A 57671-nucleotide genomic window follows, 5' to 3' on the forward strand; every position below is an offset into this window, starting at 1 on the left:
TCGTGCACCTGACCTCGTCCTGCAGCCTCAAGCGCCTGCAGTACTGGTACTGGGACAGCCACGCCGAAGCCTCGCAGGCCATGGTGCGCCAGGCCCTGACGGACGCGGGCAAGGACAGCGGCGTCAGCGACGGCGGCATGACGAACGTCGTCCTGACGATCCTGAAGAAGGTCGTGGGCTGGCCGGAGAGCAAGGCTCACATCGCCGCGATTCCCGGCAACTGGCTCAGCGTCATCGAGACGCTCGCCAAGCAGATCAACGCCGAGCTGGACGAGGCCGACGAGGTCGCCCGCACTCTATTCGAGGCCTTGGGCTCGGCGTCCGTCGGCGAGGGCGGCGCTGACGCCACGGCCCTCACCGGCACCTACGGCGGTTTCAACTCCTCGGAGCAGAAATCCAACGCGGCGACCATCTACAGCGTCGGCAAGCAGGTGGGAGCCTCCACTCGCGACTGCATCATCGCGATCATGACGGCGATGCAGGAGTCCGGCCTGCGCAACCTGGATCACGGCGACAGGGACAGCGTCGGCCTGTTTCAGCAGCGGCCCTCACAGGGCTGGGGCTCCAAGGCGCAGATCATGAACCCGGAGTACTCCTCAAAGAAGTTCTACGAGGCCCTGTTCAAGGTGAAGAACCGGGACAAGGCCGAGATGTGGCAGGTCTGCCAGGCCGTTCAGCGCTCTGGCAAGCCGCTGGAGTACGCCAAGCACGAGAAGAACGCCACGGCGATGGTGAAGGACCTGGAGAAGGGGGGCGGCAAGGCATCGAGTCTCAACTCGAAGCCTCAGGGGACCTCCTCCGGACTCAATCTGGCCCAGATGGCCGTGAACTACTGCAAGAAGTACCCGAACATCCCGTACACGCAGAAGTACGGCGGCACGCAGATGGCCGTCCTGAAAGCCGACCCGCCGCCCGGCCTCGACTGCAGCTCCTTCATCCAGGCCATGTTCCTGCGCACCATGGGATCCCTGTACAACCTGCCACGCGTGGCGGCAGCCCAGTACGCCTTCTGCAAGAAGGTAAGCGTCAAGAAGGCCCTTGCCACTCCCGGGGCGCTCGTGTTCAAGGGCGGCTCACCCGGCAGCATCTACCACGTCGAGATGTCCCTGGGGGACGGCAAGAACACGATCGGGGCCCACAGGCGCGGGGCCAAGCCCCACGATGTCGGAGTCAATCCGCCCGTCTCCGCCAGCTACTGGGACTACGGCGGCTTCCTGCCTCGGATCTCCTACACCACCGGGGCAGGAACGGTGATCTTTGAGGGCGGCGACGACGGCGGTTACGGCGAGGTCGACCCGAGCGACCCCGGGGTCGAGCTGACCACCGGCGCCGACGTGCCCGGCTACAACCCGAAGGACCCATTCGACAAGCTGTTCGGGGACAACGCGTGGCTCCCGCTGTCCACGGCCGAGAGCGACCCGAACTACCTGATGGCGCAGGCTCTGGCCGGGCCGCGCGCGCTGCTGAACGACCAACCGCTGCTGCCTTATCTGAAGAATCTCTTCAACTCGACCATGCGGAGCTTCTGTTCGGCACCGAACGGGGACCTGATCGCCTGGTACCCCGACTACTACGGCATGTGGGGCACGGCCGCCAAGATGGTCATCCAGCCCATCGAGGTCCAGGACTTCGAGGTGACCTGGTCGGACGACTACATGGTCACGCACCAATTCGTGGTGACGAGCCCGCAGACGACGAACCTGTTCGACCCGGCGACCGGCACGGTGCAGAACTCGGTTGGTGAGAGCGTCCTGAACCAGATGGCCGCGTTCACGACCGGCGTGGTGACGATCGACTTCCCCGGCGTCTGGAAAGCCCTTTTCGGCATGGACATGACCGAGAAGGAGGCCAAGGAGTATGCGGACTGGATCAAGCAGAGGTTCGGCGCTCGGCCGGACTACCAGCAGCTACCTGGCCTCGTCGGCCCCAAGGCGCAGTTGTTCGCCGCGATCTTCCTGTTCATGAGGCAGTTCGCCTACCAGTACTCCGCGAGCGTGCCGCTTACCTTCATGCCGGAGCTGTACCCGGGCATGCTGATCCAGATCCCGGAGTTCAACTTCCAGGCGTACGTCACGACCGTGACGCACAACTTCAAGTTCGGCAAAGACGGCGGGTTCTCCACGGCCGTATCCATCGCCGCCCCGGCACGGCTCACCGGCAAGGGGAACAAGCTCCTCGGCCTCCCGATGGCAGGTGGCGCATGACTGTGAGCAACGCCGGTACGTACGGCATCGGCTGGACCATCAAGCAGGTCACCATCCGCGAGATAGACGGGGCACGGAATCTCGCGCGCTGCATCGACACCGAAGGGCAGTACCTCGACGCGACCACATCCGTGCACCGGACCGGCATCCGACCTCAGGTGGGCCAGATCTGGCTTGCTGACAGAGATCTCGGCGCCTGGACACTGAAAGCGCTGATCGAAACCGATGTCGCCTCCGTCTACGCCAAGTCCAGCCCTAACCGCTCACCTCAGTGGCTGAACGCACTCGACTTCGGCGCCGTGGGCAAGAACGACGACACCGACAACTACGGCCCCCTTCAGCGGGCTATCGACGCGACCCCCGAGGGCGGCACCCTCTACATCCCGCCGGGCAAGTACCGCATCAAGAAGACGCTGGAGATCCGCAGGCGCAACATCACGATACGCGGCGACCACACAGGCCGCTGGACCTACAACACCCTGGATCCCACCTGCATCAAACCCTCCTACGGAGGATTCACCGGCAGCGAGCTGATTCGGATCAAGGACCCGCAGGAGGGCGGGCACGCCACGAACATCGACGGTGTCCGGATCATCGGGCTGACCTTCAACGGCGTCTACTCGGACTCGCTCACCGCCCCGAACATCAGCGGCCTGTACGCCACCGGCGCAGTGCGGGACCTCCGAATCGAGAACTGCTCCTTCTGGCAGCTCACCGGATACGGCATCCGCACCGGCCCGTACACGCGCACGGACGGCACGTTCGTCTTCCCCAAGGGCTGGCGCCTCGTCGAGGTCACCGCAGACGCAAACAACCTCACCGGGTTCTACCTGCAGAACCTGACGGATGCCTCCCTCACCGACTGCCTCGCGGTCGGCAACAAGGGCGATGGCTTCTACCACCGCTCGCCGGGCGACGTCATCTACACAACCTGCCGGGCCGCATGGAACACCGGGCATGGATACCGCCTGGACTTCGGCAGCGCTGACCTCCTCTATAGCGGCTGCACCACCGACAGGAACGGAGGAAACGGCTGGTACATCACCTGCCTGAACTCCGCGAGGAATCGGCCGACTGTCCTCTCCGGCTGCATCGCTCGCCGCGACGGGAAGAACGGGGGCGGGGCCGGGGTCCGCGTTGAGGGGACCACGAGCAACATCCACCCACCTCTGATAGCCAGCGGACTCACCGTCGTCACTGGAAGAGACGACGACGGGACGGGGGTGGTGACACCGGCCTACGGGCTGATCGCCAACAAGATTCGCGCGGTCTCACTGAGTGGCGGCTACCTGGAAGGCACGACGGCCCCGCTACTGACCGACGACACGTCCACCATCAAGGCCGATCCGGCCGTGTTGCAGTACACGGCCACATAAAAAAGTGTGGCCCAGTGGGCCACACTTTTCGTGGTCAGAACTGTGGCCCAGTGGGCCACAGTTTCTATCCGTCCAGCAGGGCAGCGGCTGCCTCGTACTGCTCCCGCAGTTCCTTCACGTAGCGCTGCGCGATCTCAGGGCTTTCCTGCTTTGCCTCCTTCAAGAGGTCCAGGTCGACGAAGCGCCTCGCTTTCAGCGCCTTCTCGATCTTGTCTCCTGCGGGCGACCGCTGCGCTGCAGTCTCACTGTCCTCGATGCTGGCGGCCGGTCCCAGCTCCAGGAGCTTCCGTGCCCACACTGCACCGGCAGAGGTGACCTTGCCAGCAGTCTTCATCTCCTTGAACTGCTGGCGGATGTTCTCCACCCGCTGGGGGGTGGGAGCGTACTTCTTGCCGTCGGTCAGGGACGCGTAGAGAGCGCGAACCGTTCGCTCGTTGAGCGGCTCCTCGACCAGGTCTCCGATGGCGCGGTAGACAGGCACCGCGCGGCGAACGCGATACACGTCGTCCCGCGTCATATCGACACTGCCAGCGAACTCGTCGACCGACTTGTATCCCGCCGTCTTGAGCGCCTTGTTGTCGGTGGTCGCCGCCCAGAAGTGCTCTCCGGCCGAGAGGACCCAGTCTCGCGTGAGGTGACCGAGCCCCTTCGTCAGCCCTCGGTTTCCTGCCATGATCCGACGCCGGTGGTGCGCAATCTGCTCACGGACATCAGCCCCCTCGGGGGGATCCATGTACGTGAGTCCGGCATTCAGCTCGCGCCCCAGAGTGACGGAGGCCGTCTCCGGGCTTACCGGAGCGGCAGCGGCAGGCTCGCCCGACCCTGCCTGATGCGGAAAATCGCCTGCGTCTCGGGCGGGTTCGCCCGCCGTCACCGACGCAGACGTCGCCATCTCGGCCAGCTCGCGGTCGACTGCCGATTCCCTGATGCTGTCGTCCTCTCCCCGCCGGGCGGTGCTGTCGGTAGCCTGACTGGCCGCCAACGAGAGGCGGGTGCGCTTCTCCGCAGGGGTCTCCTTGGTCGCCTTCATAGGAACCTGCCCACGCGCCATCAGACCGTCGCCTCTTCCGTCTCTCCGGTGGCCTCTTCCTCTTCTGCGGCTTCCTCCGTGACAAGGTCCTTCATCAAGAAGCGGAACAGCTGGCCGAACTCCTGCAACTGCGGGCGCTTCGGTGTGGTCTCCCAGGACCTGGGGTAGTCCGGCGAGCCGCTGATCTGGAAGGGTTCCGGCGCCAGCGTGGGACTGACGAACTTGGTTTCGCAGGTGTCGACGATGTTCTGCAGCACCGGGCGCTGCTCCTGGGCCAGGGTGTTGTTGCCGGAGCACTTGACCATGAAGACGGTCACCTGAAGGTCGCCCTCGATCTTCGACTTGGCGCTCTTGTCGGCCAGGCGGAGCGACGACCTGACCCGGGCGATCTCGTAGCCTGAGGGCGCAACGGGGAGCAGGAGCATGTGCGCGACCTTGCACATCTCCCAGTACGTCTCCTTACCGGCGCCACCGGAATCGACGAGGATGACCTGGTGGTTGGCTGCGAGGCCCTCGATCATGTCATCGAGGTCCTGCGCGTTCTCGTCCTTGGGGTCGTAGGAGTACAGCGTGAACTTCACGTCTTCGCCGCGCGCGTCACGGATGTTGTGCCAGTTGTCGACGCTCTGCGAGTTGTCGTCCGTGTCGATGACGGCCACGTTAAGCCCTAGCACGATGGCCAGATAGAGCGCGAAGAAGATGGTGCTGGTGGTCTTTCCGGTCCCTCCCTTGAGGACGCCGATCCCAATGACCAGGCACCCGTTTTCATCGATCCATGCCTGGATCGCTTCGAGTCCGGCCAGCATCGCAACGAGGTCTTTGTGTTGCTGCCGAGGCAGCGTGCTGATGTCCACGATTCTCCTATGGCGGGCTTGTGTTGCCCCACATACTGCCGCACCGGAGTCAGGTGGTGTCGCAGACACCCCTCTTTCGGACTGCAGGAGGCCGGGCCTCGTGTTCCCGCGCCGCCTGGCTACCGAAAGGGGCGAGGAGGTGGCACATGAAGACGCTCGCGCTCGTGGGTGGGGACCTGGCGCTTAGCGAGGGTGGCTACCGGACCCTGACCGGGGCTGCACGTATCCGGCAGGATCTGGCGCTGGCCCTTGCCGAGCCCTACGGCCACGACCCGTACCACCCGGCCTACGGATCGGTGCTGGAGTCGTACGTGGGCGAGCCTCTGACGGCCGAGCTGGAACTGCTGGTCCGCTCAGAGGTTGTCCGCGTGGTGCAGGAGTACGTTGCGGCCCAGCAAGCGAGTATCGCAGCCGACGCCCTGTCCGGGGCGCGCTCGCGATACAGCCACCAGGACGTCGTCAAGCAGGTGCAGTCCATCACCACCGACATCCAGTACGACACCGTCAAGGTCCGGGTCGCCCTGCGGACCGAAGCCGGGGAGACAGTTCGGATCGCGCGGACGGTGGACCTGTGACCTGCACACCCCCGCTGATCGAGAGGGCATGAGATGGGCGTTTCCCTGGAGGACATCGTCACGCAGATGCGTGATGCGCTGTCGGTGTCGGAACCGGAACTGGACACGTCCGTCGGTACGCCGGTCCGCAAGATCCTGGACGCGGTGGCATCCAGCCTGGCCGACGCGTACCTGGAGAACCACCTGCTGTCGTACGCCTACGACATCGACAGCAAGACGGACGCCGACCTCGACGCTTTCACCCAGCTCTTCGGTATTGCCCGCATCCCCGCCCGACGGGCAGTTGGAGCGGTCACTTTCAGCCGGACTGGTGACCTCACGCCGACCGTATTCATCCCGGTCGGCACGGAGATCGCTTCGGGCGCCGACGCGGCTCTGATCGTACAGACCGTCACCGGCGGCACCATGATGCCCGGGTCCGCCTCGCTCACGGTGGCGGTGCAGGCCGTAGCCGCCGGGCCTGAGGGCAACCTGGGCGCTGGAATGGCCACGCTCATCACATCGCCGATCCAGGGCGTCTCCGCTGTGGTCAATACGGCCGCACTGACCGGGGGCACCTCCCGGGAGACCGACACGGAGCTGCGTGAGCGCTGGAAGAAGACCGTCTTCCGTAGTCTCGCGGGGACGGAGCAGATGTACCTGGGCGTGGCCCTGGATGATGCGGACTGCTACGCCGCCTCTGTGGTCGGCTCTTCGCGCACCAGGTCCGAGATCCTGCAGGTGCCGGTGAGCGGTGACGTCGTCACCCAGATCACCGATGCGAAGTACGTGTACAGCTCGCCGGTGCAGGTACTGAAGGCGGACGGCACGCCGCTCGTCAAGGACTACGACTACACCTGGATTCCCTCGAACCCTCCGAAGATCAGTCAGCTGTCGGGGGCCTTCCCGGCCTCTGGCGAGCTGCTCACGGTGGAGTACCAGTACCTGCCCGTCGTCTCGCGCAACAGCCCGGCCACGAACGTCACGAACCGGGTCGACGTCTTCACCGGCGGGACGCGAGCGCAGGCGGCTCAGGCCAGCGTCGTCTTCCGGCAGTCGAAGAAGTGGCAGACGGTCTCCACCGTCGACATGTACACCGGCGACTGGCTGCGGGCCGACCAGACCCGGCCGGAGGCCGCCAACGTCTTTCTGCCCCTTCCGTTCGGTCCGATCCTGAGCGCGCCCGCGACCCTCACCATCGGCTCCACGACGTACGGTCTGGCCACCAAGGAGCACCCGCTGGGCACCGTCTCAGGCGGCGTCACATACGCGTACCAGGTGGTGCATGAGGACACCGTGGACGGCTGGAGCCCCACCAGCCGCTTCGGCCTGGAGTGGCACCGCACCTACCTGCCTGCCGACGGCAGCGCCTTCGTGGTCGGCGGCGCCGGTGACTACACCTACAACGAGATCCCCGCGTCGGTGCAGGACGCGGTCAACCGCTGGCGGCTGGTCGGCATTGACGCCCGCGTGCACCAGGCCAAGCAGCGCTGGCTGCGCTTCTCGCTGGGCGTGATGTACACAGCCTCCTCAACCGGCTCCGTTGCATCGGTCCAGGACGCCATCCGGACCGCATTGAGCGACTACTTGAACCGCATGGGGTTCAACTCCAACGTTCAGATCAGTGACGTGCTGGCCGTCGTGCACCAGGTCCCGGGGGTGGACAACTGCCGCCTGCTCCACGGCGGAGACGTGACCGGATACAGCTCGGCCAACCCCAATGCATCCATCGTCGGCGTGCAGCAGATTGCGCCCAACGGTGCGCCGGACAGCGCTGCGATGGCGTCCTATGTCGAGTCGGCCACCGGCCGGGCAAAGGACATCTACTTCCGCGACGACGAGTTGCCGGTGCTCGGGGCCGTCGTCTTCAAGACCCTGGCCCGCAACTCGTTCGGAGTGCTGTGATGGCTGACGACTTCCTGCACCAGGGCGAGAGTCTGTACGGCTCGGGGATCCTGCCCAACGGCCTGATGCCTCTGCAGGCCGACGTCACCGTGCCGCAGACCGCGTCGCTGGCCAGCAGCACCGGCATGCTCGTCGCCGATGTGTCCATCGCCGAGCAGATGCGCCACTTCCCCGAGGAGGTCTACGACCTCCGGCCCACGTCGCATCTGATGCGCCTGATGCAGGCGCTGCTCGGAGATTCAGGGGTCGGCCAGCTCCGCAAGCGACTGCTACTTGCTCAGTTGCAGAGCCTGTCCGCCTCCGGCGCCCGGTTCTTCGACCTCGACCGGTTCTACGGGTCCTTGTTTGGGGCCACTCGGACCGACGCCGAGCAGCTTCCGATCAACCCCATGGAGACCAGTTCCGCAACAGCGGCTGAGTGGGAGGGCATTGAGGCCGCAGACGCCTCGTTCCGTGACCGCATGACCGCGCTTGCGCAGGCCATTGCGCTCGGGGGCACCCTCCCTGGACTGCAAGCTGCGGCCGAGGCCGTCACGGCCGCCGAGGTCGACATCTTCGAGTCGTGGGCGCTCATCGAAGCGGCGGAGAACCCTGAGGAGGCGGGCCATTCCTGGGCATGGATGGAGGGGGCGAACTGGCAGGAGTACGAGGGGCAGATCTGGGGCGCCTTGGAAGGCACTCCGTTCTACGGCCGCTCGGGCGTCCTCACGAGGAGCGAGCTACTCGTCCGTGTGAACAGGGACTACCCGTCGACTCCCGAGGGCCGGGCTCAGCGCACCAGCGACGAGTGGGCACTGGTGCGTGTCCTGGAGCGCCTGAAACCAGCTCACATCCTGCTCACCGTGGACACGCAGGGCACGTCTGCTCTGCTGTCGCGAGCCATCTCGGCAGTCAGCGCCGACAGCGAGAACTGGGAGATCGCCACGCGGGTCACACCAGGCCAGGTCGCTCTCGGTGCCTCTCCGTACCCGCTCTCCCCGCTGCAGGAGGCCGATGGCGTCGACCCGGCCTCTGCCCGCGTCCTGCCCAAGCCGCCACTCACCGCCCGACTGGGCGATGAGTGGTCGTACGGCTCGCAGATGCCGACGTGCCGGTCGTACGCCTACGCACCGACCAGTGACGTGGACTTCACCGAGCCGGGTCCGGTGCCCGACATGGCCAGTGACGCGATCGATCAGGCCGTCGTGTGGCGGGACGGCACCAGCACGGTCTACCGGGCCTCGCTCGGTGCCCTGGATCCGCTACAGGCCCAGGCCGCGCGGGCGGGCTCGGACGGTGTCATGGTGGCCAACCCCTACAGCGGCGACCGCCGGATGGTCCTGCCGACCGACTGACATACTCCGTTCATGCCGCGAGCCCCCGGCCTGACGTCCTGTTTCGGGGCCCTCTCGCGTCGCCAAGGGCTGCAAGGCGACGACGGCGAGGGGGCCCACCAGCATGGCCGAGTACCCGAACTACGCAGCTCTGGCTGCAGAGCGCCAGATCGGCGTGGACTACCGGCTGCTCGTACGGACACCGCCGGGATCGCGTCTGGCTCACATTGCGATCCACGGCGGCGGCATTGAGCCGGGCACCACGGAGATTGCGGACTACCTCGCCGGATCGGCAAACCGCTTCTACTCCTTCGACGGCATGCTCACCTCGGGCAACGCCGACTTGCACATCACCAGCACGAACTTCGACGAGCCGCAGGCCCTGAGCCTTGTGTCAGCCAGCGACTTCGTCATCTCCTGGCACGGGATGTCGGGAACCGACGCAATCACCTACCTCGGCGGCCTCGACACAGACCTCGCCGACAGAATCAGGGGCTCCCTGGAGCAGGCCGGATTCATTGTCGAGGAGGCGTCCTCGGAGATCGCGGGAGCGGACCCGACCAACATCTGCAACAAGGGCGCCCGGTCCATGGGCGTCCAGCTGGAGCTGACGAACGGCCTACGGCGCTCCTTCTTCGAGGACTTCACGCGCGCGGGCCGGGACACCGGGGTCCGGACCGGGGCCTTCTACGCGTACACGGCGGCCGTGGCGTCTGCGCTCAACGGCCTGGACGTGCCGAGCAAGGCCGAAGGCTCGGCGTGGAAGGGGCGCATTGCACGGCCCGTGCAGAGCATCGGCAGTGTGTCTGGCGACTTCGGGATCCCTGCTCTGGCGCCGCTGACCGTGGACGGCATGCCGCTTGAGGCCGTGAAGGACGCATTGCGGCTACAGACGGCTGCGCGTCAGGTCAGTGGCAGCACGGAGCGTTTCTGGTCCAGCCCGGCTCGGGCCAACGGCGACCCCCTGCGCGAGGTCTTCGAGTTCTCGCTGTCATCCGCCCGGCCGGTGAACCGCATTGCATTCTCGCTGGCGCGGTTCCCGCAGCGGGCCTGGGTGCAATGGCAGGACCGTGACGGAATATGGAATCCGCTGATGCAGGCGCGAACCAGCACTCCGGTCCAGATCAGCATCATGGACTCGCTGCCTGCGGTCATCCCGACGGGTGTGGCTGGCGAGGTAAAGCTCCACCCGCAGCATTTCGGCGCCGGGCACTGGATGGAGCAGGCCGTCAACGTCAGCCCTGTGACGGCGAGCCGGTTCCGCGTGGTCATGACGCGGCTGCCCTCGGCGTCGAGCCCGCGCGGCACGGACGGCCAGCCGGTGCCGTACTCGCTCGGGGTGAAGGACGCCCAGGTGTCGTACCGGGCGGCCTCGCTCGATGACCTGCCGTGGCTGCCGCAGGTAGATAGCGAGTATTCAGCGCCCATTGCGGGCTCGACCGACCTCCTCGGGTCGCAGGTTGAGTACGTGTTGCGCCGCAACCGGGCCGCGAACCTGTTGCCTCCGGCTCAGGGGGTATGGCGGTGCGCGCCTCAGCCGGTGCCGAACGCGGTCGTGAGCATGCATCTCGATCTGAGGACATCGGCCGGGCAAGGGCAGGTCATCGACCGGCTCTACCTGGATCCTGTGACTTCCGGCCCCACAGTGAACCTCTACTACACCGACGAGACGGTGCTTCCGGACCGGTTCGCGCCCAGCGACACCCCACTGACGCTGCCCTTGGTGCGGGCCGCATCCGATGTGCCGGTGGCCGACAGCGAGGGTGTGCTGTTCGGGGGTGCGCGGTCGTACCTGGACGTCGACAACCGGGCGTGCCAGTTTGATCCGGCGGCCCCGTTCCTCCTCGGGCTGATCGTGCACCCTCAGTTCAGCTCAGACGACATTGCACAGCACACCTTCCTGGACACAGGCGCACTGACAGTGTCATTGCGGAACGGCGCGCTCGTTGTGAAGCTCGGTGAGCGCACCGTGGAGCTGGCTGCGGTCTCGTTCGGCGTCAATGCGGAGATTGCGGTCGGCATTGCGTACGACGGCAGCACATTGACGGTGCGCACTCCGTGGGAAACGCGGATCCAGCAGGACGCGCGAGTGGTCGACGTCGCCCCGCCCACCACGATCCGACTCGGAGGCCCGTTGCTGGGCGAGGGCGGCGGAATCCGGATCCGCAGCCTCTTCCTCGCGCGAGGGCGCGCAGCCGACGTCAACTCGCTGGAGAGCTACTGGGATGACCCGAGCGGCTATGCCCTCTCGCCGGGGCACGGCATCGACCCGGCAGCGCACACCAGCTCCAGCGCGATCCTGCGCCTGGACACGACCCTGGTCACAGCGGGGTCGGACTCAGTGTGCCCCTGGGGTCTGATCGGCGGCCCGGCGGTCGCCCACTCCGACCTGGTGTGGACTCCCATCCCGGGCGACTTCTCCCTGCGCAAGGGGCTGCTGAAGTTCCGCCCGATCAAGGCGAGCCACGTCAAGTTGGAGTTCACCAACCTGCAGCCCACCGTGCTCACCCCGTCGCAGGCCAGCCCCCTCGTCGCGACGAGGCTGTTTCCCTCGGATTCCGGCAGCGCTCAGGCCACGATCCCTGCGTCCGGCGACACGGTGACGGGTGTGGCACCGGCCGGGGCTCGGGTCGCGACCGAGCAGGGTGCTATCTACCAGTACGTGGACGCCAACCGCATCGCCTCAGGCAGCAACTCCTCGGGGGACCCATACCTGCCTACAGAGGCCCTGTATGCGCCCGATCCACTCGATGCGCAGGTGCTGCGCCGCTCAGGGCAGCGCTTCCCGTATATGCCACTGCCCGGCTCCAGAGCCCCGCGCTTCAGCAGCAGTGGCGTGCACCGATACCACGTCGTTCAGCTGGCCATGGACACGAAGGTCGGCTACACAGTCGCCCTCAGCCAGGTCCTGGCCTACCTGGCGGACCCAGTGGCCGAACGGGACACCGAGCAGTACGTCGAGTTGTTCCACGACACGGCCTTTCTATCCGGCTACAGCGCCGATGAGACGGGTGGCTGGAAGCACACCGGGTCTGCGATGGTGACCACGGAGGCGCCGCCGTGGCTCGGCTCCCGGGTCACGTCGAAGACGTTCATCTCCAAGAGGCGTGTACTTGGTGTGCAGTTCGCGGCTCAAGCGTCGGATGCTAAGCAACTCGTCGCCGACCCTGACTTCGACGACCCGAGCCTGCACTCGTGGCGCCCAGTCGGAGACGCCAGCATCGCTTCGTCCGCGCGGTACTCCGCCTCAATAGGGCGCATGGCTGAGGTGGTCCGGGGGCACGCGCTGTCCTCGTGGGGCGCGTTGGAGAGCCAGTTCCCAACCTGGGGCGACGTTGAGGCCTCCAACCCGCTTCCCAACCGGCCGCTGTGGTGGGAAGTAGAGAACTCCACCTCGGACGCGAACAACGGCGGCATCGAGTCGCTGCGGCCGGTCACGCCCGCGCCTGGCGGCCGCCTGTACGCGGCGGCCCGGGTTTACACCGAGGGGCCGCTGGCCGAACCGCTGCACCTGCAGCTCGTCAACGGCGACGGCCGCATCCTGGCCGAGGCGGTCCAGTCTGTCGACGCAGCTCAGGTCGTCGAGTGGTACGTAGGGGCCACCATCCGCACCGGATCGCCAACAGGACAGCCGACCTGGGACAGCGTGACAGCGTCCGGCACCCGCACCTGGCAGGGCATGGAGGCCCTGGGGTCGTGGGGAGACGTCTCCTTGGACTGGGACATCGACAACGTCTACGACGTGCGGGTCCGGCTGGTCCAGGAAGGCAGCGAGGGCACCGGGCAGTGGCTGGTTGACAGCCTGGCGATCTTCAATGACCCACTCGTGTGGGAGGTCTCGCGCGACGGAGGCGTCAGCTGGCACGAGATGGTCGCCATCCGTAACAACCCGCGCGGCGTGTTCCAGTTCCCAGACTTGCCCGCCGCTGACCGTACCGGCGGCACCCAGCTGCGGTGGCGCGTGACCGGCTACGCACCCGACCTCTCGCTGTCCTCCATGGTGCTGCGCCCCTGGTACGCAACGATGTCCGGCGCCGTGCCTTACCTGGACACCCTGCAGGCGTCCGGCTCATCCTCGTCGCTGGCCGACTACTACCCGCCGGTGGAGTCCGACCCTCTTTTCCAGGGCTGGCAGCACCCCATTCCGCAGGAGTGGTGGCTGGCTGCCCGCCAGTGGGCGCAGCAGCACACCCCGATCACCGATCCTCTGCCCGCCATCACGCTGCCCGAGGCCGTGGCCGAAGGCACCGACGAGGGCGCCCCGCCGTCGGTCGCACGGCACGCCCTGCCGCAAGCCTTCGTCCTCAATCGCTAGGAGCCGCTGTGCGCGCGCATTTCAACCGCCCCCTCACAGACCGCCTGGGCAACCAGGTCGACGAGGCTCAGGTCCGCCTCCTGGTCCAGGGCACCACAGAGCTGCTGCCGGACACGGTCTATGCCGAGGCCGCCAACGGGCTCACCCGCACCAACCCGTGGAACATCTCGAATGGCGAGATCGACTTCTTCCTGGACAGCCCGACCCGCCTGCAGATCGGGGTGAAGGTCGGTACCGACCCCGAGGAGTTCTGGGACAACGTCGACGTGCTGGCGGTCTCCACCGACTCCTTGCACCCCGGCTCCGGTGCGAATTCCACGCAGGTCGGCCTCGGTGCCACATCCGCCGGAAGCGGCTCCACTGGCGTGGGCAACGGAGCTTCGGCCACCGGCGACCAGAGCACCGCTGTCGGCCTGATGGCCACGGCCGGGGCGGATGGCGCAGTGGCCGTCGGTTCACAGGCGTCCGCGTCCCAGCCTGGTGCCATTTCGATCGGCGAGTCCTCGTTGGCCACCGGCACGCAGGCCACGGCGCTGGGGGGCGGTGCGCGCGCCACGTTCGATCAAAGCACCGCCGTCGGCGCGGGCGCTCAGGTGACCCGCCCGAACCAGGTGATGCTCGGAACGGCCACCGACTTGGTGGAGATCCCGGGCATCGGCGTGCTGCACAGTCCGGACGGGACCGCGTTCATCCTGGCCGTCACAAACGAGGGTCTGCTCTACACGCAGAAGCTGACCGCCTACGACCCGCCGCCTCCGCCCGAGGAGGGTGAGAGCGGCGACAACGGCTGATCAGCGCAGGTTTTCTCATCTTTGAAACGCCCCGGAATCACGCGCCGGTTGCTGTGTCCCACCCTCTCGCCGCCGTCAAGGGGTGACGAGAGGGAGGGACACGGTGGCACGAGCACACATCATGCGGCCCATCACCGGGGACACCGGTGACCTGCTGTACGGCGCGCAGGTCCTCGTGCGAGAGGCCGGTCTCTCGGTCAAGCTCGCCCAGCCGCTGTACGCGGGGCCGACCGGCAACGAGCAGCTGACCAACCCCCACACGGCCGCGAACGGCGTGATGGACTTCTGGCTGGAGATCCCTCAGCGCGTCTCCGTGCTGGTTCAGAGCGAGCAGCACTCCGACATCCTGGTGTACCTCGACGCGGCGCCGCCGCCCGAGGAGACCGCGCGGACGGACACGCCGCTCCTCATCACCGGCCAACAGATCCCCGGGAACGTTCTCCTCGCCGGTGACAACCCCGGTGAGGCGGTGTGGGGTGCTGCTCCGTCGAACTCGGGGCTCACGCCCCAGGTGACGGTGATCAGCGAAGCGTTCGCCCGGGGCCAGGACCCGGCCGGGTGGTCGTTCACCCAGGCCGCGACCTCGGCCCGCGACTACAGCACCTCCGTCCCGGCCGACCAGGGGCTGCTGCGTTCCCTGCACGCCGTGCATACCGGCAACGCCGGACGGTTCACGCTGACGTCGCCCGGGTTCACACTGATCGAACCGGGCTGGGTCTCGATGTGGCTGCGTCCCAGCCTGGCCGCGAACGAGTCGGTCGTCATCTCCGTGACAGCGCAGGGTGGCGCGAAAACGGTGCTGCAGACGCTGACGGCGACCCGCGACTGGGGCTTCTACCGATACGCGCTCGCGGCCGGGACTTACCAGTCCGTGTCGGTCGAGTTCGTCGGCGCGGCCACCTACGTGGGCAGCACCGGCCACGAGATGTGGGTCACCAGCATCAAGGCCATGTACGGCGGCCGGGTTCCCGCCCACGACCATCCGGGAGCCGGGGTCGGGTCGGTGCTTCTGGGTGCGGACAGCGCTGCTTCCGGCACCAGCTCGATCGGTATCGGCGCAAGCGCGAAGGCCACCGGGGCCAGTGCCACGGCCATCGGATACCAGGCGCAGGCGACCGGCACGGACTCCCTGGCCGTCGGTTCTGGCGCCCAGGCCGTCTCGGACACCTCGATTGCCGTCGGCCCCCGGGCCAAGGGGTCGCTGGCCAACACCGGCTGGACGGCCATCGGCCCTGATTCGTACGCGGATGCGACGAGCAGCACGGCTGTAGGCGCCCGCGCCAAGGCGTATGCCCCGAGTGGCACCGCGATCGGCGCCGACGCCTACGTCGCCACGGAAGCCACCAGCGGCACTGCCATCGGTGCGGGCGCGCAAGCCCTGGGGCCGAACAGCCTTGCCCTGGGGCCCAACGCGATCACCGGGGCAGCCCACGCGAACTCGGCCGCAATCGGCGCTGGTGCCGCCACCAGCGCAGTCGGCCAGATCGTGCTGGGCATGCCCACCGCGTCCTACCGAGCCGTTCTCATCGGCAACAAGCTGATCGCCGTCTCAGCCGTGTCCCTGGGCAGCGACGCCACGTCCCGGCTCGGCTTCTTCGGTGCAGAGGGCACCACCAAGCCGGTCGTCACTGGCGCCGACGGCGGTGTGATCCCACTGCGCAACCTGCTCGGCGCACTGGCCGGGCTCGGCCTGATCACCAACAACACCACGCCGTAGGAGGGGTAGTGCCGCTCAGTTCCGTACCCGGCCAGGTCGCCGCCGGTTCCATCGACGCGCTGTACCGCGATGACCTCGGCGACGGCACCCTCGGCACCCCCGACTACTCCCCGGTCCCATACACCTACGCGCCGCTCCTCGGCCCCGTGGACAGCGAGCCGCAGTGGGTACTCGACCAGTTCCGAAAGGGCGCCTTCGCTGCGTTCAAGGGCAGCCCGGACGGGCTCGGTCTGCTGCGCAGCACCGGTGCCGACCGGGGCTCGTTCGGCCTGAAGTTCATCTGTCAGGCCACCGGCGTGAAGCTGACGAGTCCGGACGGTTCGCGGGCGCCCGAGTACACCTGGGGGCCGCAGGACTTCGCGCTGGCCATCCGGCACCCTGGAACCACGACCTGGTCGGCGTCCTCGCCCCGGGCCTACCTGGCCTTCACCGCTGCGACCAAGACCGTCGGCATCCGAATCACTACGTCGGCCGCCGAGGGCCCCTGGGACGCCGAGGTCGCCGACTCGGCCGCCATCACGCTCGGCGGTGCCTTCCCCGACCCCTGGGACGGCGTCGACCACAGCCTGAGCGTCGCGTGCTTCGGCAGCAACGTGCTGGTCATCATCGACAACCAGTGGCCGATCGTGTTCCGTGCGCCACGCGCGTACAAGCGCAACGCCAACGGCACCGTGGACACCGCTGTGTTCAGCAACCTGCCGACGACAGGCAGCTTCGGCGGCTACGACAACCGTAGCGAGCAGAACTTCCTGTATGCCTGGTACGCGCTGCAGGGCGCAAGTGGTGACCTCTTCTACTACGACCTCGGGGCCACCAGCGTGCAGGTGCCCCCCGCGACCACGTACACGCCGACCACGCTGCCGTCCGGAGAGACCTGGGCCATCACCGGCACGGCAACGGCCAGCAAGAACGGCCTGCTGCTGGCCGCATCCTCGACCGCCTCGTTCACCGTGCAGGCGCCGCACGGAATCATCAGCACCCGGTGGGGTGCGACGCAGGCGAACGCCGGGGTGATGTTCCGCCGCCAAGACGCCTCGAACTATTACATCGTCACGGCGAACGCAGTCGTCCGGTACACCGGCGGCGCCGCGTTCACCAATGTGGCCTTCGGCTCGCCCCTGCAGGACGGCGATCACGTCGTGATCCACAACTTCCCGACGTTCTACCGGGTGTACGTCAACGGGGTGCTGCGCGCGTTCACCCAGAGCCTGGTCCAGGGGGCGACCGCGAACGGCGTCGGCTTCTTCAACCCGGCGGGCGGCACCAGTCAGTGGCGCTACCTGGTGCACCAGCCGTACTTCACCGAGCCCACTATGCCGACGGTCTGACAGGGAGCGCTGCCGTGGAACGATCGCACCTCTACCTGCCGCTGGTGGACTCCTCGGGCGAGGCCTACCCGTACGCCGAGGTCACCCTCCTGGACCCCGACACGAATAAGGCAATCGAGGAGCCCGTCTACCTCGATCCGAACGGCGGTGCGCCGCAGAGTTGGCCTGTGCTCATCGACCCAGCGGTGATCAACCTCTGGACCGACCGGCCGCTGCGCGTCACCGTGCTGGCCGCACTGCCGGGCGGTGCCTCGTTCACCCGAGCCGGAGTCGACGTCCTGCCGCCGCCCTCGGCAACGGTCCGCAGCCAGAAGCCGCTGCGCATCGGCTCGGCACAGGGGCTGAGCGGCAACGCCATGCTCGCGGTCTCCCCGAACGGCACCGCCATCTGGCAGGTGCTCGACGCCTTGCGCTTCCACCGCCACGAGGGCGACGCCCCCTACTCCACGGTCCTCGCGCCGAGTTCTTCCGGAGACATCTACCCCGGCCAGACCTGGATCGGGAAAGCCATTGGGGGGACGCAGGGATCAGGTGCCACTGCGCTGGGAGCCGGTGCCCAGGTGAACGGGCCCGGCGCCACGGCGCTCGGCCGCGCAACGGCCTCCACGGACGGAGTGGCTCTGGGAGCCACGGCTGCTGCAGGGGCGTCGGCCCTCGCGGCAGGGGCCGGGGCCAACGCGACGGCCGCCGAGCAGGTAGCGCTCGGCCGGAACGCCTCGGCTGCAGCAGCGGCCTCGAAGGCCATCGTGCTGGGCGGCGGAAGGACGGCCGCAGCGGACCAGGTCATACGGCTGGGCGACCATGTCAGCGTGCGGGCCGACGGAACGGTGATCATCGGCCAGGGGGACGTCCCCACCGAGTGGGTGTCCGGCGGCCCCTTCATCGCGCTACTGGGCAACGTCGTGGCAGGCCGGTACGTGAGCGCGCGTGGCGACGCCATGCTGGCAGGCGCGACATCCGCACTGGGCTTCTTCGGGAGCGCTGGAGCCACACAGCAGTTCATGAGCAAGGCCGCGATCACAGCCTCGACTCCGGGACGCGAGGCGCTGCTCTCACTGCTGACGGCGCTGGACACGCTGGGTCTTGTCTACCTGACCGACAGCGCCATCGACGACGAGCTGGCCGACTTCAGTAAGTCATCGGCCCACGATGCCAATCTCGTGCTGGAGACCGGCGACACCGATGGCGCCATGGGCGGCGACACGACCCGGGTCAAGAGGAATGCCGCAGGGACGGCCTCGATCACCTACCAGCAGGCCAGCGGTGTGCGGGACTTCCGCGCCAGGGTCTTCAACTGGATCCCGTCCGGCGTCCCCGACATGGCCGCGCTACGGACCGAGGTCGTCGCTGATGTCTCCGCGACCGGCACGACCTGGACCCGCATCCCACTGGCCTTTCCTCAGCCGACAGCAACCGCGAATGCCTGGTTCCAGTCCTGGGTCGGCAACGCACTCCCCATTCCAGCCGGGAACCGCTACCTGCGGCTCACACTCGGCGTCAACGCCAGCGTCTTCTCGCCTCAGATCGGCCGGATCGTCATCCGACCACGCGCCTGATGGCTCGATGTCTCGACATTTTGATGTCTCTATAGATTGCTTTATCTCTAGGTCTACCTTTTGAGGTGGCGATACCTACTGTGACCAGCATGAACGCGTCGCCTCGCCCGTTGTTCAGCAGCCCCCACGGCCTCTTTCCCTGCCAGCAGGAGGGGGCGGCATTCGCGTACCTGAAGCGCTCGGGGCTGCTCGTCGCCGACACCGGTATCGGCAAGTCGGTGATCGCGATGGCAGTGGCGGCCTTGCTGGCGGAGGACCAGGCCGAGGACCTCGTGCTGCTGGTGTGCAAGCAGAACAAGATCGCCGAGTGGGCCGAGGACTTCAGCACGTTCACCCCGTTCTCCCACCGTGTCCACCACGGCCCCGCACGGATGCGCAAGCTCGACGAGACGCTGCCCCATGTGCTCATCAGTACCTTCGAGACGCTGCGGACCGACCTGACGGTATTCACCGTGCCGCCGGGCAAACGCGCCCAGGCCCCCGCGCCCGGTCACCTCCTGCAGGTCCTGCTCGACGCCCAGGCCGCTGGCCGCCGGGTCCTTGTGGTCTACGACGAGATCTCCGACAAGCTCCGCAACCGGACCAGCCGCATGTACAAGAGCCACACCTACGCCCTGCAGCGGCTCCGCAAAGCCCAGCCGGACCTGCGGGCCCTCGGCCTCACCGCCACTCCGCTCAGCAAGGGCTACGAGGACGGGTTCAACCTGCTGCGGCTCCTCGTGCCCGGCGCAATGCCCAAGATCACCGACTTCGAGAAGGCCGTGGTCGCCAGCCGCGATGACTACGGCCGCCCCCGCTACAACCCTCAAGGCGTCGCCGACTTCACTGCCCTCGCCCAGCCCTACATGTGGCGCAAGCGCAAGTCCGACCCGGACGTCAGTGGCCTGTTCCCCCAGCGCATCGAGGAGTTCCGGTCCCTGGCGCTGCGCAAGGACCAGGCAGAGCTCTACGCCTCCGTCGCCGCCCTCCAGGAGGGACGGCAGGAGGCCGTGCCGGGCCTGCACGCCGCGCTCCGGCAGATTGCCGCTCACCCCGGCTCGCTCGTCCACTCAGCCCGCCACGGAAGCTCACAGCTGGCACGTGAGCTGGTCTGCAGATTCGGAGAGGAGCACCTGCTGCGCATGGGATCGGCGAAAACCGAAGAGCTTGTCGAGTACCTGTCACCGATCATCCACGGGCAAGGCGACAAGGCCATGGTCTTCTCCCAGTTCGGGCCGTCCGTCCTGCCCCTGCTCGCCGACGTGCTCCGCAAGGAGGGCATCCGCAGCTACCTGTACACCGGCACGATGAGCCAGCCCGAGAAGGAACGGGCCCGCCTCGCCTTCCGTAACGATCCGCAGGCCTGCGTACTGCTCTCCTCAGATGCAGGCAAGGACGGCATCAACGTCCCCGAGGCCACCTACCTGGTCGAGTACGAGTCCGCCCTCACCTACGAAACCCGTACCCAACGCCTCGGCCGAATTGACCGCATCAACTCGGCTGCCCCTTCCATCACCTGCACCACCTTCGTCCTGCAGGGCACCGTGGAGGAGGGGATCGTGGAATCCATGCTGGCGCGCAACGAAATGACCGACTGGTTCCTGGGCGACACCGGCGCAGAAGGCCACATGGGCGCCGCACAGCGGCGTCGCAGCTACCTGGTGGCTTGACGAACTTCTCAGCAACGACACACCCCCAGGGGGGCGCAGCCTCCCCCCGCCAATTGAATGTGTCGAATGTAAGAAACTGCTGGTCAAAAGGACTTCAGGCAGAGTTCTTCTCACGGAAGCCGGTGCACTCAAGGCAGTTCCAGCACCCGCTGCCCATGGCGATCGACTTCCTGTGACCGTCCTCGGGGTGCTCACAGACACAGAGCCGGGATACAGGCCTCCGAGGGGGATCAGGAAGAGGCGCTGCGACACAGGGGTGCTGCTCGTGGAGTGCGATGGAGGCATTGATCTGGGCATTCAGGTCAGACATGGGGCTCCAGAGAAGGAAAAGGCCAGTTCAGGCGGCGTGTAGAGCAGCTTCGGCCTGGGAGCGGGCTTCGTAGTCCTGCACAGCCTCACGGGCCATCTGAAGGAGAGTGCCGTAATCCGGCTCAGGACCCGGCTCCACGACGAGGAAGCGGCCGTCGGAGGCCACCACCAGGTCGGGGAGGATCTCGCCAGTGACAGGGTTGAAGGCGACGCCGTCCCAGGAGTGGCTGTTCACCTCGTCGCCCCGGATCGGGACGACGTCGGGCATGCGGCGCTGCCGGAGGCGGGGGAGAGTCATGGTCAGCCAGACCTCGCGCTGGGCCCTGTGGAGGGCCTGACGGCGCTTCAGGGTCCCCAGCGTGCCCTCGCGGTCCGCAACCATGTCCCAGCCGTCCCAGGCGCCGGAGAGGGCCTCCTGAGCCGTTTCCGTGAGCTGCCAGACCTCATCGGTACGGACGACCAGGCCGTGCTTTGCAAGGAGCTTGACGACCCGGTAGGCCGTCGCGGCGCTCATGCACGCGCGCTCCTGCAGGTCCTTCACCGTCTGCCGGTCGCTGGCGGACAGTGCGGCCAAGACCTTGAGGGAGGACGTACCCAGACCCCGATGGGCGAAGGCGTCCAGGCTCATCAGCCGCTGCACCACGTCGACATCGATCTCGGCAGTGCTTCTCACGTTCGACACATTCGACGGGCGGGGGGAGGCTGGCGCCCCCTTCGGGGTGTGTCGTGGATGAGAACCGTCGAGCAGGCACCAGCTGGACCCGTGCTCGCCCCGGCCGCTTTCGGTCAGCCGCAGCCAGCGGCCCTCCAGCCTCCTCTTCACGGCCTTGTACGCGGTCGCAGCCGTGCACCCGGCGACCTCTGCGGCCTCGCGGAAGGAGAAGGTGAATGCGCGTCCACCGGCCTTGCGGGCGGCGTGCCAGAAGGCCATCAACACGCGGAGGGCGGTGTTCTCGGCGGTGCCCTTCCAGGACTGAGCGCCGATCGTGGCGCGCAGCTGCAGCAAGTCGACGATGGCGTCCTTGCGGTCGGCGATGCCGGTGTCCCGGGTCAGCAGGCTCGCGCGCTCCCAGACCCGGTCCAGGTACTCCTCGGCCTTGGCGTGCCCCTTGTGGTCGCGCATGGCGCGGGAGTGAGTGCCGCCCTTGGACGGCCAGGCCAGCAGGGCCTCCAGGAACTGGGATTTGTTCCACTTCGCCCGCACAGTCGCGGTGGCCAACGCGCAGGTCACCGCGTGCCCGTGGTTGTTCTTGGTGGACTTGTCGCGGCGCTTGCGGGCCAGCAACGCGTAGGTCTCGTCCACGTCGCCCTCGATCATCAGCCGCGCCATGCGGCGAGAGAGTGCGGGGAAGGACTGAGCCCAGTGCTTTAGCGGAAGGTCAAGTTCCGACGCAGAAGAGAGAGATGCGGTTCCACAAACTTGGTCGAGATTTCCATCACAGGTGTCCTGCGGCATGAGGGCGGGGCCCGTAGACTGGTCCAGCACGGCGGGTTGCTGGCCTTTCTCTTGGAGGGGAGTGGCCGAACCACCGTGAGGGCGATGGTCAGACCGACTAGGTCGCGTCACCTGGGGACCTTCCCTGGCGGGAAAACAGGTCCCACTGGCCGGACGGGGAGCATGGCGGCTCCTTACCGGCAGGCCCTGGAGAGGGCCGAGCTTGGCCGCCCTAAGAGGCGGCGAGGGGCGCAGATACCCGTGGCGGGATCTGCGCCCCTCTAGCCGTTTCTGGGGAAAACACAGAGATCAACTCCTTGGCGCGGGCAAAGAAGCCCGGAAATTGTGGCGGGTGACCGCGTGGCGGGTGGCGGTCCGGAGGCCATTCAACCTCATCTGCCCCCCAAATGTGGAGCGCCTCGTACGAGAAGCCCTGTGGGGACGCCACTCTCGGGCGTGTCGCCGGGGTGTCAGTGGCCTCTCGTACGCTCTGAAACTTCCTCAGCTCCAAAACGCGACTTACCCAAAACATGGGAAGTAGCGTCGGCTGCACGCCAGGAACACCCGCCACGCCACCGCCAAGGGGAAACCCCATGCCGCCCGCCGCCACGATGCCCACGACGTTCCTCGCTGCGCAGTCGATTCTCGCCGCGCAGCTGCCCAACTACCGCCGCCGCCCGCAGCAGGAGACGCTTGCCGCCGGGATCGAGGCCACCTTTGCGCACGACACCCCGAAGTGGCTCCTGGCTGAGGCAGGCACCGGGACTGGCAAGTCCCTTGGCGCGATGATCCCCGCGATTCTGGCCAGCACCCTGGGCGAAGCCCCCCGGCGCTACGTGGTGGCCACCTCCACCATCGCCCTGATGAACCAGTACATCCGCAAGGACCTCCCGTTCCTGGAGAAGGCCCTGGCGGAGGCCGGGATCACTTTCAAGTGGGCGCCGCTGAAGGGCATCTCGAACTTCCTGTGCCTGGCCAAGCTCAACGAGAACCCCGCCATCGAGCACCGAGCCGCGCTCATGGAAGAGATCACCCCCAGCGCCGAGGGGGAGTACACGCACAGCGGCGACCGCGACGACGTCAAGACCCCGATCGACCAGCGCACCGAGTGGCCCCTGGTCTCTGCCACCTCCGACGAGTGTCCCGGCAAGCAGAAGTGCGCCATGGCCGCGCGCTGCTTCGGCCTGCGCCACAAGGCCGAAGCGAAGGAGGCCGACATCGTCGTGACGAACACGGCGATCCTGATGACCGACGTCAAACTCCACAAGCAGATCCGCGAAAACTCCGAACACGGCGTCGGTGTCCACGTCCTCCTCGACGACTACGACGGCCTCATCGTGGATGAGGCTCACGAGTTGGAGGACACCGCAACCAAGCACCTCGGCTTCGACATCAGGCAGGGCGGCCTGACCAAGTACATCGGTCTGGTCGTCTCGTTCCTGAACGTCCACGGGGGAGCCGAGGTCGGAGCGCAGGACCAGCAGATCAAGATCCTCGACAGGCTCGACGATCTCGGCTCGGTCATCAGAAGGGCCATTGACGACGCGGACAAGCTCCTCATCGACACCCCCTTCCTGGTCGAGCACTTCGACCTGTTCGAGGGGCTGTATGGCGAGCTGGACCGGCTGGTGGCCTTGCTCCGTAAGACCAAGGTCTCGCGCGGCTCGGAAGAGAAGCACGGGGACACCAAGAGCCGCCTCGAAGCCCAGGGGGCGAACTACCTCACCCACATCAAGGAAGTGCTCGGCGCCGCGCCGGACAAGACCGTGCGCTGGGTGGAGCTGTCCAAGCGCAGCAAGGGTCCTGCCATGCAGGGCGGCACCGAAACCCGGTGGGTGATCAAGACGGCGCCCATCGAGGTCGGCCAGTACCTGCGCGAGGAGCTGTGGAGCCAGGTCCCGGCCGTCCTGATGTCGGCCACGCTCAGCACGGGCACCGGCGCCAACCGGTTCAGCTACATCACTCGCTCCCTCGGCCTGGAGGGCGCGGCCACGCTCGACGTCGGCACGCCCTTCGACTACGCGAGCCAGGCCCTCGTCTACGTCCCCGCCCCCTCCGTGCCCGACCCTGGCCGCAAGACGCGGGACGCCTGGGAGACCTGGATGCCCGAGGCCACCCTGGAGCTGGTGCGCATGTTCGGCGGCGGCGCGATGCTCCTGTTCACCAGCCGCAAGACCATGCAGCGCACCCACGACCTGATCGCCCCGCGCCTGCGCAAGGACCGCATCGTCAGCTACCTGCAGGGCGGCGACCTGACCAACCGGGAGATCGCCGACCGCTTCCGCGACGACGAGGACTCTGTCCTGTTCGGGCTGCGCAGCTTCATGACGGGCATGGACTTCCCCGGCCGTACGAACAGGCTCACCGTGGTCGACAAGCTTCCCTTCGCGGTGCACACCGATCCGATCGTCGCCGCCCGCGAGGAGGCCATCCGCAAGCGCGGCGGCGCCCCCTTCTACGACCTGGCCATCCCCTCCATGACCCTGGTCCTGGAGCAGGCGTTCGGCCGCCTCATCCGGAGCGCCAACGACTGGGGGGCCGTCGCGATCATGGACTCCCGGCTGTCCTCCACGTCCTGGGGCAAGGGCATCGTTCGCGCGCTGCCGCCCGCCCCCTCCACGACGAGCCTCGCCGACGTGCAGACCTTCCGTGACGCCTGGGAGAACGCACCCCGCTGACGGCGCTCGACCCAGCAGACGGTCCCTGGGGCGAAGTGGGTTCCTCGAAATCTTGGTACTCACCCAATAAATTGGGTAAGGTGGGTTTTACGCCAGGAACCGCAACACCCGCCACAGCACGAGGAGCACCGCCATGTCCAAGGCCCTCTCCACCACGTTCGACTTCGACGCCGCCGTCGTTCGCCTCAAGGGCGACCTCGGAACCAACCTCGGCGACCTGCTCGCGCAGCTCGCCACCACGCCCGACCCCAAGGTCCAGAAGAACGCCGACCTTGTCACCGTCGAGCGCGTCGGCGAGGACCTCATGCGCAACATCGCCGCGCTGCCCGCAGCGTTCAACCGGATCGACCCCAAGAGCAAGCGGGCTCTGACCAAGCCGGAGCTGGCTGCGCTGCTGGAGGAGAAGCAGCTCATCGACGCCGTCGAGAAGGCGATCAAGAAGCGCAAGTCCCGCCTCCACAGCATCATCTCCGACCACTTCGACCGTGTCGCCGAGCGCCGCAAGCTTGCCGGAGAGGACACCCTCACGGACGCCAAGGGGCACTACCTCATCGCCTCCAAGGGCAGCCCCGAGGAGGCCCCGATCGAGGGCAGCGGCCGGTACTTCACCCGCGAGCGGGCCAGCGACACCACCACTTTCAGCATGAGCGCGCTGCTTGAGGGCGTGGCGAGCGGCGAGATCAGCAGGGCCGACTACCTGGCCTGCACCCGGCCGGTGCGCACGCGAGAGATCGACGAGGACAAGCTCAGCCGCATGCTCGTCTCGAAGAAGCTGCGCCCCCGCGCCCAGGCCCTCATCAGCAAGATCGGCGTCGTGAAGCGGGGAGGACTGAGCATCAATCTGCGCGGCAAGTAGTAGAAAGCCCGTACCCCACAGACAATAGCCACACCATCACCTCCGACCGGGACCCCGGCCGGAGGCGGCGGTGTATGGAAGGTCAACATGCCTCAGCCCCTGGAGCCCATCATCATCGAGCCACATGAAAGCGACCGGCTCGCGGACCCTGCCAAGGGCGAATTCCTCCTGTACGACAAGGACTTCCCGCCGGAGGAGGATCCCCGGTTCGCCGTTGTCACGGAGGGGGAGCCTCTGTGCAAACCGCACTTCGGTCTCAGCGAGACCGCCGCGTGGGTCTTCGGCAGGAAGCCCGACTGGCTGCGCCGGATGACCAAGGGCAAGCCGTGGCGCAACCAGACCGCCGACGGCTACACCCCCATGCAGACCACGCCGCTGCTCCTGCAGGGCAAGCCCCTGATCATCCGGCAGGTCAAGGGACGAGGTCTCGGACCCCAGCGCCGCTTCACGCTTGCCGACATCGAGCGCCTCGCGTGGGCGCTGTACGAAACCGGCAGCATCGACGGAGCGGAACTCCAGCGCGCCTCCGCGATCCTCGTAGCCGTCGCCCGCCAATACGGCTTCCAGGACGACCACGAGCAGGAGCAGGCATGAGACCTCTTCTGCTCGTGGACGGCAACAACCTGCTGATACGCGCCGTCGAAGCGACCCGCAACCACCGGACCGTCATGGCGAACGAGGCCGGGACCAACACCGCCGCCCTCGTCGTGTTCGCCAACACCGTCGCCCGCTACATCCGCACCGAAGTGCCCTTCCGCGTCACCGTGCTGTGGGACGGCGGTTATGCCGCCCGCACTGCCCTCTACCCGGCGTACAAGGCGAACCGCCCCCAGGCCGCCGATCCCTACCGAAGCACCTCGCGCGCGCTCGTTCGCGACTGGCTCCGCGTCTGCGGCATTCCCCAGCTCCAGGTCGACGGCGTCGAGGCCGACGACCTCATCGCCTCGTACTGGCGCACTGCCACCAGTCCCGTCACGATCCTGTCCAACGACAAGGACATGCTCCAGCTGGTCGGCTCCACCCCCACCGGCCACCCGTGCGACCAGATCCGCATCTCATCCTCCGCCACCCCCACCGACCGTTGGGGCGCCGACCGGGTCGCCGCGCACTACGGATGCACGCCCGAGCAGCTGCCGCTTTTCCTCGCCCTCGTCGGCGACGGCTCCGACAACATCCCCGGCGCCCGGGGCATCGGCGAGAAGCGTGCCATCCAACACCTGTCCGACGCCGGATGGAACCTCGACGCCGTCACCTACCCCGCCATCGTCAGCCAGCGCGCCGACATCGACCTGTTCCTCAAACTCGTCGACCTGCGCAACGGCACCCACTACCCGGTGCCGACGACCAGCCCGTTCATGCCCGTACGCCCCGGCCCCGGACCCGAGTGGCAAACCCTGCACGCCTTCCTGCAGCAGCATGGCCTGCGCGAGTTGACGCGCCGTCTGACCGCTGGCGAACTCTGGTAGACGACTTTCTTGCTCTCGTCGCTGACGTGCGGATAGCGTCAAAGCGCCTCGACCGCCACGAGGCATCCCACGGCAGCGACATCGGCCCTGTCGTGCCGCCACCAGCCACCGCCAGGGTTGGAGACCGCAACATCATGATCGACTTTTCTGCTGCCACCTACGGCAAGGCCGCTGCCGCGCCCACGCGCGAAGAGACCATGCCGATCCTGACCGACACCTTCCCCGGCGTGACCCCGCTGCTGATCACCACACCAGCCGCACCGTCCGCCTTCGCCCACCTCCTGGAGCGCGAGACCAGCACAGTCGGCCGCGTGACCGTGCCACAGGCCTCCACCGACCTCCTCGACGCCCCCGCCCAGTGGACCTGGCAGCAGCTGCGCGACTACGTACTGCGCTCCATCGCCGACCGCCACGGTCCGCAGCCGCCGACCGACCCGGCCCGCGAAGCCTCCATCTTCAAGAGCTTCCACGGCCGCTGGGGAGCCCAGGCCGGACCGATTGCCCGCTTCGCCTTCGAGCAGCAGGACGGCTACTGGAACTCGGCCCCGGTCACCGCGACCCGCTTCTGCAAGGCCAGCGACCAGTACTTCGCCGCCCCGATCGCAGAGCGCCTCACCGCCTGACCACCTCCTGAACCAGGAGACACCTCGCCCGGCCGCCACGGGCTCATCCAAGGACCCGCCACCTTGAAAACCCAACCCCCTCTGCCGTCGGCCTGCCAGCCGCTGGCCAATGCCGACTTTGAGCGACTCAAGGCCGCCCGGCCCCGCCTGTGGACCGACCCGAAGGCCACCTGCCTGACCTGCCTGAAGAAGGACGGCAGCACCTACCGCTGGTACGACACGGACGCGCTGGAGCGCACCCCAGAAGCGGTCGTTACCTACGAGTGCAACTGCCGCGACCAGTGGCTCATGCACCTGTGGTTCCTCAACGCGGGCATCCCGCTCAACTACCAGCGGCTCGGCTGGGGCGACGTTAAAACCGTGGACCCTCAGGTCGTAGAGCAGCTCGTGACCTACGCCGTCCAGGGTGCCCGCAGCATCGCCCAGGGCCGCAACCTGATTCTCTGGTCCAAGAGCCCCGGCACCGGCAAGACGCTCCTGCTCGCCCTGCTCTGCAAGGCGCTCATGCTGAACGGCTACCAGGTCCATTTCGCGCAATTCAACGAGATCATCGACCTGTTCACCGACTCCTGGCGCGACAAGACCGAACGCGAGCAGTGGAAGCGCCGCGTACGCAACGTGGACGTCCTCGCCATGGACGACTGGGGCAAGGAACACAAGGGTCGCCTGGAGATGGTCGAGGCGATGGTCGACCAGATCGTCCGCGCCCGCGTCGGCGACTCCGCTCCCACCGTCTTCACCACGAACCTCACCCCAGACGAGATCCAGCAGAACTACGGCCTGTACGCGATGAGCCTGCTCACCGAGGCCGCCGATTTCATCGAGATCGGCGGCGCCGACTACCGGCCCCGCCGACGCGAACTCACCCGCCAGGAAGCCGACCTCGGCCTGGCACGACCCATCACGGCGGTATGAACATGAGCAACGACGACCTCTACCACTCCCTTGTCCGGCGCGGGGATGCCCTCAGCGTGCCGACGCGCTTGCCGGGCCAGCCGAAGCCGCACGTCGTCGACATTCCGCTCCCGGCCCAGAAGGTCGAGCCGAAGCCCACAGCGGAGCACGCAGTACACACCCAGGCCCTGCTGGACCAGGCCGCACGGAGGCTGGCCGCGATCCATAGCGTCCTCGGCCAGGTGGCCACCGACGTAACAGAACTCGACCGGGCCGTCGGGTACATGACCAACAGCCTCTTCGCACCAGGCACCGAACTTGCCGAAGCGCGCGTCCAGATCGAGAAACTGCAGCGGGAGAAGCAGTCCGTCATCGCGGAGGCCCGCCGCCAGAAGAACCGCGCTGACAAGGCCGAGGCCCAGCTCCCCGAGGCCGAGAGGACGAACGGGATCGTCTTCCTGCGCCGGACCCCGGGCGACGCCATCAGGTACTTCTCCAACGAGATCATCAAGCACGCCGACAACCACCCCTTCCTCGTGGGCTCGGCCATGGGCCTGCGCATGGTCGCCGACGACGTCGACGGGATGCCTCAGAGGTGAGCACGCACGCCGAGGCGACCCTGTACGCCTCCCTGACCGACGTGGACGCACTGGAGCAGCTGGCCGACATCGGCCTCGCCGCCGAGTGCATCCCGATGACCGGCATGCGCGACGTCGTCGCCTACGCGGTCGACTACTTCTACCGATCCGGCCGAACCAAGGCGCCCAGCCGCGAACTGCTCATCGAGCACTGGGGGCACCGCCTGGAGCAGTGCCAGGTCGAACTGCCCGACGAAGACGTCCAGGCCGACGAGGTCTTCGCCGCGATCGACTACCTGCAGTCGCAGCACGTCCTCGCCGAGACCCAGCGGCTCCTGCGCGAGATCGCCGTCGGCACCGCCCAAGCCGAACCGCACGAGCGCGTCGAAGCCGTACACGAGGCCGCCCAAGCCTTCCACGACCTGTCCATGGCAGTCCGTGACCGCTCCAGCGAGGTCGAGGGCATCCAGGGGCTGCAGGACTCGCTCGCGCGCTACGACCAGCGAGCCGCCGCCCCCCGGGTGATCACCGGCATGTCGCTCGGGATTGACGCCGTCGACCAGCACACCCTCGGCATCCACGGCGGCGAGATCTGCACCTGGGCCGCCCCGCCAAAGGGTGCAAAGTCCTGGACCTCCACCCACGTCGCGCACACCGAGTGGAAGGCCGACCGCGAGGTCGTCCTGTACACGCTGGAAAACGCCGTGGACATGTCCTACGACCGGCTGGCCTGCCAGATCTGCTGCGTCGACTACCGCGACTACCAGAAGGGCACCTGCACGCCCGAGGACGTCGATCGCGTCCGCACCTGGCTGTCGATGAACGCCGACGACCTGCGCGAAGGACTCCACATCCTCTCCCCGGACACTGGCATGCGTACCCCGAGCGCCCTCATTCGCCAGGCCCAGTCCTACGGCGCCAAGTCGATCATCATCGACCAGCTCAGCCACATCGAGCACCCGTCTCCGAACGACCGCCGCCCCAAGCACGAGAAGATCGCCGACATCATGAGCGAGCTGGCCGCGCTCATCACCACCGGCCGCTACACCCCGCCGCTTTTCCTGTGCGCCCAGATCAACCGTGAGGGCGTCGCCGCCGCAGCGAAGGCTGGGCGCCTTGAACTACAGCACCTCGCCGAGTCCGCCTCGATCGAGCGCTACTCGTCCTGGGTGTTCGGCCTCATGCGCTCCGACACCGAGATCGCCGCCGGAATGGCCACCCTGCAGATGCTCGCCTCCCGCCGCATGGACCTCCTCAACTGGCGGATGGCCTGGGAGCCCTGGTTCGGCACCCAGCACGCGCTGGGGGAGGTGTCCCTGTGAACGAACTCAACGACGGCTACGGCGACGCTCTCACCACCGACGAGGTGATCGGCGAGTATGAGTCCTGGCTGCACGCCCGCGCCCACCAGATGCTTTCCCCCGCCGACCCCCGTCACGACGACCTCGTCCAAGAAGGACGCATAGCCATGTGGCAGGCACTGGACCGGCACGACCCCGTTAAGGGGGCACTGCCGTCCTGGCTCACCCAGCACGCCACCTGGCACATGCGCGACGTACTCACCCACCGCGACCGCTGGACCGGCCGCCCCGCCCGCTCCGGCAACAGCGGCGTCGACCAGAAGGTCACCCACGTCGAATCCCTCGACGCCCACCTCGACCCCGGCGATGGCCAGCCCTCCCGCGAGCACGTCGCCGGAATCACTCCGGACGTCGCCGACGAGGCCATGATCGCCTACCACCGAGGCGAGATATCCAAGGCCCTGGACCTGCTCAGCGACAGCCAGAAACGCTACGTCCACCTCCGGTTCTTCGACGACCTCAAGGGCGCGGAGATGAAGGCCCAGTTCGGCTACGACCCCTCCGCCCTGTGGAACAGCCCTCGCAACGGCGCCAAGCACAAGCTGCGTGCCCACCTCTCACACTTGGAAGCCGCATGACCGTCACCGCCGTCACCCCCGTCGCAGCCCCGGCCTCCGACGCACCGTCCTGGCTCCGGCCGTTCAGCACTGTGATCAGCATTGCCGAGGACGGGGGCGGGATCACCGAGGCCACCTCCTGCCTGAAGTGCCGCTCGACCGACACCGTCGTCGAGTACCACTCCACGGCCGTCGCCGGGTTCACCTGCTTCGACCAGATCCACAGCCTGCGCCTGACCAACGACCTCGACCAGGAGGCCTTCGACCAGGCGCTCGGCGCTGAGCATCTGTGCCGCGCCTGCCTGGCATGCCACTTCACCTGGTGCGAGAAGACCGCCGATGCGGGCTGAACTCGACGAACTGACGGCGCTGCCCGAGGGGCACAAGGAACAGATCGCCCACGACGTCCTCGACTCCCTCGGCATCACGCTCATCCGTCAGCAGAAGGACGAGCTGATCCACGCATGCCCGGTCTCCGATTACCACTCGGACCAGGAGCGCAACCCGACGGCCGCACTCAACGCCAGCAACCTCATGTGGCACTGCCTCGGCTGTGGCGCGGGCGGCACCGTCCTGTGGCTCATCGCCACCCTGCGCAACGTCACCATCGAGCAGGCCCTCCAGTGGCTGCACGGCGAAGCCGGGCTCGCCCGGGTCATGGAGCTGCCCGACCTCCTGGCCCTGTTCGAGTCGCTGTACAAGGAGAAGGACAAGCGGGCTCCACTGCCCGTCTACAGCCCGCGCATGCTGCAGCGCTGGGAAGAACAGGGCATCCCCGACTACATCCTCGACGGACGAAAGATCCCCATCACCACCGCCGTGGCCAAGGGCATCTGCACCGACCCCGACGGCTTCGTCGGCCCGCCCGAAAGCCGCGTGCGCACCGGCCCGCGCGCCGTCATCCCGCACTGGTGGGACGGCAAGCTCGTCGGCTGGCAGTCCCGCCGCCTGCCCGGCGCCGACCCGAAGGCCCCCAAGTACCTCTCCACGCCCGGGTTCCCGCGCGAGGAGACCGTCTTCGACCACCAACCCCACCTCGACACCATCATCGTCGTCGAATCACCCATGAGCGCACTGCGGCACCGCCACCACCAGGCACTGTCCGCAACCTTCGGCGCCGACGTCACGGACGAGCAGATCCGCATCCTCGCCCAGGGCCGCAAGAAGGTCATCTGGTGGCCGGACAACGACGAAGCAGGCTGGAAAATGGCCTCAGGCCGCACCTTCAAGAACCGCTTCTACCCGGGCGCGGCCGAGCGGGCCTCCCGCTACTGCCAGAACTGGGTCGTCCAGAACCCCTTCGCCGCCGACCCGGCCGACATGAGCGACGAGATGGTCGCCGCCGTCCTCGCCGAGTGCGTGGTGCCCTGGCCGATCTGGCAGAGGCCCACCCAGCTGTACTGCCACCTGTGCCTCCAGACGAACCATGACGGGCCCTGCCGACCATGAACCACGAGACACACAAGATCGAGCCCTTCCGAACCACGAGCGAGACCGTGCAGTGGCTCAAGCCGTACCAGGCCGCACTCGTCCCGCCCCCGGACCTGTCCGCCCCGACCACACACTTCGGAATCCGCCAGCCCGACTGCGACACGCTGATCTTCAGGGTCGGTGACACCCTCTGCTGGGACGGCACTCATGTCCGAGTGCACTCCTCCCCGACTCAACGGGTGGAATCCTGCGACACCATGGAGGAACGTATGCTCAAGTTCGGTACCGGCCAGATCACCGTCCCCGACGACCGCGAGGACGGCACGATCGTCCGCACGGCCGCCGCGCTCACGGACGAGCAACGCGCCGCCATCCTCAGCGAGGGGGAGGCGGAGACCAGCGAGGGGGAGTAGACGATGGGCGGACTGCAGCTCGTCGGCCGCCCAGACCACGCCATCCTCTCCACCAGCAGAGTCCTGGTCCCGCTGCGCTCCGCCACCATCTGCGTCGATGCCAACGGGTACTACCGGGCCCTCGGCGTACGCCCTGGCGCCTCCCGCCGCGAGCTGATGCATGCCTACCGGGCCCAAGGCGGCGAGAACGACGCCTATCTGACCTATGTCATGGGCCAGCTCCTGAACGCCAAGACGCGCGCGCAGTACGATGCCACGCCCCTCGGAAGGCCGTTCCCGGACCGGTACGTCGTCGCCGGATGGCGCCGCCAGGCCGAGCACATTGCCGCCCGGCGGGACACCGGAGAGACGACAGAAGACATTCTTGAATCCCTGATCCGGGCCGCCGAAGAACCGAACGGCCAATTTCTTGATTCGGCTCCCGCCGAAGGCTTTGATGATGACGGGAAGAGGAACCGCCAGTCCTCAGCCCACTCCCCGGCAGCATGGCCGTACGCCTACCTGCTCCTGGACTCCACCTGCGACGACATGTCCAGGCTGGCCCAGTGGCAAGAAGGACTCGGCCGCGCTCTGGCAGACCAGGGAATCCACCAGTTCACGGTCGGATTCCACGGAACGTCGGACCTGCCGTTCCTCGTGGCGAAAGACGTCGGCACCCCCGTCCTCTTTCTCCACGAAAACGCTTCGGTGACCGGGGAGTTGATTGCGGCAGCCGCCACTGCCGCTGTCGGTTAGCCGACATCACCCGCCATCAGAACTTCATCAGGAGCTTTCGTGACCGCCAGCACGAATCCCGTCATGTCCTTCCGCCGTGGTGGCAGTGCCGCCGAGCAGGCCGAGAAGGAAGCCAATGTCAGCAGTGGTGGCCGTCGTGGCCCGGACTACTTCAGCCTCCGCGAGGACGGCGCTTCCACGGTCGTGCGTCTGCTGACCGACCACGACGAGTGGATCTGGGTCGACCAGCACAGCTTCGTCCCGACGAAGCCCGGTCCCAAGGACGCGGAAAAGTGGCCGGAGTCCATGACCTCCGTCTGCCGCTACGACAAGGCGTTCGGCGGCCACTACTCGGACTGCTACATCGACGACGCGAAGATCAAGAACAAGTGGGGCAAGCTCGCCTCTCCTCGCATCCGAGTCTGGGCCCTTGCCATCGAGCGCGAGCTGGTCCGGGGCGACGGCAGCGAGGCCCTGGGTGGCCCGTCCATGAACGGCATCGTCGTCGGAGTCCGCGACAAGATCGACGAGATCGACGAACTCGACGCCGAGGGCAAGGCCACCGGCATCAAGCTGAAGTACCCCCGCATCATCGTGATCAACCAGCCGATGAAGGGCTTCTTCAGCAACCTCAAGGCCCTCTACGGCCTCTACCGCACCGTCTGCGACCGTGACTTCGAGATCACCCGCGACGGCACCGGCACTGACACCAACTACAAGATCGTCCCGATCGACCCGATCCCGGAGCTGAAGCCCGGCACCCCTGCCTGGGAGAAGTACGGCCAGGCCGTCGCCGAGCGCGAGATCAGCCTCGACGCGATCGTCGCCGACAAGGCGTCCGACGAGTACTACGCGAGGTTCTTCGACCCGTCCAAGACGGTCGACAAGGACGGCAACGTCGTCGCCTCCGGCAGCGCGGCAACCACCTCCGGGATGGTCAACCTCCCCGCCGCAGCCGAAGCCGCCGCACCGGCCCCCGACGGCACCACCGGCCTGCCCGCCGACCTCCAGGCCCGCATCCGCAACCTGGGTGCCCCCGCCGCCTGACCGGCGGCCAAAACCCGGTCCGCCCTGGCCGTTGAGAACGGCTGCAGCGACGCCCCTCCACGCTGAGCCCTCCCCAGGGCGGACCGGCTCCATCAACTCCCCTTCACCCTGCGCGAGGACCACCACCGTGCTGCGCCTCATCACCTCCCACGCACCAGGCACCCCTTTTCTTCAGGTTGGCGAATATCGCGGCCCCGCCCCGGCCCTCGTCGAGCATGAGGGTGACGGCACCCGCTGGCTTCTGTCTCCTGCGACGCAAACCCCCTCCGTCTCTGCAGCGTTCTGGCGGCTGGCACAGCGCGAGGGCGCAGCCGGAGTCCTCCTCCATCTGGTCAACGGGGTCGTCGCGTATCCGGCCCACAGCATCGACCAGCACGGCCGTGAGGTTCAGGGCCTGGTCCTTCTGCCGGGTGCGGCGGCGGCCGTCTTCAACGAGGCCCCCACTTACCACGAGGTCCTCGACCAGCTCGAAGCGAAGAACTCGCTGGATCAGGCCACCAGCACCTTCGTCCACCTGCACACTCACAGCGAGTACAGCCCGCTTGACGGCCTGTCCCGCATGGACGAGATCGTCCGCGAGGTCACCTTCCACGGCCAGACCGCCGTCGCCATCACCGACCACGGGACCTGCGCCGGACACCCCGCCCTCCAGCGTGCCGCCGACGCCGCAGGCATCCGGCCGATCTTCGGCATCGAGGCGTACTTGTGCGAGGACCGCATCGTGCGCGCCGAGAAGGGTGACAAGGAGCTGCAGGAGCGCCTGCGCAACGACTACTGGCACCTGTGCCTGTTCGCCGAGGACAACACTGGCCTGCGCAACATCTGGGCCGCCAGCACCCAGTCCTTCCGTGACGGCTTCTACCACCGCCCCCGCATGGACTGGAACACCCTCGCAGAGTTCAACGACGGCGTCATCGCCTCCACCGGCTGCCTGCGCGGCCCCGTCGCTGTCGCCCTCGAAGCAGGAGACACCGACCTCGCCCGCGCCCGCCTGACCCGGCTCATGGACCTCTTCCCCGACCGGCTGTACGTCGAGCTGCAGCCCAACGACATGGAAAAGCAGGTCCGCCTCAACCGCGAACTCGTCGCCCTGGCCCGCGAGTTCCACCTGCCACTGCTGGCCACCGTCGACTCGCACTTCCCGACCGCCGACGACGCTGACGCCCACCACACCTGGATCGCCTGCCAGACCCAGAGCGACGTCCAGGACGAGGGCGACCTCTTCGCCGAGGACCTCAACCTGTACGTGATGGGAGAGGCCCAGGTCCGCGCCGGACTCGCCTACCTCGGCGACGACGTCGTGAAAGAGGCCATCCTCAACACCTCTGCCCTCGCCGACCGCTGCCAGGCCCGCATCGACGGCGACACCACCACCCCCAGCTTCACCGGCGACCCGCAGGAGGACGTCGAGCGCCTGCACCGGCTGTGCGTGAAGAACTGGGACCGGATCCCGGTCAGCAACGACCCCCTGGTGACCGCCTCCTACGTCGAGCGCTACCACCGCGAGATGGACCTGCTGATCGAGAAGGGGTTCGCCGGGTACTACCTGATGGTCGCGGACTACTGCGGCTGGGCCAAGGACAACGGCATCCTGGTGGGCCCCGGACGTGGCTCCGGCGGCGGTTCACTGGTCGCTTTTCTTGCCCGCATCACCAGCCTCGACCCGGTCAAGCATGACCTGCTCTTCGAGCGCTTCCTGACCCGGGGCCGCAAGGGGCTCCCTGACTTCGACGTGGACTTCCCGGCCTCCAAGAAGGCCGAGATCCTCGGCTATCTCCGCCAGCGCTGGGGCGCCGAGCAGGTCGTCACTATCGGCTCCGAGGGCCGCCTGAAGAACAAGGCTGTGCTCGACAACCTGCTGAGGGCGATGCGCTCGCAACTCCCCGAGAACGCCGAGGCCGACCTGAAGCAGGTCAAGGAGCTGATCAAGGAGGCCGAGGCGGGCACCGCCGGACTCGGCATGTCCTGGGAGGACCTGTGGGTCCAGCACGGCGAGGAACTGCAGCCCTACGCCGACCGCTACCCGACCCTGTTTGCCATGGCCGAGCGCCTGGTCGGCCGCCTCAAGAGCTACGGCCGCCACGCCGCAGGCGTCGTCATCTCCACCGGCGCCCCACTCACCACCTGGCTCCCGATGCGCACCATCGACGGCGAAGAGCAGATGGTCACCCAGTGGTCCATGGACGACATCGAGGCTGTCGGCTTGGTGAAGTTCGACATTCTCACGCTCAGGACGCTGGACACCGTCCAGCAGTGCATCGACCTCGTGACCAGCCGCCGGGGCTATCAGCTCGACCTCGAAGTCTGGGACAAGGAGTTCGAGGACCCCCAGGTCTGGGAAGAGGTCGCCGCCGCCCACACGCTCGGTATCTTCCAGATCGAGACCCACTCCGGCACCCGCCTGTGCGAGCGCATGCGTCCGTGCAACATCGCCGAACTCGCCGACATGGTCACGATCGTGCGGCCAGGCCCCATGAACTCCGGCCTGACAGACGCCTACCTGCGCCGTCGCGCCGGAGAGCAGGCCGTCACCTACCCCGACGAGCGGCTACGCCGCGTCCTGGAACCCACCTGGGGCGCCATGATCTACCAGGAACAGGTCATGGCGGTCACGCGGCTGTTGGCCGGATATGACGAGTCCGAGGCTGACGCCGTCCGCAAGATCCTCGGGAAGAAGAAGGTCAGCGCCATCGCCGCCGCAGGCGAGGAGTTCCTGAGCCGCGTCGACATGCCGCGCGAGGCCGCCGAGCGGCTGTGGAACCAGATGGCCGAGTTCTCCAAGTACGGCTTCAACAAGTCCCACGCCTACGCGTACGCCTTCCTCGCGTACTGGACCGCTTTCCTCAAGGTCCACTACCCGCTGGAGTTCCTCGTCGCAGCGATGAGCACCGTCGACAACGACCGGCTGCCCGAGTTCGTGAAGGAGGCCCGCCGCGTCGAAGTGGACGTCCTGCCGCCCGACATCAACGCCTCCGGCACCGGATTCTCCGCCGACCCCACCGCATACGCCGTCCGCTACGGCCTCGATTCGGTAAAGGGCGTGGGGTCGAAGGCAGTCGCCGACATACAAGCGGGCCAGCCGTACAACCACTGGGACGACTTCACCGACCGCAAGGGCCCCAAGGCCAACGCGGGCGTTGTCGCCCTGCTGGCCCGCGTCGGCGCCTTCGACTCCCTCGTGCCCAACCGGCGCGGTCTGGAGGCCAAACTCTTGGCGGCGAAGACCGGCGCGGACAGCCGCTGCATGCACAAGGACGAGGCACTCGCCGAGGACAACCTGCAGGCGCCCCTGCTGCCCTGCTCCTTCGACTGGTCCACAGAGCCCGTCCCGGTCAACCAGCGCACCGGCAAGAAGCTCAAGCCCAAGGCACCGCCGAAGCGGTGCACCAAGGCCTGCCGCCAGTACACACCCCGGCCGCCGATGCAGATCAACGACGTCGAGCCATACACCGCCGAGGACATCCGGATTATCGAGCAGGAGATGCTCGGCACCTACCTCAGCTCCACACCGTTCGACCGGCTCGCCCCCGAAGACCGGGCCGCCTGCCTTGCCAATGCCGAGCGCCTGGCCACCGGCCCCAACGGCAACTACATCGTCGCCGCGATCGTCACCAGCGCCCGCCCCCACCGCACGATCGACATGGGCTTCATCTCCCTGGAGACCGAGACCTCCACCCTCAGCGCAGCAGTCTTCCGCGATGCCTGGGCCACCGAGCGGACCCGCCTCACCAAGGGCCAGCTCTGCTTCGCCGAACTCCGCAAGACCGACCGAGGGCTCAACCTCGTCGCCTACCAGCCCCTGTGAGGAGCACCATGCCTGCCATCGTCACCACCATCGCCCACCCGTACTGGGGCGCCCTTGGCGCCCTGGCCGCCACGACCCGCGCCGACATGAAGATCTCCCAGGCGAAGATCGCCATCCAGCTCGGGCTGACGGTGCGCGACTACGCGGCCCTGGAGAGCGGCTTCATCCCCGCCGAGGTCGCCGACGCCCTCGGCCGGACCAAGTTCAGCACCTTCGACAAGGTCTTCGGCTGGGATGAAGGCACGGCGAGCAAGACCATCGAGGGCGCGCTGCGCACGATCATCAACCCGGTGCCGGTCCTCGCGCTCGGCGACCGCTCGACCTACCCGAGCGCCGCCTGGAGCCGCCTCGGCAAGGCCGTGCAGCAGGCCCGCATGGCCCTGAACATCAGCAAGCCGACCCTCGCCTACGCCATGCAGTCCTCCAGCAAGACCATCATGCGTCTGGAGGAGGGCCGCATCTACGGCGACCCGCGCACCGCGCCGCCCGGCGACTACAACAGCGAGAAGTACCTGCTCAAGCGCCTGCCGTTGCTGGAGATGGCCCTGGAGTGGGAAGCCGGGCAAGCAACTCAGGTCCTTGAAGGCTCAATTGCCACTTCCGCAGCGTAAGCTGCCCCCATTCAAGCCATCCGCCAGTGGCCTGAATCAGCTGCCCGCCACAGCTGGCTCAACACTCCACCGCCAGGGAGATCCATGCCCCCCGCCAAGGGCCTCGCAAAGCTCCGCGCCGACCTCACCAAGACGTACGGCGACCGCTACACCCGCCGCGACATGATGGTCCGCCCGACCTTCATCTCGTCCGGCTCGCTCACCGTTGACTACGCGCTCGGCGGCGGCTTCGCCCTCAAGCGCACCCACGAGATCGTCGGTCCCGAGGGCATGGGCAAGACCTCCCTCGCGAACCTCACCATGGCCAACGCCCAGAAGGTCATGCCCGACCGCGCCGTCGGCCTCATCGACATGGAGCAGGCGTACGACTTCGACTGGGCCGAGAGCCTCGGCGTCGACCTCAGCGAGGACGCCTTCTTCCACCTCTACCCCGACCACTCCGAAGACGTCTCCGACCAGATCAGCATGCTGCTGCGCAGCGGCGACGTCTCCCTGGTCGTCGTCGACTCGATCGGCGGCATGGAGTCCAAGGCGGCCTTCGAGAAGAAGGCCGACGAGTCCGCCATGGGCAAGAACGCCCAGGTCATCTCCCGCATGGTCAAGCGCGTCGCCGGACTGTGCCGCCAGCACAACGCCGCCGTGATCTTCATCAACCAGTACCGGGCGAACATCGGCTCCCCGCGCGGCGGCGAGAAGCCCGCCGGACCATCGGCGCTGAAGTACAACACGACCACCCAGGTCAAGATGTCCCGCACCGGCGAGACCACCCGCAAGATCAGCCTGGTCGACGCCGTCTCCGAAGCCCCCAAGGAGCTGGAGGTCGGCCGCCAGCTGCGCGTCAAAGTCGCCCGGAACAAGCTCGCCGTCCAGGGCCGCTCGGCCGACTTCTGGTTCTACAACCACCCCGGCGGCATCGGCCACATCGGCATTGACCGCACCGACGAAGCCGCCGTCCTCGGCATGGCCGTCGGCGCCATCAAACGCCTGACCACCGTCGCCTACGAGATGCCCGACGGCACCAAGGTCAACGGCGGCCGCCCCGGCGTCAAGGCCGCCCTCGAAGAGCGCCCCGAGCTGGTCGACCTCGTCCGCGAGCGTGCCCTCATGTACATCGCAGACGAGGTCAAGGACGAGCGAGAAGTCTCCTACGACGACGCCCCTGAGGGCGTCAACACCGCCACCGGCGAGATCCTCTCTAACGCCAAGGAGGTCACCGCATGACCGACCTGCTCCTCGTGGTCGCCGCCGTCAACTTCGTGCTCACCACGGTGATCGTCGTCGTACTGGTCGCCCACCGCAGGAAGACCATCACGGCCGCCGCCCGCCCGGTCGACCCGGCAAACCCGCCCACCTTCGCCACCGTCATCCGCGCCGACGGCGACCCGGAGACCTGCTGCACCTGCCACGGCCAACCCGTCCAGGACGGCGAACGCGTCCTGCACTGGCCCCTCCCCGCACAGGTGCTGTGCGAGCGGACCTACACCACCACGGAGAACCCGCGATGACCCACACCTGCCGTCCGCCCTTCCCCAGCACCAGCAACACCCACATCGGCGACATCTTCACCTGCGAGTGCGGCCACGAGTACGAGCTGGTCTTCACCGGCTTCTGGCGTCTCCCGCTGCGCCTGCGCCGCCTGTGCGAGGGCTTCGCCCGCCTCAGCCGCCGCATGTTCCCGGGCGGCGCCCGGTGAGCCTCAACAAGGACATGGGGGACGCCCACGAGGCCCACATCGCCGAGGTCCTTGGCATGCGGCAGTCGCGGGGGAGCGGCAACCAATGGCGCGACCCGATCGACGCCCGCCACAACCACCTCGACACCCAGTACGCCTTCGCGGTCGACGGCAAGTCCACCCTCGCCAAGTCGGTCAGCGTCACCCGCGACATGTGGGCCAAGGCCGTCCAGCAGGCCGGAGCAGAGCGCCCCATGCTCGCCCTGCGCTTCTACGACGACGCCTCCCTCAGCCGCGTCCATGCCGACCTCGCTGTCTGCGAGTTGGACGACTTCGCCGAACTCCGTGAGGCCGCCCAGATGTGGGAGCAGACCAAGCCGCTCCTGGAGGCCCTCATCGCCTCACGGGCCCGCTGCATGCCTGTACTCGTCGCCAAGGCGGAACGCCTCCTCGAAGAGGAGCAAGGCCGGTGACCGAAGTCTGGAGCTACCTCCTCACCGCCGTCGGCGTCCTCGGCATCGCGCTCGCCGGACGCAAGCAGCAGCGCGGCTGGCTCGTCAGCCTCTGCGCCCAGGGTCTGTGGGCCGCCTACGCCGTGCAGAGCCACCAGTACGGCTTCCTGCTCAGCTCGTTCATCTACGGCTACGTCTACGCCGACAACTACGCGCGCTGGCGCCGTGGCAACCACGCCAGCGTCACCGAGATGCGCGAGGCCGCCGAGCAGTGGGAGCAGGCCAAGCCACTGCTTGAGGCCATGCTCCGCGCCCATCGCGTCGACCTCTTCCACGCCAAGGCCGACGAGTTCATCGACGAGGCCGAGCGCCTCCTGGACGACACCCTCATCAACTCACCTCAGCGAACCGGGAACTGATCATGAACCTGAACGACTGGTGGAACTACATCCTCTCCGGGCTCGACGTCGTCGGCCTCATCGCGCTGCGCGCCGTCGGCCAGAAGAAGGCGGTCGGCTGGCTGTGGGCGATGTTCACCCAGGCCATCTGGGTCGTCTACTCGATCTCCACCTTCCAGTGGGGCTTCCTCGCCGTCGCCCTGATCAAGCTCGGTGTCTACACCTGGAACTGGCTGTCCTGGGTCCGCAGCGACAAGGCCGACGCCAGGCCGAAAACGCACGAGGACCGAGCCTTCGAGCTGGCCAAGGAGATCCTGCCCTCGGGCACCAGCATCCTCGTGCAGACCCAGACAGCGAGCTTCCTGACCAAGGCACTCAGGGCAGCGGAACTGTACCCGGAGAAGATGGCGACGAGCCCTCCGGCCAAGACGGCGGAGACCGCATGACGACCTTCACCCCCAGCTTCCGCCGGGTCGCGACCCTCAGCCGCGACCTGGTCCTGGTCCCACTCATCGAGAACGCCGTCCGGCAGTGCGCCTTCCCGAAGAAGTTCAACGTCACCTTCGAGGCGTACGAGGCCACCCGGGAACCGGACGGCTGGTTCCACCCCTCCACCCACCCGACGATGGACGAGCGGCGCCTGTACTACTACCTGGCCGAGCCCGAGAAGTGGATCGAGGACGCCTTCGACTACGGCCCCCGGATGTCCGTCCTCATGGGCTCCGCCACGCACGACATCGTCCAGGCCGTCATGACCAAGATGGGCCTGCTCGTCCCGCCCAAGGGCACCTGCGTGTGCTGCATGCGCCCGCACGGCACAGCCAAGGGAAAGTGCAACGAGTGGGGGGTGCGCGATGACCTCCTCGGCCGCCGGGGCCACATGGACGGCCTCCTGGACCTGCCCGGCTGGTGCGACCCGGGCGACGGCATCTTCGACCTCAAGTGCCTGACCCCAGACGTTCCCGTCTCCTACGCCGACGGCACCGTCCGTCCGGCCGGAGACGTCAAGGTCGGAGACGTCATCGTGGGCTGGAGCGAGGAGAGCGACAAGCTCGTGCCCTGCCCGGTCAAGGCCGTCTGGGACAACGGAATCCAGCCCGTGTGGAGCGTGAAGACCCGCGAAGGCCGCGAGATCACCACCACCGACGAGCACCCCTTCTACACCCAGCACGGCTGGGTCTTCGCCAAGGACCTCAAGCCCGGCGACATGGTCAAGACGGCCTTCGACTCCGACTGGTTCCAGGGCGACGAGGGCGACCCCGACCGGGCCCGCTTCCTCGGCGTCCTCATTGGCGACGGCACGCTGTACGGACGCGCCCCCCGGGTCACCTCAGTCGACGAAGGCGTCCTGGAGTTCATGCGCGAGCACTCCGCCGCATTCGGCGCCCGACTTACCCCGGAGACGCTGGATCAAATCACCTACACCATCCGGATGCCCCGCTCGGGAGGGAAGAAGAGCCCCCTCCTGGCCTTCCTCCGCGAGGAGGGCATGCTGGGCCAGACCTCCCACACCAAGCGCGTCCCGACGAGCGTCTGGAAGGGCGGCCCAGCCGCCTGGGCCGCGTTCCTCTCCGGCTATTTCGATGCGGACGGCTCCGTCTGCAACAAGGCCAGCTACCCCCATCTGAAGTGGAGCAGCGTCAACCGAGCCCTCCTGCAGGACTGCCAGTTGCTCCTCGGCTACCTCGGCATCCGGTCGAGCGTGACCAAGCGTGTCAGCCGCTACAAGGGTGAGCCTCACCTCTCCTGGACGCTCTATGTGCGCGACTCGCCGTCCGTACGCCGCGCGCAGGAGGTCCTGACGCTCAAGTCGGCCAAGGCGGAGCGACTCGCCGCGCTGAAGCCGAAGTGGGCGTCGCTGAAGGGCAAGGGTGCGCACCTCGCAGCCCAGCCGGGATGGGACCAGGTCTCCGAGGTCGGCGAGAGGCTCGCGCGGCCCACGGTTGGCATCGAGATCGACGGCGGCACGCATGTCACCAACGGACTCGTCACCCACAACACCTGCGCACCGCCGGTCATCCGAGGTATCGAGCACCACGACCTCGAAGCGTTCAAGCGCAAGTGGCCCAAGTACTACGCGCAGGCGCAGGAGTACATGGCCCTCACCGGCAAGCGCATCGCCCTGATCCTCTTCCTCGCCATGAGCGAGGGCTGGGAGATGCGCGAATTCACCATCCCCCGCGACGACGCCTACATCGCCCGCATGGAAGCGAAGTACCGCACCGTCAGAGCCTTCGTCGACAAGGGCACCCCGCCCCCGGTCGCCTGCTGCTCCGGCGGCGCCACCGCACGCAAGTGCCCCGCCACCGCCTGCCCCGTCAAGATCGGACTCGCCGCATGAACACTCACCCTGAGCAGGCGTCCTACACCGCCCTGGGGCGGGTCCACAGTGAGAGCGTCCTTCCTGCACAGGTGCCCTTCACCGCCCTGGGCCACCTGCAGGGCTACGTCGGCCCCCAGGGCTGCGACGACTGGAGGGACAACACGCCCTTCCACGCCGCCCTGGAACTGACCGAGGTCCGGCGAGGAGTCTCCTCGGCCCGCTTCATCTGGGTCGACCCCGCCACCAACATCACCTACCCGATGTTGCTCGCCGACACCGCAGACCTGATCTCGAACTCCGTCCTCGACCGGGGGACCGTCACCGGCTGGTGGGTCGTCGGCCTGCGCGGCAAGAACTACGGCCTGCGCCGCGCCCCCGCCGAGCTGACCCCGGACAACCCCACCAGCAGCCAGGAGAGTGCCGGATGACCAAGAAGTCCAAGCTCGCCAAGGTCCCGTACAACGAATCCGGAGGCCTGCTCGACTACGCGCGCTACGACAGCGACGTGCACGAGTGGAGGGACAACAAGCCGTTCCCCGCCCTGCTGACCCTCAAGGGCGCCGAACGCGGCATGTCGGCCGCCCGCTTCGTGTGGCACAGCGACAAGGGCCACATCTACAAGATGTTCATGACCGACATGGTCAGCCTCATCCAGAACGACGGGCCCATCTACGCGGGCACCGTCGACACATGGTGGATAGCGCAGAAGCGCGGCAGCAACTACGGCATCCGCTGCGCCACCCAGGAAGACCTGAAGAACGCCGGGCACATCAGCGGCCCGAAGAACGACTGCCCGGGTTGTGACCAGATCGCCTACCGGTACGAGAGCTGGTGCCCCCTGCGACCGACGGCCGACCAACCGCATCAGTACCGGCACGACCCGCTCCGCCAGTTCCAATGCCTCTGCAGAGAGCGGATGGAACACGTCGCCCACGGACTGACGTGACGCTCCGCAGCCTGCTCGAACACGTCGGCCTCGATCTCACTGGCCGCACCATCTACGTCGGCTCCCGCCAGGTCGACCCTCCCCGCCAAGGACCCGCCATGCCCGCTCAGCTCTCCATCCCCGCCGTGGAGAAGGCCGTCATCCAGAGCCGACGGCCGCTGCCCACCCTCGCCGACTTTGCCCACGGCACCGTGCAAGCCTTCGATCAGGCCCTCGCCAACACCGGCGTCGCCCTGGTCAAGGTCAACGAGGGCGGCATCTACGTCCTGGCCACCGCGATGATCCGCCCACCCGCCGACATCCAGGCCCTCAAGGGCTACGCGGGCAACCTGGCCAAGGCCGACAGCCTCTACGCCGGGATACTGCGCGCCCGCACCGGCTTTGCCGCCAACGCCGACGCCGTCGTCGGCGAGCAGCCACCGGTCAAGGGCCAGCGCATGGATTCCATCCAGCTGGCCGGGCGCGAGCTGCACCGGGCCACCCTGGGCCGGGTCACCTTCGTCGACAACCGGCACGCCAAGGCCGTCATCGTCGGCCGCGCCGGAACCAAGGAGAACCCGGTCACCAAGGCCCACGTGAAGGAAGCCGTCGAACGCCTGGTGCCCTCACCGAAGGACAGGGGCGCCAACTTCCCCTGGAACGAGCACACGCGGGACGCTGTGATGCTCGCCCTGTCCTGGCTCTACGACGAGAAGCGCCGCCAGCAGGCCGCAGCCCTGGGGGCCGCCGCGTGACGTCCGAGGCGCTCGACCTTGTTTCCAGGCCTGACCGGCAGGCCAACCGCGCCCTCGGCGAGATCGTCCGCGAGGCTGACGAGCCCATGGCCGTCGACATCGACCCCGACCGCAGCCGGGAGACCTCGTCCACCAACTTCTCCCGTATGCGCACTGACTGGCGTACGGGCGAGAGTTCCGAGATCGAGGGCATCCTGCAGGAATCCCGGGGCATCATCCACCGCGCGTTCCCAGGCATCTACATGATCATGAACGAGCTGTGGATGCACGTCCGCGAGCCCGTCGTCGTTGACGGCACTGGCGAGATCGTCACCGACATCTTCGGCTGGCCCGAGTGGAAGAAGCTGCCCTCCGGCGCGTACGCCGAGGACTACTCGCGCCTCACCGACCGGGAGAAGGACGACTTCCTCCTGCGCATCACCACCGGCCTGCTGGAGTGGCACCAGCAGGCCGCCGACCTGTGGGGCACCTCCATGCTGGCCAAGGGCCGCTGGGAGGAGGCCATGGGCATCGGCTTTCTTACCCCCACCGGCCGCGTCACCGTTGAGGAGCGCACCCAGCGCGGCCGGGTCCACGCCTCCGAGGACCGCTACCATGCCATCTTCCGCGCCACCGTCTCCCGCTCGGCCGAGGCCCTCGTGCGGAGCATGGAGCTGATCGGCCAGCGCCTCAAGGATTCACTGACCGCCTGATCCTGTCCGGCCCACAAATCGCATCAACGAAAAAGTGGAGCCCGCCGCAGGCGGGACTTTATGCTGTGAAAAATTCCGGTGCTCTCTGCCGCCAGGGGGAGCACCCGGGAAGACGCGACCGCCACGCGTCAGTGCATAGAGGATCCCGCCTGCATGACTATTCCCGTGCGCGTACTCCGTGAGCTGTTCCGGCACCTTCAAGCGTGGAACGCCCTCTACGAAATCGAGGGCAACGACACCATAAAGGGCCCGGACGGCACCGAGTACTGCATCCACGACATCGCCCGCCTCTACAAAGAAGCAGTCGACGGTAAAGACGCCGCCGGAAAGCACCGCCTGTCGCCCCGCCAGCGGCAGGCCATTCAGCTTTTCCTGATCGAGAACAAGTCCGAACGCGAAGTCGCCCGCCTCATGGGTGTCTCCGAGGACAACCCCGTCGCCTCCTACGCAACCCAGGGCCTGGTCCGCCTCAACGAACTGATCACCGACGGAGTCATCGTCGGCTGCGGACTGCAGGACGAACTGGAGGCCGCAGCGTGACCAAGCGCATCCGTCACGGTGTGGACCCGGAACTCGAAGCCCTGGCCGACGAGATCCTCAAGCAGTCCTTCCTCGACGTCCCCAACCCCGAGGAGAAGGCCAAGATCCTCACCCGGTACATGCTCCAGAACCGGGCCCGCCGCGAGGTGTACGTCTCCGGCGGCACCCCCGACGGTGCCGTCCGCAAGGGCAGCTTCCACCGCGCCATCAACCGCAAGTACCCCCACCTCAACGCGGTCGAGGGCGTGGCCCGCCCGCAGCACCGCATCCCGCTGAAGGCAGCCGACGAGTGACCAGCCTGCCCGTTCCGGCGAACACGGACGACACCGGCCCCGCCAGCATGGTGCTGGTGCGCGTCGGCGGACGCACCGTGCCCGCCAAGACTGCCGCCCGCTGCCGGGTCTGCCAGTCCCCGCACCGCGCGAAGATCGACTCCTGGATCCTGGAGGGCTACACCCGGCCCACCATCCTCGGCTACCTCGATGACCTGACCGAAGGCCCCCTGGGCCACCCCACCGACAAGTCGCTGCGCCACCACACCGACAAGCACCTTCCCCTCAGCGCACGCTCCCAGGCCGCCATCCTGGAGCGCCGGGCCGAACAGCTCGGCGATGAGATCGAAAAATATGGCGGCCGTGTCGCAGACCACGAGTCGGCCCTCGATATGGTCGTACTCAAGGGCTTTGACGCACTTCAGAGGGGCGAGATCAACGTCGATGGCCCCACCCTCATGAAGGCCATCGACCTCAAGCACAAAATCGACTCCACCCTCGAAGGCGGAGTCGACGCCAACGTCTGGCGCGATGCGCTCATGGAGTACATGCGCATCGCCCTCGGATACATCCCGCCGGAAAAGCGCAGAGAATTCGCCGCCGCTCTGAACAGCAGCCCTGTTCTCGCGGCGCTCTCGAAGAATGCACAGCAGAGCCCGCCACTTTCTTAAATCTGGACCGCCAGCCAGATTCCCCGCCACAGGAGAACACCACCATGCATCTGCGTGAGCCCGCCACACGCACCCTCGCCGACGTCTCCCAGGACTGGAAGAGCCACGACCGCACCTGGACGTCCGACGCCTGCGTCCTCAAGGTCGACTTCAACAAGCCCCACAACGTCGCCCCCGTTCTCGCCCTCGGCGACCACGACATCGACCTCGACGACGAAGCCGTCGCCCAGCTCTGCACCTTCTACAAGATTCCCAGCGCCTACTTCGGCCGGATCACCCCGCGCGAGCGCCACTTCGTCATGAACTCCCGCATGGACTACGCCGAGGGCGAGGTCACTGTCAGCTACAACGACACCGGCCTCACCAGCGTCCGCAAGCCCACCCAGCCCCGCCTGGACATCGAGGAGTTCATCCGGATCGCCCACCGGATCTACCCGGCCTCCTCCCGCGTTCTGGACGCCTGGGTCACCCCCGAAGACCTCCGCCTGGACGTCCTGTCCGCCCTGCCCGTCATCGGCGCCAGGGGCGCCGTTTACGGCGGTCTGCGCCTCGCCCAGAACCGCAAGCAGAACCTCGCCCCCACGGTCACCCCGATCCTGTTTCACCAGGACACGACCACCGTGATCCAGATCCCCGACCCCACCTTGCGCATCGACGCGCGCGGCGTCTCCTTCGACAAGATCGGAGAGCGACTGGCGGCCGAAGCCCTGCGTGCCGACGCCCGCGTGTCCCAGGACGCCGAGCACCTGCTGCGCCTCGACACCGTCCAGCTCGGCGGCGACGGCATCACCCGCCTGCACCGCCTCGCCAGCGACCACAAGCTGCCCGTGCGCCCCCTGGCCGACATCACCGCCGCGCTCTCCCGCAACGACGAGCCGACGCTGTTCGACCTGGTCCTCGCCATCGCCAACGGCGCGAACGCGCCCAAGCTGCGCGACCCCCACAAGGTGACCACTCGCACCCGTCTGCAGAGCATCGCCGGAGCCATCGTCGTGGACGAGGCCGAGCGCTGCAGCCAGTGCTACGCCCTCGTCGAAGCAGCCTAGGGAGGCAGCTATGCCCCAGTCGACGCCCCCGTGGCCCTACAACAACGACAATCCAGTGAGGGCCGTGCACCGCGCGGTGGACCCCGACTGCCCGTCCTGGGCCGCCAGCACCTGCCCGGAGTACAAGCGCATCCAGAACTTCGTAGACCACTACGAGACGTGGAGGAGCTACCACCCCGAGGCCAGGCCGGTGCAGCAGCTTTCCCTGCATGTCTCGACGGTGCACCCCGTCGAGGAGATCGCCGTCCATCCGGACTCCCTGGACGACCTCAAGACCCAGATGCGCCTGCTGGGCGCCGAAAAGAGACTCGGCGGCCCGATCGACGCGATCTACGGGTTCCCGATCACTCTCGACCCCTCCCTCGACACCGGGCACGTACGCATGCGCCCGCGCGGCTACGACGCCCACCCCCACGCCCCCTTCCAGCGCAAGGAGCCCTCCTCGTGAGCAACATTCCGATCATCGGCCAGAGTCAGCCGGACCGCTTCGACCGCGAATACGGCACCGTCCACCAGCGCAGCGAGCTGGCCCAGGGCGACATCCACGACACCGAGATCCTGGCTGCCGAGCCGGTCCTCAAGGCGCTCATGAAGAAGTACGAGACCCGCTCCTTCAAGCTGGAGGAGTTCGAGCGCGAGGCCAAGGACCGCTTCCACGACCTCGGCTTCGCCATCGACGTCCGCTGGCACCCCTTCACGAAGAACGGCGAGGCGGTCGAAGGCGCCCTGGCGCCGAGCATCGAACTCGTCGGCCGCGTCGACCGGGGCGCCTTCGACCACGACCGGAAGGTCCACGAGGTCACCCGCAACGTCCTCGAACTCGACCAGGCGCCCGGCGTCATCAAGTCCGACGGCAGCGTGCCCGGGGGAGGGGCGGCAGCCTGATGGGCCACCGACGCCTGTACGAGTACGACCGGGACAGCGTGGTCGTCGGCATCATCCCCAGCACCTGCGGGGCCTGCGGGGAACGAGCCGAGCGCGTGCGCATGTCCCTTGAGATCGTGCTGAGCGACAGCGGCGACCTTGTCGGGATCCAGACCGTCGCCCGCACCACTTGCTGCAGCGGGCGGCGCCCCACCCGCTACCCGGCCGAGCAGCTCGCGAAGCTGCTCGACCACCTGCAGACCTGCAAAAACCACTGAGACATCTCGATGTCTCGACAGTGACGCCCTCTCGACATCGAGAGGGCTTTGCTGTGCCCGGTATCCCCCTCCACCCCAAGGGGCGAGGAGGACGCCACCATGCCGAAAGCCCCCGCCGACGACCGCTCGCCCATCGCCACGTTCGACCCCGGCGCCATCCACCGGCTGTTTCTCGGCCTGGAGGTGCCCGACCCGATCACTTTCGTGGTCAGCCCGCAGTACCTGAACAGACCGAACCTCTACCCGCGCCAGGCCACCCTGCTCAAGGTGTTCTTCCTGCGCGAGGACCTGTTCACCGAGTACGACTACCAGGTCGTGGCCGAGTGGGACGAGCAGTACCGCACCGCCAAGCGTGCCAACGACAAGCGGGCCGACGCGACCACAGAGGACGAGGTCGCCCCCAAAATGCCGCTCGGCGGCAGCCCCGACCTGCTGGGCCGCATGCGCGCCGCCAAGGCCCTCGGCTACCGCTGGTTCAAGGAAATCCTCCTGGTCATGGGCCGCCGCGCGGGCAAGGGCCACATCTCCGCGCTGGCCATGGCCTACGTCCTGTGGTGCTACATGGCCAAGGGCGATCCCCAGGAGCACTACGGCGTCGACCGCGACAAGAAACTCGCCGCGCTCATCTTCGCGGGCAAGCGTGACCAGGCCAAACAGAACCTGTGGCGCGACTTCGTCAACGTCGTCACCGGCGGCCCCTGCTACGCCCCCTACATCGCAGACAGCCTCGGCGAGAAGCTCAGCGTGTACGCGCCCAACGACTTCATCCGCATGGACGAGATGCGCAAGCGCGGCGTCAAGACCGCGATGGACATGGCCACCTTCCACATCCTGCCCAAGGAGTCCACGGTCATGGCAGGCCGTGGCCCGGCCTCCTTCATCATCGGCTTCGACGAGATGGCCCACGTCGTCAACAGCGGCGCCAACCGCAGCGCGGGCGAGGTCTACGACGCCTCCACCCCGTCCCTGGACCAGTTCGGCAAAGACGGCTTCATCGTCGAGCCCAGCTCACCCTGGGAGATGGCGGGCAAGTTCTTCGACAACTGGGAGCGCGCCACCGCCTACGAGCCGGACGGCACCCCCACCTACCCCAACTGCATGATGATCCAGCTCGCCTCCTGGGACATCTACCTCGACTGGGAGCGCGCGCACCTCCTCCCGCTCCTTCCCGACAGCTTCACCGGCGACAACGGCGAGTACCTCGACGAACCCCGGCCGACCTTCAAAGCCCTGCGCGGCGCGATCCAGACCTTCGACGAGGAGATGCGCAAGCTGGAGAAGGCGGACCCCGACACCTTCGCCGTCGAGCGCCGCGCCCAGTGGGCCACCGTCATGGACGCCTACCTCGACCCCGACAAGGTCGAGAAGGTCTTCCAGCCCTGGTTCGCCCGCCCCGAGCGCTACGGCAGCTCCCTCATCGTCCCCACCGAGCGCGGCATCCTCTCCTACTTCTACAAGGGGCACGCCGACCCCAGCTCGGTCAACTGCCGCTTCGGCATTGCACTCGCCCACACCGAGAACGACGACGAGGGCCGCCCCCACGTCGTCTTCGACAAGATCCACTACTTCGACCCGGCGGACTTCCCCGGCCACACCATCAACTACGAAGAGGTCGAGGACTGGATCTGGGACGACATGATCGCCCCCTTCCAGCCCGACGAGTTCACCTTCGACCAGTACCAGTCCGTCGGCTCCATCCAGAAGCTGGTCAAGAAGGTCGCCCAGGCCCGCTTCCCCAAGCGCGTCAACATCTTCGAGCGCACCGCGAACGCCAGCATCAACTGGCGTTACGCCGAGACGTTCAAGGCGGCCATCAACCTCGGCCTGGTCCACGCCCCCGCTCACGAGGAGGGCGAACTGGAGCTGAAGTTCCTCCAGAAAGCACCCGGCTCCAACCGGGTCGACCACCCCACCGTCGGCCCTGTCCAGACCAAGGACATCGCCGACGCCATCATGATCACCACCTGGTCCCTGATCGGCGACTGGATCTCCGGCTATAAGGAGCAGCTCATCCAGGCCAGCGCCGTCGGCGCCCTGCAGGGCGGCCTGCACGGCTCCAGCCCCCGCACACCGGACGCCGCCGCCCCCGACCACGACACCCAGGCCGCAGTGGACGCCCTGCGATCCTTCACCCGAACCCGCACCGGACGGGACGGATGGGACATGGGGATGGGCCGTACCCGCTCCGGCTACCGTCGCCGCTGACCAGTCACGATGCCGTCCTTGCCGCCAGCGCCGAGCCATGGCACGATGTGCACGTCTCGTGAATGGACTGCTGAGCTGGTCTCGGCAGCTGGCGCGACGGGGCGCGACAGACCGACTAGGTCGGCGTCTCGGGTGTTCGTGGTCCCTGGCGGGTTACATCCACTGAACGAATCGTGCACGAGACATACGGAGCCTCCCGGTCGGATCCACCGGGGGGCTCCATTTTCGTTCGTGTCCGCACCTGCACCACCACCCCGAAGGGCTGGAGGTGCAGGGATGACACAGAGCGCGACCAGCTTCTTCCGGCAGGCCGCCACGGCCGGACCGGACTTCGAGCACGAGGAGACCGACACCGGCGGAACGAAGTGGCCCACCAAGGTCGTCCTGAGGGCCCTGCACCCCGAGACCGGGGAGCAGATGGGCTTCCTCAACTACAACGTGCCCCGCCGCAAGGCCGACAAGATCACCGTCCAACGGCTGGAAACCCACCCCGACCACCAGCGCAAGGGCGTCGGCTCCGCACTCATGGACGAGATGCAACGCCGCCACCCCGGCACCCCCATCGACCACGGCGACCGCACCCCCGCCGGAAAAGCCTGGTGGAACGGGTACAGCGACGGCAAGAAGGTCACCCGGGGCCGCACCATGGCCTCGGCCGCCGAAAAGCCCTGTCCCTGCTGCAGCGGCACCGGCGAACACGACACCGGCGCCGAGTGCTACCACTGCGACGGCGGCCGTACGGTGCCCGCCGACAGCCCCGACGTCGCCGCCTGTGACGGCGGCCGTACAGCGGCAGCCGACACCCCGGTCCCCGACAACGCCGAGCCGTACGAGCACGAGCACGACTGGCTGCCCCGCCAGCACTTCTTCGCCCCCGGCAAGACCGGCCTGGACCCGCGCCTGTTCGACGGCGACAAGATCCGCCCCGACGTCCGCCGCTACCTCCTGGGCCTGCTCAACAGCTTCTGGGCACCCCGCTACGGCGACTCCTGGCAGTCCTGGGCCCGCGTCTACCTCGCGGGCGGCGCCGCCAGCCACTTCTGGGGCGACAACAACGACCTCGACGTCCTGATCGGAGTCGACTTCAACACCCTCGGCCAGCACTGCGACACCTTCACCGGGGAACCGTGGGACACGGTCAGCGACCGCCTCACCGAGGAACTGAAGGCCCACCTCAACGACGAGCAGCGCATGCTCCCCGGCCCTGACGGCGAGTCCGGCCCGTGGGAGTCGACCTTCTTCGTCCTCAAGCCCGGCCCCGGCGGCGACCAGGCCGACATCCGCCGCCTCCACCCCTACGCCGCCTATGACCTCACCCGCGACGAATGGGCCGTCGAGCCCGTCGACAACGGGACCGACTTCGGCCCGGAGAAACTCCCCGAGGCCGACTGGGACATCGTGGACGCCATCCGCAAACTCGTCACCGCGATCTCAGGCCTTCCCGACGGACTGCGTGAACGAGAAGGCGCAGCTCTGTACGATTACCTCCACACCGACCGTTCCGCCGCGTTCGGTGAGCAGGGCCAGGGCCTCTACGACCCCGCCAACGTCACGTGGAAAGCCCTCGTCACCGCCCCCGGTGAACCCCTGCAGCAGCTCATCGACTGGAAACACGCCCCCGCCAGCGTGCCCGCCGCGACCCAGGAGAACGCAGCATGACGACCGAGCACAGTGCCACCGCGTTCTTCAAGACGTCTGCCGGAATCCCGGATGATGCGCCGAAGGGGCTGCCGACGAGCGAGCAGACCTGGGGGCACTACCGGGCTGAGCACGCAGCTTTCAAGGGCACGGATCAACGGCAGTACCCGACCACGAAAGCTGCCCAGCAGCACGCCGACGAGATCTGTGACAAGGAGGGGCTGACCCGCGTCAAGGTGCGTATGCACCGCGCGCGGCAGACCAACTACTCGCGCTACGACTCCGGGCTCTTCGTCAGGCCCGAACGCAAGACGATGCCCGTGGTGTCGCTGGGCAAGGCGTCCTACAACGAGGGCACGCTCATCCACGAACTGGCCCACCACAAGCACTTCACCGCGTCGTTCCCCGACGGCGAAGTCGACCCGGAGTCACGGGCGAAGTTCTTCGCCGACGACGAAGGCGGCCACGGCGCCAACTTCCAGCAGCACTACCACCAGATGATCTCTGATCATCACTCCGGCGGCAGCGCGTTCGCCAACTCCGTACGAGACCACGCCCAGCAAGGCGGCTTCTGGAAAGCATCAACGCTGAACGCTGAGGTTACGGACGAAGAGGTCCCGGACAATGAGGCTTTCATCTGCCCCTCGCCCGCCGGTGCCGTGATGCGAGAGGCCAACGCCACCGACTTCTTCCGGCAGTCAGCCGAGGGGCCGAAGACGTACACCTGGAAGGGGCAGGCGTACGGCCCCGACGGCGGGTACGTCGACAAGGAGTACCAGGTCCAGGGCCCGCTCTACCACGGCGGCGGCAAGCGCTGGCGCGACGGCCAGCAGATCAAGCCCGGCCGCAAGCCGAATTCGTGGGGCGACGAGTACGGCAAGAGCGAGCACGTGTACTTCACGACCAACCGGGACACGGCCGCCTCGTACGCACAGCAGTCCGGCGGCCACGTCTTCCAGGTCGAGCCGACCGGCGACTTCCGCATGGACCACAACGGCGACGACTACAAGACCCGGCACCCGCTGAACGTGGTGCGCCGACTCGACCCGGAGGACTGGAATGGACAGGCCGAGCACCGAACCGCAGGACGAGGACGGCCACGCCGTCAGCCCGGAGCTGGCGGCGGAGCTGCAGGAGCGGGCCAAGACGCCGCAGGAGCAGCACCTGGCGTGGGAGCCGATCAAGGAGGAGCTGGGGCTGCAGTAGGGCCCCGGCAGGTCTCCTTCCACCCGGCCGCGAAGAAGGAACTGACCAAGCTCGACGGCGACAGCCGCAACCGGGTGGCCTCCACGATCAACGCCCTGCAGCGCGGCGACGAGAACCTGCAGACCCACGCCCTGAAATACCCGCTCAAGGGCTGGAACTCCACCAAGGCCACGCGCGGCCACCGCGTCATCCACCGCGACCTCGACGACGGCACCCTGCACATCGGCTACGTCGGCCTGCACGACTACGACCGGGCCATCAACCGCCTCACCTCCCTGACGGCGTTCTTCGAGCGCACCAGCTCCGACAAGCTCATGCGCGGCCTCAACGTCGTTCTGCCCCCGCACATCCACGACGCCGTCCATGACGAGTCCCAGCCCCTCCCGGCCCGCGCACATCTGCTGCTGTCCGAGCTGAAGAAGCCCACCAGCGCGATCGACGGCCAGGACATGCACGGCGCCGCAGGCGGCCTGGGCGAGTTCTGGACCCGCAGCCACACCGTCTCCGACGACGCCGCTGCCTACCAGGACGAGCGGCGCCCGGCCGGACAGAACCCCACCACCGTCACCCTCCACACCGAGCACCCCGGCCCTCAGCACTTCTGGCACGAGATGGCCGGAGTCAGCCACGACCACTCCGGCAACTACCGCGTACCGCTCCGTCCCGGCACTGACCTCGGCATCCACGCCATCACCTGGAGCGCCCCCGGCGGCGGCCAGCACCACTACGAGTTCAGCAAGCCCGTCCACAAGCAGGCAGCCGACACCCTCACCGATCGCTTCCGGCAGACTGCTGCCGTGGATGACGACGACGACTACCGCATGCAGCACCGGGCCCCGGGCCCCGAGAACGCCCCCCTGCACGACCCGACCCGTCCTTCCGCAGAAGGCGGGCGCGCGCACGAGCAGGAGAACCTCGACAACCCGGACTGGGGCGCCATGGGGGAGCCCCACGAGGAGTCGCTGGCGGCCGTCCACCGCGCCAAGGGGGACCCCGAGGCGCCGGTGACCGTCTACCGCGCCGTCCCGCACGGCATCACCAGCATCCGCACCGGCGACTGGGTGTCGACGTCCTCCGAACACGCCCGCAACGAGGCCGCCTCGGGCGGTAGCCAGGAACACGGGGGCGAGGACAACCCCGAGCACGACTGGCCCGTCCTCAAGGCCACCGTCCCCGCGAAGCACGTCCACACCGACGGCAACGACATCAACGAGTGGGGGTACAACGGCCCCCACATCGAGAACGCCGCCGTCCACGGCCCGGACGAAGAGTGGAGCGAGCCGACACACCACACGGCCGCGCGGACGCCGTACACCGAGGACACCAGCGACGACCGACCGGTGACCTTCAAGTACCACCGCAACACCGAGGGCGCCGGACACTTCGGCGAGACCTACGGACAGCACATCGAGCCCCATGGCCGATACGTCTCCCAGGGGGCTCTTCCTGAACATCTCGCCGACGATCCGCGCTACGAGTCCGGCACGCTGACCTTCCAGCGCCCGCTGCGCGTCCACATGGGCGGCGGCTACGGCGAGCCCAGCAACTGGAAGCACCAGGTCTCCACGCGCTACCAGGGGAAGACGGGCCGAGAGCTGTCCCAGGCCGTTCGCGACGACGGCTACGACGGCATCATGACCCACGACGAGTACGGGCCCTCCGAGACCGTCGACCTCACCCATCTCGCGCCCCGCCACGCGCTCAGCGCCACGGCGTTCTTCCAGCTGCAGACCGAAGCGGCGGCAGTCTCCCACGACGACGGCGTCATGGTCGCCTTCGTGCCGCCGCGCGAGGTCGCCGAGCAGATCGCGCACGAGGACGGCCAGCCGGTCGAGGAACTCCACATCACGCTCGCCTACCTCGGCAACGAGGCCGACTACACGCCTGAGCAGCTGCAGATCCTGCCTCAGGTCGTCAGCTCGTGGGCGGTGCGCCAGAAGCCGCTGGACCTGCGCATCGGGGGAGTGGGCAAGTTCTCCAACCCGTCCGAGGACCAGCACGTGCTGTGGGCCTCCGTCGACATCCCCGGCGGCGCCCAGCTCCACGCCGACCTCGCCCGCTATCTGGAAGGGCACGGATTCCGGCTTCCGAGCGAACACGGGTGGAATCCGCACATGACTCTCAAGTACGTTGACCAGCACTACCGTTTCATGCCGCACCTTCCTGAACTCCGCTGGACCGCCAACAGCGTTGACACCTTTGTGGGCCCCACCCGCCACGTGGCTCACTTCGGCACCGTTCCCAGCGGAGAGAATCAGCCATAGGCTGGATTACAGCCGCAAATAGGAGACCTGCCGTATGCCTACCGCCACGACCGAAATCCCCTCCTACCTCACCACCGCGATGCAGGCCGCTTACGACGCA

General features: G+C 67.5%; 52 protein-coding genes (2 of these 52 cut by a window edge). 49 read left to right on the forward strand and 3 right to left on the reverse strand.

Going from position 1 to position 57671, the window contains the following annotated elements; translation table 11 throughout:
* Positions 1 to 2204: the 3' portion of a C40 family peptidase gene (locus ACQUQD_RS41835; protein ID WP_428957955.1), read on the forward strand. It extends 277 nt beyond the left edge of the window; the window shows 2204 of its 2481 coding nt (coding positions 278-2481); its start codon lies off the left edge, out of view; its stop codon occupies positions 2202 to 2204.
* The gene (locus ACQUQD_RS41840; RefSeq protein WP_428957956.1) at positions 2201 to 3580 is read left to right on the forward strand and encodes a glycosyl hydrolase family 28-related protein; all 1380 of its coding nucleotides are present in this window, start codon (positions 2201 to 2203) and stop codon (positions 3578 to 3580) included. The genes ACQUQD_RS41835 and ACQUQD_RS41840 overlap by 4 nt, the downstream gene beginning before the upstream one ends.
* 64 nt (positions 3581 to 3644) lie before the next feature.
* Here ACQUQD_RS41840 and ACQUQD_RS41845 read toward each other — a convergent pair whose 3' ends face one another.
* Both ACQUQD_RS41845 and ACQUQD_RS41850 read right to left on the reverse strand, forming a co-directional pair.
* Positions 3645 to 4610 carry a hypothetical protein gene (locus ACQUQD_RS41845; RefSeq protein WP_428957957.1) on the reverse strand — a complete coding sequence of 322 codons (966 nt, stop codon included), beginning with the start codon at positions 4608 to 4610 and terminating at the stop codon, positions 3645 to 3647.
* Between the two features lie 20 nt (positions 4611 to 4630).
* Positions 4631 to 5464, reverse strand: a complete 834-nt coding sequence (locus ACQUQD_RS41850; protein WP_428957958.1) for a ParA family protein — start codon at positions 5462 to 5464, stop codon at positions 4631 to 4633.
* Between the two features lie 146 nt (positions 5465 to 5610).
* Between ACQUQD_RS41850 and ACQUQD_RS41855 the strand changes: the two genes are divergently transcribed.
* The 9 genes from ACQUQD_RS41855 (at position 5611) to ACQUQD_RS41895 (ending at position 20592) form a co-directional block, all read left to right on the forward strand.
* Complete coding sequence (locus tag ACQUQD_RS41855) at positions 5611 to 6039, forward strand: hypothetical protein (RefSeq protein WP_428957959.1); 429 nt, start codon at positions 5611 to 5613, stop codon at positions 6037 to 6039.
* 33 nt (positions 6040 to 6072) lie between these two features.
* Entirely contained in the window at positions 6073 to 7923 is a 1851-nt protein-coding gene (locus ACQUQD_RS41860) for a baseplate J/gp47 family protein (protein ID WP_428957960.1), read from the forward strand.
* Positions 7923 to 9257, forward strand: a complete 1335-nt coding sequence (locus tag ACQUQD_RS41865) for a DUF7297 family protein (RefSeq protein WP_428957961.1) — start codon at positions 7923 to 7925, stop codon at positions 9255 to 9257. Before ACQUQD_RS41860 ends, ACQUQD_RS41865 begins: the two co-directional genes overlap by 1 nt.
* A gap of 103 nt (positions 9258 to 9360) precedes the next feature.
* Positions 9361 to 13551 (forward strand): poly-gamma-glutamate hydrolase family protein, encoded by a 4191-nt coding sequence (locus ACQUQD_RS41870; protein WP_428957962.1) that lies wholly within the window; start codon positions 9361 to 9363, stop codon positions 13549 to 13551.
* An 8-nt stretch (positions 13552 to 13559) separates the two neighbouring features.
* Positions 13560 to 14342, forward strand: coding sequence for a hypothetical protein (locus ACQUQD_RS41875; RefSeq protein ID WP_428957964.1), 783 nt, complete (start codon positions 13560 to 13562; stop codon positions 14340 to 14342).
* A 103-nt stretch (positions 14343 to 14445) separates the two neighbouring features.
* Positions 14446 to 16059 (forward strand): hypothetical protein, encoded by a 1614-nt coding sequence (locus ACQUQD_RS41880; protein WP_428957965.1) that lies wholly within the window; start codon positions 14446 to 14448, stop codon positions 16057 to 16059.
* 8 nt (positions 16060 to 16067) lie between these two features.
* Positions 16068 to 17387, forward strand: coding sequence for a hypothetical protein (locus ACQUQD_RS41885; RefSeq protein ID WP_428957966.1), 1320 nt, complete (start codon positions 16068 to 16070; stop codon positions 17385 to 17387).
* Positions 17388 to 17401: 14 nt separating this feature from the next.
* Positions 17402 to 18943 carry a hypothetical protein gene (locus tag ACQUQD_RS41890; RefSeq protein ID WP_428957967.1) on the forward strand — a complete coding sequence of 514 codons (1542 nt, stop codon included), beginning with the start codon at positions 17402 to 17404 and terminating at the stop codon, positions 18941 to 18943.
* An 89-nt stretch (positions 18944 to 19032) separates the two neighbouring features.
* The gene (locus tag ACQUQD_RS41895) at positions 19033 to 20592 is read left to right on the forward strand and encodes an SNF2-related protein (protein ID WP_428957796.1); all 1560 of its coding nucleotides are present in this window, start codon (positions 19033 to 19035) and stop codon (positions 20590 to 20592) included.
* A 337-nt stretch (positions 20593 to 20929) separates the two neighbouring features.
* On the opposite strand, the gene ACQUQD_RS41900 is transcribed toward ACQUQD_RS41895, so the two are convergent.
* Positions 20930 to 22231 carry a helix-turn-helix domain-containing protein gene (locus tag ACQUQD_RS41900; RefSeq protein ID WP_428957797.1) on the reverse strand — a complete coding sequence of 434 codons (1302 nt, stop codon included), beginning with the start codon at positions 22229 to 22231 and terminating at the stop codon, positions 20930 to 20932.
* A gap of 698 nt (positions 22232 to 22929) precedes the next feature.
* On the opposite strand from ACQUQD_RS41900, the gene ACQUQD_RS41905 reads away from it, so the two are divergent.
* The 38 genes from ACQUQD_RS41905 to ACQUQD_RS42090 all read left to right on the forward strand — a co-directional run.
* Positions 22930 to 25014, forward strand: a complete 2085-nt coding sequence (locus tag ACQUQD_RS41905; protein ID WP_428957798.1) for an ATP-dependent DNA helicase — start codon at positions 22930 to 22932, stop codon at positions 25012 to 25014.
* Between the two features lie 133 nt (positions 25015 to 25147).
* Positions 25148 to 25870: a hypothetical protein gene (locus tag ACQUQD_RS41910; RefSeq protein WP_428957799.1), complete on the forward strand. Its 723-nt coding sequence runs from the start codon at positions 25148 to 25150 to the stop codon at positions 25868 to 25870.
* 87 nt (positions 25871 to 25957) lie between these two features.
* On the forward strand, positions 25958 to 26464 hold the full coding sequence (locus tag ACQUQD_RS41915; protein ID WP_428957800.1) for a hypothetical protein: 507 nt from the start codon (positions 25958 to 25960) through the stop codon (positions 26462 to 26464).
* Positions 26461 to 27336: a 5'-3' exonuclease gene (locus ACQUQD_RS41920; protein WP_428957801.1), complete on the forward strand. Its 876-nt coding sequence runs from the start codon at positions 26461 to 26463 to the stop codon at positions 27334 to 27336. The genes ACQUQD_RS41915 and ACQUQD_RS41920 overlap by 4 nt, the downstream gene beginning before the upstream one ends.
* A gap of 134 nt (positions 27337 to 27470) precedes the next feature.
* The gene (locus ACQUQD_RS41925; protein ID WP_428957802.1) at positions 27471 to 27959 is read left to right on the forward strand and encodes a hypothetical protein; all 489 of its coding nucleotides are present in this window, start codon (positions 27471 to 27473) and stop codon (positions 27957 to 27959) included.
* 63 nt (positions 27960 to 28022) lie between these two features.
* On the forward strand, positions 28023 to 28874 hold the full coding sequence (locus tag ACQUQD_RS41930) for an ATP-binding protein (RefSeq protein WP_428957803.1): 852 nt from the start codon (positions 28023 to 28025) through the stop codon (positions 28872 to 28874).
* 2 nt (positions 28875 to 28876) lie between these two features.
* Positions 28877 to 29452 carry a hypothetical protein gene (locus ACQUQD_RS41935; RefSeq protein WP_428957804.1) on the forward strand — a complete coding sequence of 192 codons (576 nt, stop codon included), beginning with the start codon at positions 28877 to 28879 and terminating at the stop codon, positions 29450 to 29452.
* The gene (locus ACQUQD_RS41940; protein ID WP_428957805.1) at positions 29449 to 30753 is read left to right on the forward strand and encodes a DnaB-like helicase C-terminal domain-containing protein; all 1305 of its coding nucleotides are present in this window, start codon (positions 29449 to 29451) and stop codon (positions 30751 to 30753) included. The genes ACQUQD_RS41935 and ACQUQD_RS41940 overlap by 4 nt, the downstream gene beginning before the upstream one ends.
* The gene (locus tag ACQUQD_RS41945) at positions 30750 to 31370 is read left to right on the forward strand and encodes an RNA polymerase sigma factor (RefSeq protein WP_428957806.1); all 621 of its coding nucleotides are present in this window, start codon (positions 30750 to 30752) and stop codon (positions 31368 to 31370) included. The genes ACQUQD_RS41940 and ACQUQD_RS41945 overlap by 4 nt, the downstream gene beginning before the upstream one ends.
* Positions 31367 to 31699, forward strand: coding sequence for a hypothetical protein (locus ACQUQD_RS41950; RefSeq protein WP_428957807.1), 333 nt, complete (start codon positions 31367 to 31369; stop codon positions 31697 to 31699). Before ACQUQD_RS41945 ends, ACQUQD_RS41950 begins: the two co-directional genes overlap by 4 nt.
* Positions 31689 to 32798 (forward strand): toprim domain-containing protein, encoded by a 1110-nt coding sequence (locus ACQUQD_RS41955; protein ID WP_428957808.1) that lies wholly within the window; start codon positions 31689 to 31691, stop codon positions 32796 to 32798. The genes ACQUQD_RS41950 and ACQUQD_RS41955 overlap by 11 nt, the downstream gene beginning before the upstream one ends.
* Entirely contained in the window at positions 32795 to 33193 is a 399-nt protein-coding gene (locus tag ACQUQD_RS41960; RefSeq protein WP_428957809.1) for a hypothetical protein, read from the forward strand. The genes ACQUQD_RS41955 and ACQUQD_RS41960 overlap by 4 nt, the downstream gene beginning before the upstream one ends.
* A 3-nt stretch (positions 33194 to 33196) precedes the next feature.
* Positions 33197 to 33928 (forward strand): hypothetical protein, encoded by a 732-nt coding sequence (locus ACQUQD_RS41965; protein WP_428957810.1) that lies wholly within the window; start codon positions 33197 to 33199, stop codon positions 33926 to 33928.
* Positions 33929 to 33967: 39 nt separating this feature from the next.
* The gene (locus ACQUQD_RS41970; protein WP_428957811.1) at positions 33968 to 34954 is read left to right on the forward strand and encodes a hypothetical protein; all 987 of its coding nucleotides are present in this window, start codon (positions 33968 to 33970) and stop codon (positions 34952 to 34954) included.
* A 127-nt stretch (positions 34955 to 35081) separates the two neighbouring features.
* Positions 35082 to 38759, forward strand: a complete 3678-nt coding sequence (gene dnaE, locus ACQUQD_RS41975; protein WP_428957812.1) for a DNA polymerase III subunit alpha — start codon at positions 35082 to 35084, stop codon at positions 38757 to 38759.
* Between the two features lie 8 nt (positions 38760 to 38767).
* Positions 38768 to 39370 (forward strand): hypothetical protein, encoded by a 603-nt coding sequence (locus tag ACQUQD_RS41980; RefSeq protein ID WP_428957813.1) that lies wholly within the window; start codon positions 38768 to 38770, stop codon positions 39368 to 39370.
* An 84-nt stretch (positions 39371 to 39454) separates the two neighbouring features.
* Positions 39455 to 40591, forward strand: a complete 1137-nt coding sequence (locus ACQUQD_RS41985; protein WP_428957814.1) for a hypothetical protein — start codon at positions 39455 to 39457, stop codon at positions 40589 to 40591.
* Entirely contained in the window at positions 40588 to 40875 is a 288-nt protein-coding gene (locus tag ACQUQD_RS41990; RefSeq protein WP_428957815.1) for a hypothetical protein, read from the forward strand. The genes ACQUQD_RS41985 and ACQUQD_RS41990 overlap by 4 nt, the downstream gene beginning before the upstream one ends.
* Entirely contained in the window at positions 40872 to 41063 is a 192-nt protein-coding gene (locus tag ACQUQD_RS41995; RefSeq protein ID WP_428957816.1) for a hypothetical protein, read from the forward strand. Before ACQUQD_RS41990 ends, ACQUQD_RS41995 begins: the two co-directional genes overlap by 4 nt.
* Positions 41060 to 41515 (forward strand): hypothetical protein, encoded by a 456-nt coding sequence (locus tag ACQUQD_RS42000; protein ID WP_428957817.1) that lies wholly within the window; start codon positions 41060 to 41062, stop codon positions 41513 to 41515. The genes ACQUQD_RS41995 and ACQUQD_RS42000 overlap by 4 nt, the downstream gene beginning before the upstream one ends.
* Positions 41512 to 41913, forward strand: coding sequence for a hypothetical protein (locus ACQUQD_RS42005; RefSeq protein ID WP_428957818.1), 402 nt, complete (start codon positions 41512 to 41514; stop codon positions 41911 to 41913). Before ACQUQD_RS42000 ends, ACQUQD_RS42005 begins: the two co-directional genes overlap by 4 nt.
* Positions 41914 to 41915: 2 nt before the next feature.
* The gene (locus ACQUQD_RS42010; RefSeq protein ID WP_428957819.1) at positions 41916 to 42338 is read left to right on the forward strand and encodes a hypothetical protein; all 423 of its coding nucleotides are present in this window, start codon (positions 41916 to 41918) and stop codon (positions 42336 to 42338) included.
* On the forward strand, positions 42335 to 44233 hold the full coding sequence (locus ACQUQD_RS42015) for an LAGLIDADG family homing endonuclease (protein ID WP_428957820.1): 1899 nt from the start codon (positions 42335 to 42337) through the stop codon (positions 44231 to 44233). The genes ACQUQD_RS42010 and ACQUQD_RS42015 overlap by 4 nt, the downstream gene beginning before the upstream one ends.
* Positions 44230 to 44643, forward strand: coding sequence for a hypothetical protein (locus tag ACQUQD_RS42020; protein ID WP_428957821.1), 414 nt, complete (start codon positions 44230 to 44232; stop codon positions 44641 to 44643). The genes ACQUQD_RS42015 and ACQUQD_RS42020 overlap by 4 nt, the downstream gene beginning before the upstream one ends.
* A complete protein-coding gene (locus tag ACQUQD_RS42025) occupies positions 44640 to 45161 on the forward strand; it encodes a hypothetical protein (RefSeq protein WP_428957822.1) in 522 nt (173 codons plus the stop codon). Before ACQUQD_RS42020 ends, ACQUQD_RS42025 begins: the two co-directional genes overlap by 4 nt.
* Entirely contained in the window at positions 45158 to 45895 is a 738-nt protein-coding gene (locus tag ACQUQD_RS42030) for a hypothetical protein (protein ID WP_428957823.1), read from the forward strand. Before ACQUQD_RS42025 ends, ACQUQD_RS42030 begins: the two co-directional genes overlap by 4 nt.
* Positions 45892 to 46587 (forward strand): hypothetical protein, encoded by a 696-nt coding sequence (locus ACQUQD_RS42035; RefSeq protein WP_428957824.1) that lies wholly within the window; start codon positions 45892 to 45894, stop codon positions 46585 to 46587. Before ACQUQD_RS42030 ends, ACQUQD_RS42035 begins: the two co-directional genes overlap by 4 nt.
* A gap of 153 nt (positions 46588 to 46740) precedes the next feature.
* On the forward strand, positions 46741 to 47127 hold the full coding sequence (locus tag ACQUQD_RS42040; RefSeq protein WP_428957825.1) for an RNA polymerase sigma factor: 387 nt from the start codon (positions 46741 to 46743) through the stop codon (positions 47125 to 47127).
* The gene (locus ACQUQD_RS42045) at positions 47124 to 47420 is read left to right on the forward strand and encodes a DUF7236 family protein (RefSeq protein WP_428957826.1); all 297 of its coding nucleotides are present in this window, start codon (positions 47124 to 47126) and stop codon (positions 47418 to 47420) included. The genes ACQUQD_RS42040 and ACQUQD_RS42045 overlap by 4 nt, the downstream gene beginning before the upstream one ends.
* Complete coding sequence (locus ACQUQD_RS42050; protein WP_428957827.1) at positions 47417 to 48070, forward strand: hypothetical protein; 654 nt, start codon at positions 47417 to 47419, stop codon at positions 48068 to 48070. Before ACQUQD_RS42045 ends, ACQUQD_RS42050 begins: the two co-directional genes overlap by 4 nt.
* A gap of 44 nt (positions 48071 to 48114) precedes the next feature.
* Entirely contained in the window at positions 48115 to 49116 is a 1002-nt protein-coding gene (locus tag ACQUQD_RS42055; protein WP_428957828.1) for a hypothetical protein, read from the forward strand.
* 10 nt (positions 49117 to 49126) lie between these two features.
* Complete coding sequence (locus ACQUQD_RS42060) at positions 49127 to 49564, forward strand: hypothetical protein (protein WP_428957829.1); 438 nt, start codon at positions 49127 to 49129, stop codon at positions 49562 to 49564.
* Positions 49561 to 50001: a hypothetical protein gene (locus ACQUQD_RS42065; protein WP_428957830.1), complete on the forward strand. Its 441-nt coding sequence runs from the start codon at positions 49561 to 49563 to the stop codon at positions 49999 to 50001. The genes ACQUQD_RS42060 and ACQUQD_RS42065 overlap by 4 nt, the downstream gene beginning before the upstream one ends.
* A complete protein-coding gene (locus tag ACQUQD_RS42070) occupies positions 50001 to 50258 on the forward strand; it encodes a hypothetical protein (protein ID WP_428957831.1) in 258 nt (85 codons plus the stop codon). The genes ACQUQD_RS42065 and ACQUQD_RS42070 overlap by 1 nt, the downstream gene beginning before the upstream one ends.
* 99 nt (positions 50259 to 50357) lie before the next feature.
* Positions 50358 to 52463, forward strand: coding sequence for a hypothetical protein (locus ACQUQD_RS42075; protein ID WP_428957832.1), 2106 nt, complete (start codon positions 50358 to 50360; stop codon positions 52461 to 52463).
* 276 nt (positions 52464 to 52739) lie between these two features.
* Positions 52740 to 54122 (forward strand): GNAT family N-acetyltransferase, encoded by a 1383-nt coding sequence (locus tag ACQUQD_RS42080; protein WP_428957833.1) that lies wholly within the window; start codon positions 52740 to 52742, stop codon positions 54120 to 54122.
* On the forward strand, positions 54119 to 57571 hold the full coding sequence (locus tag ACQUQD_RS42085; RefSeq protein ID WP_428957834.1) for an NAD(+)--rifampin ADP-ribosyltransferase: 3453 nt from the start codon (positions 54119 to 54121) through the stop codon (positions 57569 to 57571). Before ACQUQD_RS42080 ends, ACQUQD_RS42085 begins: the two co-directional genes overlap by 4 nt.
* A gap of 34 nt (positions 57572 to 57605) precedes the next feature.
* Positions 57606 to 57671: the 5' end (the start) of a hypothetical protein gene (locus ACQUQD_RS42090; RefSeq protein ID WP_428957835.1), read on the forward strand. The gene runs 693 nt beyond the window's last position; the window shows 66 of its 759 coding nt (coding positions 1-66); the start codon lies at positions 57606 to 57608; the stop codon falls past the right edge of the window.

Source organism: Streptomyces sp. cg35, assembly GCF_050410835.1.
Lineage (GTDB): Bacteria > Actinomycetota > Actinomycetes > Streptomycetales > Streptomycetaceae > Streptomyces.

What these genes read in the sequence shown, in the direction of transcription:
- ACQUQD_RS41840 (WP_428957956.1), top strand. Translation starts at nt 2,201, where the DNA reads ATGACTGTGAGCAACGCCGGTACGTACGGCATCGGCTGGACCATCAAG.
- ACQUQD_RS41845 (WP_428957957.1), bottom strand. Translation starts at nt 4,610, where the DNA reads ATGAAGGCGACCAAGGAGACCCCTGCGGAGAAGCGCACCCGCCTCTCG.
- ACQUQD_RS41855 (WP_428957959.1), top strand. Translation starts at nt 5,611, where the DNA reads ATGAAGACGCTCGCGCTCGTGGGTGGGGACCTGGCGCTTAGCGAGGGT.
- ACQUQD_RS41860 (WP_428957960.1), top strand. Translation starts at nt 6,073, where the DNA reads ATGGGCGTTTCCCTGGAGGACATCGTCACGCAGATGCGTGATGCGCTG.
- ACQUQD_RS41865 (WP_428957961.1), top strand. Translation starts at nt 7,923, where the DNA reads ATGGCTGACGACTTCCTGCACCAGGGCGAGAGTCTGTACGGCTCGGGG.
- ACQUQD_RS41870 (WP_428957962.1), top strand. Translation starts at nt 9,361, where the DNA reads ATGGCCGAGTACCCGAACTACGCAGCTCTGGCTGCAGAGCGCCAGATC.
- ACQUQD_RS41895 (WP_428957796.1), top strand. Translation starts at nt 19,033, where the DNA reads ATGAACGCGTCGCCTCGCCCGTTGTTCAGCAGCCCCCACGGCCTCTTT.
- ACQUQD_RS41900 (WP_428957797.1), bottom strand. Translation starts at nt 22,231, where the DNA reads ATGGCGCGGCTGATGATCGAGGGCGACGTGGACGAGACCTACGCGTTG.
- ACQUQD_RS41905 (WP_428957798.1), top strand. Translation starts at nt 22,930, where the DNA reads ATGCCGCCCGCCGCCACGATGCCCACGACGTTCCTCGCTGCGCAGTCG.
- ACQUQD_RS41910 (WP_428957799.1), top strand. Translation starts at nt 25,148, where the DNA reads ATGTCCAAGGCCCTCTCCACCACGTTCGACTTCGACGCCGCCGTCGTT.
- ACQUQD_RS41915 (WP_428957800.1), top strand. Translation starts at nt 25,958, where the DNA reads ATGCCTCAGCCCCTGGAGCCCATCATCATCGAGCCACATGAAAGCGAC.
- ACQUQD_RS41920 (WP_428957801.1), top strand. Translation starts at nt 26,461, where the DNA reads ATGAGACCTCTTCTGCTCGTGGACGGCAACAACCTGCTGATACGCGCC.
- ACQUQD_RS41925 (WP_428957802.1), top strand. Translation starts at nt 27,471, where the DNA reads ATGATCGACTTTTCTGCTGCCACCTACGGCAAGGCCGCTGCCGCGCCC.
- ACQUQD_RS41935 (WP_428957804.1), top strand. Translation starts at nt 28,877, where the DNA reads ATGAGCAACGACGACCTCTACCACTCCCTTGTCCGGCGCGGGGATGCC.
- ACQUQD_RS41950 (WP_428957807.1), top strand. Translation starts at nt 31,367, where the DNA reads ATGACCGTCACCGCCGTCACCCCCGTCGCAGCCCCGGCCTCCGACGCA.
- ACQUQD_RS41955 (WP_428957808.1), top strand. Translation starts at nt 31,689, where the DNA reads ATGCGGGCTGAACTCGACGAACTGACGGCGCTGCCCGAGGGGCACAAG.
- ACQUQD_RS41960 (WP_428957809.1), top strand. Translation starts at nt 32,795, where the DNA reads ATGAACCACGAGACACACAAGATCGAGCCCTTCCGAACCACGAGCGAG.
- ACQUQD_RS41965 (WP_428957810.1), top strand. Translation starts at nt 33,197, where the DNA reads ATGGGCGGACTGCAGCTCGTCGGCCGCCCAGACCACGCCATCCTCTCC.
- ACQUQD_RS41980 (WP_428957813.1), top strand. Translation starts at nt 38,768, where the DNA reads ATGCCTGCCATCGTCACCACCATCGCCCACCCGTACTGGGGCGCCCTT.
- ACQUQD_RS41985 (WP_428957814.1), top strand. Translation starts at nt 39,455, where the DNA reads ATGCCCCCCGCCAAGGGCCTCGCAAAGCTCCGCGCCGACCTCACCAAG.
- ACQUQD_RS41990 (WP_428957815.1), top strand. Translation starts at nt 40,588, where the DNA reads ATGACCGACCTGCTCCTCGTGGTCGCCGCCGTCAACTTCGTGCTCACC.
- ACQUQD_RS41995 (WP_428957816.1), top strand. Translation starts at nt 40,872, where the DNA reads ATGACCCACACCTGCCGTCCGCCCTTCCCCAGCACCAGCAACACCCAC.
- ACQUQD_RS42010 (WP_428957819.1), top strand. Translation starts at nt 41,916, where the DNA reads ATGAACCTGAACGACTGGTGGAACTACATCCTCTCCGGGCTCGACGTC.
- ACQUQD_RS42015 (WP_428957820.1), top strand. Translation starts at nt 42,335, where the DNA reads ATGACGACCTTCACCCCCAGCTTCCGCCGGGTCGCGACCCTCAGCCGC.
- ACQUQD_RS42020 (WP_428957821.1), top strand. Translation starts at nt 44,230, where the DNA reads ATGAACACTCACCCTGAGCAGGCGTCCTACACCGCCCTGGGGCGGGTC.
- ACQUQD_RS42025 (WP_428957822.1), top strand. Translation starts at nt 44,640, where the DNA reads ATGACCAAGAAGTCCAAGCTCGCCAAGGTCCCGTACAACGAATCCGGA.
- ACQUQD_RS42040 (WP_428957825.1), top strand. Translation starts at nt 46,741, where the DNA reads ATGACTATTCCCGTGCGCGTACTCCGTGAGCTGTTCCGGCACCTTCAA.
- ACQUQD_RS42055 (WP_428957828.1), top strand. Translation starts at nt 48,115, where the DNA reads ATGCATCTGCGTGAGCCCGCCACACGCACCCTCGCCGACGTCTCCCAG.
- ACQUQD_RS42060 (WP_428957829.1), top strand. Translation starts at nt 49,127, where the DNA reads ATGCCCCAGTCGACGCCCCCGTGGCCCTACAACAACGACAATCCAGTG.
- ACQUQD_RS42070 (WP_428957831.1), top strand. Translation starts at nt 50,001, where the DNA reads ATGGGCCACCGACGCCTGTACGAGTACGACCGGGACAGCGTGGTCGTC.
- ACQUQD_RS42075 (WP_428957832.1), top strand. Translation starts at nt 50,358, where the DNA reads ATGCCGAAAGCCCCCGCCGACGACCGCTCGCCCATCGCCACGTTCGAC.
- ACQUQD_RS42080 (WP_428957833.1), top strand. Translation starts at nt 52,740, where the DNA reads ATGACACAGAGCGCGACCAGCTTCTTCCGGCAGGCCGCCACGGCCGGA.
- ACQUQD_RS42085 (WP_428957834.1), top strand. Translation starts at nt 54,119, where the DNA reads ATGACGACCGAGCACAGTGCCACCGCGTTCTTCAAGACGTCTGCCGGA.